Source organism: Kushneria avicenniae, from assembly GCF_900112585.1.
Taxonomy (GTDB): domain Bacteria; phylum Pseudomonadota; class Gammaproteobacteria; order Pseudomonadales; family Halomonadaceae; genus Kushneria; species Kushneria avicenniae.
In genome coordinates this window covers 57329-112908 of sequence record NZ_FOLY01000007.1, presented here as the reverse complement: position 1 = coordinate 112908, position 55580 = coordinate 57329, and the positions used below count along the sequence as shown (strand labels likewise).

Annotated in this window: 54 protein-coding genes and 2 CRISPR repeat arrays (2 of these 56 running past the window's edge); of the genes, 27 read left to right on the top strand and 27 right to left on the bottom strand. The window is 60.9% G+C overall.

All coding sequences use genetic code 11. The annotated features are described in order from the left end of the window. A CRISPR array of direct repeats spans positions 1-328; the repeat unit is 32 nt; unit sequence GTCGCGGCCCGCACGGCCGCGCGGATTGAAAC; it reaches 300 nt to the left of the window's first position. A 6-nt stretch (positions 329-334) separates the two neighbouring features. Both BM079_RS15095 and BM079_RS15090 read right to left on the bottom strand, forming a co-directional pair. Then, positions 335-616, bottom strand: a complete 282-nt coding sequence (locus tag BM079_RS15095; protein WP_245743189.1) for a HigA family addiction module antitoxin — start codon at positions 614-616, stop codon at positions 335-337. A gap of 41 nt (positions 617-657) precedes the next feature. Then, on the bottom strand, positions 658-936 hold the full coding sequence (locus tag BM079_RS15090) for a type II toxin-antitoxin system RelE/ParE family toxin (protein WP_090135730.1): 279 nt from the start codon (positions 934-936) through the stop codon (positions 658-660). A 347-nt stretch (positions 937-1283) separates the two neighbouring features. On the opposite strand from BM079_RS15090, the gene BM079_RS15085 reads away from it, so the two are divergent. From BM079_RS15085 to BM079_RS15045, 9 genes are all read left to right on the top strand, one after another. Beyond that, on the top strand, positions 1284-3530 hold the full coding sequence (locus BM079_RS15085) for a CRISPR-associated helicase/endonuclease Cas3 (protein WP_090135728.1): 2247 nt from the start codon (positions 1284-1286) through the stop codon (positions 3528-3530). A 40-nt stretch (positions 3531-3570) separates the two neighbouring features. Beyond that, positions 3571-4239: a type I-C CRISPR-associated protein Cas5c gene (cas5c, locus tag BM079_RS15080; RefSeq protein WP_090135726.1), complete on the top strand. Its 669-nt coding sequence runs from the start codon at positions 3571-3573 to the stop codon at positions 4237-4239. Beyond that, positions 4236-6038: a type I-C CRISPR-associated protein Cas8c/Csd1 gene (gene cas8c / locus BM079_RS15075; RefSeq protein ID WP_090135724.1), complete on the top strand. Its 1803-nt coding sequence runs from the start codon at positions 4236-4238 to the stop codon at positions 6036-6038. Before cas5c ends, cas8c begins: the two co-directional genes overlap by 4 nt. Next, positions 6035-6904 (top strand): type I-C CRISPR-associated protein Cas7/Csd2, encoded by an 870-nt coding sequence (gene cas7c, locus BM079_RS15070; RefSeq protein ID WP_090135722.1) that lies wholly within the window; start codon positions 6035-6037, stop codon positions 6902-6904. The genes cas8c and cas7c overlap by 4 nt, the downstream gene beginning before the upstream one ends. A gap of 9 nt (positions 6905-6913) precedes the next feature. After that, positions 6914-7555: a CRISPR-associated protein Cas4 gene (gene cas4, locus BM079_RS15065; protein WP_090135720.1), complete on the top strand. Its 642-nt coding sequence runs from the start codon at positions 6914-6916 to the stop codon at positions 7553-7555. Between the two features lie 2 nt (positions 7556-7557). Then, positions 7558-8598 (top strand): type I-C CRISPR-associated endonuclease Cas1c, encoded by a 1041-nt coding sequence (gene cas1c, locus BM079_RS15060; RefSeq protein WP_090135718.1) that lies wholly within the window; start codon positions 7558-7560, stop codon positions 8596-8598. Between the two features lie 13 nt (positions 8599-8611). Next, a complete protein-coding gene (gene cas2 / locus BM079_RS15055; protein ID WP_090135716.1) occupies positions 8612-8902 on the top strand; it encodes a CRISPR-associated endonuclease Cas2 in 291 nt (96 codons plus the stop codon). A gap of 191 nt (positions 8903-9093) precedes the next feature. Continuing rightward, positions 9094-9600: a CRISPR direct-repeat array (repeat unit 33 nt; unit sequence GTCGCGGCCCGCACGGGTCGCGCGGATTGAAAC). Between the two features lie 277 nt (positions 9601-9877). Further along, complete coding sequence (locus BM079_RS15050; protein WP_090135714.1) at positions 9878-10135, top strand: hypothetical protein; 258 nt, start codon at positions 9878-9880, stop codon at positions 10133-10135. A 182-nt stretch (positions 10136-10317) separates the two neighbouring features. Continuing rightward, the gene (locus BM079_RS15045; RefSeq protein WP_090135712.1) at positions 10318-11421 is read left to right on the top strand and encodes a Gfo/Idh/MocA family protein; all 1104 of its coding nucleotides are present in this window, start codon (positions 10318-10320) and stop codon (positions 11419-11421) included. A 103-nt stretch (positions 11422-11524) separates the two neighbouring features. On the opposite strand, the gene BM079_RS15040 is transcribed toward BM079_RS15045, so the two are convergent. From BM079_RS15040 to BM079_RS15025, 4 genes are all read right to left on the bottom strand, one after another. After that, positions 11525-12505 (bottom strand): zinc-dependent alcohol dehydrogenase family protein, encoded by a 981-nt coding sequence (locus BM079_RS15040; RefSeq protein WP_217639710.1) that lies wholly within the window; start codon positions 12503-12505, stop codon positions 11525-11527. A gap of 29 nt (positions 12506-12534) precedes the next feature. Further along, positions 12535-13596 (bottom strand): PA0069 family radical SAM protein, encoded by a 1062-nt coding sequence (locus BM079_RS15035; protein ID WP_090135710.1) that lies wholly within the window; start codon positions 13594-13596, stop codon positions 12535-12537. A 135-nt stretch (positions 13597-13731) separates the two neighbouring features. Next, positions 13732-15993, bottom strand: a complete 2262-nt coding sequence (locus tag BM079_RS15030) for a glycoside hydrolase family 3 C-terminal domain-containing protein (protein ID WP_090135708.1) — start codon at positions 15991-15993, stop codon at positions 13732-13734. Between the two features lie 55 nt (positions 15994-16048). After that, on the bottom strand, positions 16049-17371 hold the full coding sequence (locus tag BM079_RS15025) for an MFS transporter (protein ID WP_090135706.1): 1323 nt from the start codon (positions 17369-17371) through the stop codon (positions 16049-16051). A gap of 128 nt (positions 17372-17499) precedes the next feature. Here BM079_RS15025 and BM079_RS15020 point away from each other — a divergent pair, with 128 nt between their 5' ends. Further along, positions 17500-18597 (top strand): LacI family DNA-binding transcriptional regulator, encoded by a 1098-nt coding sequence (locus tag BM079_RS15020; RefSeq protein ID WP_090135704.1) that lies wholly within the window; start codon positions 17500-17502, stop codon positions 18595-18597. 15 nt (positions 18598-18612) lie between these two features. On the opposite strand, the gene BM079_RS15015 is transcribed toward BM079_RS15020, so the two are convergent. The 6 genes from BM079_RS15015 to speB all read right to left on the bottom strand — a co-directional run bounded on the left by BM079_RS15015 (position 18613) and on the right by speB (position 25719). After that, positions 18613-19512, bottom strand: coding sequence for a DMT family transporter (locus tag BM079_RS15015; RefSeq protein ID WP_090135702.1), 900 nt, complete (start codon positions 19510-19512; stop codon positions 18613-18615). Positions 19513-19595: 83 nt separating this feature from the next. After that, on the bottom strand, positions 19596-21047 hold the full coding sequence (locus tag BM079_RS15010; RefSeq protein ID WP_090135700.1) for an aldehyde dehydrogenase family protein: 1452 nt from the start codon (positions 21045-21047) through the stop codon (positions 19596-19598). Between the two features lie 123 nt (positions 21048-21170). Beyond that, positions 21171-21665: an MBL fold metallo-hydrolase gene (locus BM079_RS15005; RefSeq protein ID WP_245743116.1), complete on the bottom strand. Its 495-nt coding sequence runs from the start codon at positions 21663-21665 to the stop codon at positions 21171-21173. Then, a complete protein-coding gene (locus BM079_RS15000) occupies positions 21662-22993 on the bottom strand; it encodes a purine-cytosine permease family protein (protein WP_090135698.1) in 1332 nt (443 codons plus the stop codon). Before BM079_RS15000 ends, BM079_RS15005 begins: the two co-directional genes overlap by 4 nt. 314 nt (positions 22994-23307) lie before the next feature. After that, entirely contained in the window at positions 23308-24699 is a 1392-nt protein-coding gene (locus BM079_RS14990; protein WP_090135694.1) for a sodium:solute symporter, read from the bottom strand. A gap of 66 nt (positions 24700-24765) precedes the next feature. Beyond that, positions 24766-25719, bottom strand: coding sequence for an agmatinase (speB, locus tag BM079_RS14985; protein WP_090135692.1), 954 nt, complete (start codon positions 25717-25719; stop codon positions 24766-24768). A 176-nt stretch (positions 25720-25895) separates the two neighbouring features. Between speB and BM079_RS14980 the strand changes: the two genes are divergently transcribed. The 3 genes from BM079_RS14980 (at position 25896) to BM079_RS14970 (ending at position 28735) form a co-directional block, all read left to right on the top strand. Beyond that, positions 25896-27335 (top strand): sigma-54 interaction domain-containing protein, encoded by a 1440-nt coding sequence (locus tag BM079_RS14980; protein ID WP_090135690.1) that lies wholly within the window; start codon positions 25896-25898, stop codon positions 27333-27335. Positions 27336-27618: 283 nt separating this feature from the next. Continuing rightward, complete coding sequence (locus BM079_RS16795) at positions 27619-28104, top strand: DUF1003 domain-containing protein (RefSeq protein WP_245743114.1); 486 nt, start codon at positions 27619-27621, stop codon at positions 28102-28104. An 88-nt stretch (positions 28105-28192) separates the two neighbouring features. Continuing rightward, positions 28193-28735 carry a carboxypeptidase-like regulatory domain-containing protein gene (locus BM079_RS14970; protein ID WP_090135686.1) on the top strand — a complete coding sequence of 181 codons (543 nt, stop codon included), beginning with the start codon at positions 28193-28195 and terminating at the stop codon, positions 28733-28735. A gap of 190 nt (positions 28736-28925) precedes the next feature. Here BM079_RS14970 and BM079_RS14965 read toward each other — a convergent pair whose 3' ends face one another. After that, positions 28926-31163, bottom strand: a complete 2238-nt coding sequence (locus tag BM079_RS14965) for an NADP-dependent isocitrate dehydrogenase (RefSeq protein WP_090135683.1) — start codon at positions 31161-31163, stop codon at positions 28926-28928. Positions 31164-31541: 378 nt separating this feature from the next. Here BM079_RS14965 and BM079_RS14960 point away from each other — a divergent pair, with 378 nt between their 5' ends. Together BM079_RS14960 and BM079_RS14955 are read left to right on the top strand one after the other, a co-directional pair. Then, on the top strand, positions 31542-31946 hold the full coding sequence (locus tag BM079_RS14960; RefSeq protein ID WP_090135681.1) for a hypothetical protein: 405 nt from the start codon (positions 31542-31544) through the stop codon (positions 31944-31946). Between the two features lie 218 nt (positions 31947-32164). Next, entirely contained in the window at positions 32165-32788 is a 624-nt protein-coding gene (locus tag BM079_RS14955) for a YqaA family protein (protein WP_090135679.1), read from the top strand. A 23-nt stretch (positions 32789-32811) separates the two neighbouring features. Here BM079_RS14955 and BM079_RS14950 read toward each other — a convergent pair whose 3' ends face one another. Together BM079_RS14950 and BM079_RS14945 are read right to left on the bottom strand one after the other, a co-directional pair. Continuing rightward, positions 32812-35049: a TonB-dependent receptor gene (locus tag BM079_RS14950; protein WP_245743112.1), complete on the bottom strand. Its 2238-nt coding sequence runs from the start codon at positions 35047-35049 to the stop codon at positions 32812-32814. 352 nt (positions 35050-35401) lie between these two features. After that, the gene (locus tag BM079_RS14945) at positions 35402-36136 is read right to left on the bottom strand and encodes an SDR family oxidoreductase (protein ID WP_090135849.1); all 735 of its coding nucleotides are present in this window, start codon (positions 36134-36136) and stop codon (positions 35402-35404) included. 553 nt (positions 36137-36689) lie between these two features. On the opposite strand from BM079_RS14945, the gene BM079_RS14940 reads away from it, so the two are divergent. Beyond that, positions 36690-37097, top strand: coding sequence for a hypothetical protein (locus BM079_RS14940; RefSeq protein WP_090135677.1), 408 nt, complete (start codon positions 36690-36692; stop codon positions 37095-37097). Positions 37098-37311: 214 nt separating this feature from the next. On the opposite strand, the gene BM079_RS14935 is transcribed toward BM079_RS14940, so the two are convergent. From BM079_RS14935 to BM079_RS14925, 3 genes are read right to left on the bottom strand one after another with little or no spacing between them, the layout of a single operon-like run. Beyond that, complete coding sequence (locus BM079_RS14935) at positions 37312-37965, bottom strand: TPM domain-containing protein (protein WP_090135675.1); 654 nt, start codon at positions 37963-37965, stop codon at positions 37312-37314. 28 nt (positions 37966-37993) lie between these two features. Further along, positions 37994-38776, bottom strand: a complete 783-nt coding sequence (locus tag BM079_RS14930; protein ID WP_245743110.1) for a TPM domain-containing protein — start codon at positions 38774-38776, stop codon at positions 37994-37996. Then, on the bottom strand, positions 38776-39411 hold the full coding sequence (locus BM079_RS14925) for a LemA family protein (RefSeq protein ID WP_090135673.1): 636 nt from the start codon (positions 39409-39411) through the stop codon (positions 38776-38778). The genes BM079_RS14930 and BM079_RS14925 overlap by 1 nt, the downstream gene beginning before the upstream one ends. A 217-nt stretch (positions 39412-39628) precedes the next feature. On the opposite strand from BM079_RS14925, the gene BM079_RS14920 reads away from it, so the two are divergent. After that, a complete protein-coding gene (locus tag BM079_RS14920; RefSeq protein WP_139215321.1) occupies positions 39629-40003 on the top strand; it encodes a hypothetical protein in 375 nt (124 codons plus the stop codon). 29 nt (positions 40004-40032) lie between these two features. On the opposite strand, the gene BM079_RS14915 is transcribed toward BM079_RS14920, so the two are convergent. Together BM079_RS14915 and BM079_RS14910 are read right to left on the bottom strand one after the other, a co-directional pair. Continuing rightward, complete coding sequence (locus BM079_RS14915; RefSeq protein WP_245743108.1) at positions 40033-41244, bottom strand: MFS transporter; 1212 nt, start codon at positions 41242-41244, stop codon at positions 40033-40035. Beyond that, the gene (locus BM079_RS14910; RefSeq protein ID WP_090135669.1) at positions 41241-42200 is read right to left on the bottom strand and encodes a GlxA family transcriptional regulator; all 960 of its coding nucleotides are present in this window, start codon (positions 42198-42200) and stop codon (positions 41241-41243) included. The genes BM079_RS14915 and BM079_RS14910 overlap by 4 nt, the downstream gene beginning before the upstream one ends. A gap of 662 nt (positions 42201-42862) precedes the next feature. Here BM079_RS14910 and BM079_RS14905 point away from each other — a divergent pair. Beyond that, positions 42863-43864 carry a glycosyltransferase family 2 protein gene (locus BM079_RS14905; protein ID WP_090135667.1) on the top strand — a complete coding sequence of 334 codons (1002 nt, stop codon included), beginning with the start codon at positions 42863-42865 and terminating at the stop codon, positions 43862-43864. Positions 43865-43966: 102 nt separating this feature from the next. On the opposite strand, the gene BM079_RS14900 is transcribed toward BM079_RS14905, so the two are convergent. Genes BM079_RS14900 through BM079_RS14890 form a run of 3 tightly spaced genes read right to left on the bottom strand, consistent with a single transcriptional unit; the run spans position 43967 to position 45770 of the window. Next, entirely contained in the window at positions 43967-44593 is a 627-nt protein-coding gene (locus tag BM079_RS14900) for an FMN-binding negative transcriptional regulator (RefSeq protein ID WP_090135664.1), read from the bottom strand. 2 nt (positions 44594-44595) lie between these two features. After that, positions 44596-45315 (bottom strand): GNAT family N-acetyltransferase, encoded by a 720-nt coding sequence (locus BM079_RS14895; protein ID WP_090135662.1) that lies wholly within the window; start codon positions 45313-45315, stop codon positions 44596-44598. Next, a complete protein-coding gene (locus BM079_RS14890; RefSeq protein ID WP_090135660.1) occupies positions 45312-45770 on the bottom strand; it encodes a GNAT family N-acetyltransferase in 459 nt (152 codons plus the stop codon). The genes BM079_RS14895 and BM079_RS14890 overlap by 4 nt, the downstream gene beginning before the upstream one ends. A 135-nt stretch (positions 45771-45905) precedes the next feature. Here BM079_RS14890 and pdxR point away from each other — a divergent pair, with 135 nt between their 5' ends. Further along, positions 45906-47345, top strand: coding sequence for a MocR-like pyridoxine biosynthesis transcription factor PdxR (gene pdxR, locus BM079_RS14885; protein ID WP_090135843.1), 1440 nt, complete (start codon positions 45906-45908; stop codon positions 47343-47345). Here the strand turns inward: pdxR and BM079_RS14880 are convergent. Beyond that, a complete protein-coding gene (locus tag BM079_RS14880) occupies positions 47335-48306 on the bottom strand; it encodes an AraC family transcriptional regulator (protein WP_245743106.1) in 972 nt (323 codons plus the stop codon). The genes pdxR and BM079_RS14880 overlap by 11 nt on opposite strands. 173 nt (positions 48307-48479) lie before the next feature. Between BM079_RS14880 and BM079_RS14875 the strand changes: the two genes are divergently transcribed. Together BM079_RS14875 and BM079_RS14870 are read left to right on the top strand one after the other, a co-directional pair. Next, positions 48480-49538, top strand: coding sequence for an aldo/keto reductase (locus BM079_RS14875; RefSeq protein ID WP_090135841.1), 1059 nt, complete (start codon positions 48480-48482; stop codon positions 49536-49538). A gap of 161 nt (positions 49539-49699) precedes the next feature. Continuing rightward, the gene (locus tag BM079_RS14870; RefSeq protein WP_090135655.1) at positions 49700-49969 is read left to right on the top strand and encodes a DksA/TraR family C4-type zinc finger protein; all 270 of its coding nucleotides are present in this window, start codon (positions 49700-49702) and stop codon (positions 49967-49969) included. A 15-nt stretch (positions 49970-49984) separates the two neighbouring features. Here the strand turns inward: BM079_RS14870 and BM079_RS16875 are convergent, their stop codons facing one another. Continuing rightward, on the bottom strand, positions 49985-50236 hold the full coding sequence (locus BM079_RS16875) for a hypothetical protein (protein WP_090135653.1): 252 nt from the start codon (positions 50234-50236) through the stop codon (positions 49985-49987). Between the two features lie 513 nt (positions 50237-50749). Between BM079_RS16875 and BM079_RS14860 the strand changes: the two genes are divergently transcribed. Together BM079_RS14860 and BM079_RS14855 are read left to right on the top strand one after the other, a co-directional pair. After that, the gene (locus tag BM079_RS14860; RefSeq protein WP_090135651.1) at positions 50750-50962 is read left to right on the top strand and encodes a hypothetical protein; all 213 of its coding nucleotides are present in this window, start codon (positions 50750-50752) and stop codon (positions 50960-50962) included. Next, positions 50955-52415, top strand: coding sequence for a sodium:solute symporter family protein (locus BM079_RS14855; RefSeq protein ID WP_090135649.1), 1461 nt, complete (start codon positions 50955-50957; stop codon positions 52413-52415). Before BM079_RS14860 ends, BM079_RS14855 begins: the two co-directional genes overlap by 8 nt. Before the next feature lie 76 nt (positions 52416-52491). Here BM079_RS14855 and BM079_RS14850 read toward each other — a convergent pair whose 3' ends face one another. Next, on the bottom strand, positions 52492-53172 hold the full coding sequence (locus BM079_RS14850) for an alpha/beta hydrolase (protein WP_090135647.1): 681 nt from the start codon (positions 53170-53172) through the stop codon (positions 52492-52494). A 210-nt stretch (positions 53173-53382) separates the two neighbouring features. Beyond that, positions 53383-54048, bottom strand: a complete 666-nt coding sequence (locus BM079_RS14845) for an alpha/beta hydrolase (RefSeq protein ID WP_090135644.1) — start codon at positions 54046-54048, stop codon at positions 53383-53385. Positions 54049-54183: 135 nt separating this feature from the next. Here BM079_RS14845 and BM079_RS14840 point away from each other — a divergent pair, with 135 nt between their 5' ends. The 4 genes from BM079_RS14840 to BM079_RS14830 form a co-directional block, all read left to right on the top strand. Then, positions 54184-54480, top strand: a complete 297-nt coding sequence (locus BM079_RS14840; protein ID WP_090135642.1) for a DUF4235 domain-containing protein — start codon at positions 54184-54186, stop codon at positions 54478-54480. A 137-nt stretch (positions 54481-54617) separates the two neighbouring features. After that, on the top strand, positions 54618-54812 hold the full coding sequence (locus BM079_RS16645) for a hypothetical protein (protein WP_139215320.1): 195 nt from the start codon (positions 54618-54620) through the stop codon (positions 54810-54812). Beyond that, positions 54809-55576, top strand: a complete 768-nt coding sequence (locus BM079_RS14835) for a metal ABC transporter ATP-binding protein (RefSeq protein WP_090135640.1) — start codon at positions 54809-54811, stop codon at positions 55574-55576. The genes BM079_RS16645 and BM079_RS14835 overlap by 4 nt, the downstream gene beginning before the upstream one ends. After that, a protein-coding gene (locus BM079_RS14830; protein WP_245743104.1) for a metal ABC transporter permease crosses the window boundary here: on the top strand, positions 55573-55580 show its 5' portion. It continues 874 nt past the right edge of the window; the window shows 8 of its 882 coding nt (coding positions 1-8); its start codon is at positions 55573-55575; the stop codon falls past the right edge of the window. The genes BM079_RS14835 and BM079_RS14830 overlap by 4 nt, the downstream gene beginning before the upstream one ends.

The window sequence follows — 55580 nt, the reverse complement described above, 5'->3', positions numbered from 1 at the left end:
CCGCTCCACGCGAACGCTGACCACTTCCAGCAGTCGCGGCCCGCACGGCCGCGCGGATTGAAACTGCGCTCCGGCTCAGATGCTGGATCAGCCGATCCGGGTCGCGGCCCGCACGGCCGCGCGGATTGAAACCAAGTAGTTGGTCATATAAACACCTTCCACTTGAGTCGCGGCCCGCACGGCCGCGCGGATTGAAACTCTTGTAGGCCGCCGATCAAGCCTTCAATGATAGTCGCGGCCCGCACGGCCGCGCGGATTGAAACGGGCTATATCTGGATCAAAGGGCCCGGTCAAAAGTCGCGGCCCGCACGGCCGCCCGGATTGAAACAGGACTTCAGACGCGGGTTTGCAATGGTAGCACCGGGGCAGCAGGGCGCGAGCGTACTTTCCATAGATCGTATGCGGATTGCATGGCCAGCCAGTGCCGGGCAGTACCGATACCTGCGCGCTCAAGGCGGTCGGCGAGGTCGGCCGATATGCCCGTATGACAGTGCATTACGCGCGAGAGATTGGTACGGGTTGTGCCCAGCCGGCGCGCGGCTTCTGTCACGCTCAGGCTCAGCCCCTCAATAACATCTTCGCTCAAGAGCTCGCCCGGATGGGGCGGATTGTGCATCGACACGAAAGCCTCTCAGGGGCCACATACGGCCCGTTTGGTTAGTGGTAGTCCTGATAATCGACCAGCTCGACATCATGGCCTGTAAAGCGCCACGTTATGCGCCAGTTACCGTTAACCCACACCGACCAGTGACCGGCCATTTCACCCTTGAGTGGATGCAGTTTGAAGCTGGGGCGGCTCATGTCGTCGGGACTTTCAGCCACATCGAGCGCGGCCAGAATCAGTCGCAGTTTTTTGACGTGATCCTGCTGCACCCCTTTTGCGAAACCACGCTCGTACAGCGCTTTTAGCCCCTTGTGCTTGATACTGATGATCATGGCGGCCTCGCTGTCAGTCAGAGTAGTGTATCTTGTTAATTAACGGTACACAATTGGAGGCGAAGCCTTGTCACTGTATTCGATGCTGAAGGGACATGCTTGTTGATGGTCAGCCTAGTATCGATTAATTCGTCTCCTTGTCCTGATTTCGGCCATGTCCTGAAGATGGCCAACCTTTGATCGCGCGCTCATGGCCGCGAGAGTTCGCATGTTCAAGGGCCCGCCCAAGATGCAAAAATGTAAAGGCATTTAATAAACAGGAGACGTTTTACTAGCTACTTCCAGGTATTGTTAGAGCTTATATTCGATAAGGTTCAAGTAACTACCTGATCGGTATTGTCCTGACAATGTCCTTTTATGCCCATAGCACAACTGCCGGGGATGAACACGACTGGCAGATTCTGGTGGATCACCTTGAGACTGTCGCCAGACTTGCAAGTGAACGTGCGGGGCGCTTCGGCATGGCTGAGACGGGCCGCGTTGCCGGACTGCTGCATGATTTGGGCAAGTACAGTGCTGACTTTCAGCAACGGCTACAGGGCGCCCAAAAGCGTGTCGATCACTCCACGGCGGGCGCCATCGTGGCACGCGAGCGCTTCCCGGGCGGCGTCGGCGATCTGCTGGCCTATGCCATTGCCGGTCACCATGCCGGCCTGGCCAATGGCCGTGATAATGGGGAACGTACCTCGCTGACACAACGTTTGCAGGCAGAAGTACCGGCGCTGGCAGATGTCTGGAAGCAGGAAGTCGAATTGCCGGACGATCTGGCGTCACCATCCTTCAGTCTTTGCCGTGATCGTGCCTTTTTTCAGTATGCCTTTCTCACCCGCATGCTGTTCTCCTGTCTGGTCGATGCCGACTATCTCGAAACCGAAGCCTTCTATGCCAGGGTAGCGGGTGAGCCAGTGTCACGCGGTGGCGGACCTGAGCTGGCCACACTTCGCGATGCTCTGAACGCTCACCTTGAGACCTTCAGGGCGGACAGTGACGTCAACCGTCTACGCCGGGAAATTCTGGAGCATGTTCGTCAGCAGGCGATTCTGACGCCGGGACGATTTACGCTGACGGTCCCCACCGGCGGCGGCAAGACGCTGTCTTCTCTGGCCTTCGCGCTGGACCATGCCCTCACTCATGGCATGGATCGCGTGATCTACGTCATTCCCTTTACCAGCATTGTTGAGCAGAACGCGGCCGTATTTCGTCGTGCGCTAGGGCTGTACGGGGAGGCGGCAGTGCTGGAGCATCACAGTGCCTTTGATATTAATGACGGTCATTTTGATCGTGACAGCCGCGACAAGCTCAAGCGTGACAGTGAAAACTGGGATGCGCCCATCGTGGTCACGACCGCCGTGCAGTTTTTTGAAAGCCTGTTTGCTGCGAAAACGTCGCGATGTCGCAAGCTACATAATATCGCTCGAAGCGTTGTTATCCTGGATGAAGCCCAGACCATGCCGCTGTCTCTGCTGCGACCAAGCGTTGCAGCCCTGGATGAGCTGGCGCGTAACTATCACGCCAGTATCGTGCTTTGTACGGCAACCCAACCGGCGCTGGCCGAAACCGATGAGCCCGAACGCAGTTTTACTGGCGGGCTGCGTGATCTGCGTGAACTCGCGCTGGAACCCGAGCGGCTCTACCGCCAGCTTGAGCGAGTCACCGTACGCCATATCGGAACGCTGGATGATAAGGCGCTGCGTGAAGAGCTGCTCGAGGTTGAGCAGGTGCTGTGTATCGTCAACAATCGGCGCCATGCGCGCGCGCTGTTTGAATCCATCGCAGATAAGCCGGGTGCCTTTCATCTCACCACAGCCATGTGCGCCGTTCATCGTCGTCAGGTATTGGTCAGGATCCGACAGGCGCTCAAGGATGGGCAGCCCTGTCGGGTCGTCTCGACCTCCCTGATCGAGGCCGGGGTCGATGTCGACTTCCCCCGTCTACTGCGTGCCGAGGCGGGTCTTGATTCGATTGCCCAGGCGGCCGGGCGTTGCAATCGGGAAGGACGGCGTACCGCAGTAGACAGCGAAGTGCGTATTTTCGCCACGCTTAATGAGGACTGGGCACCGCCGCCGGAGCTGAAGCAGTTCGCGCAGACCACTCGCGAAGTGCTGCACCACCATGGCGATGATCCGTTGTCACCCACCGCTATTGAAGCCTACTTTCGGCTGCTCTATTGGCAACAGGATCAGAGACTGGACAGATATGAGCTGCTGTCACTGATCGAGAAGGGCCGGCTTGATGGTCTGCCGTTTGAAACGCTGGAACAGAAATATCGCCTGATCGAGAACACCCAGCGAAGCGTCATTATTCCCTTTGATCAGGATGCTCGAGACGCGATCAACCGATTGTCGTGGGTCGAGACAGCGGGTGCCGTGGCGCGTGAGCTTCAGTCCTATACCGTGCAGGTGCCGCAGCAGGGATTTCGTGCACTGGAGCAGGCCGGCGTCATTGTTGCTGTAGAGCCGGATAAATTCGGAGAGCAGTTTGTGGTGTTGCTCGATGAGCGCCCCGGTGAACTGAACGACAATCTCTATAGCCTGCAAGCAGGGCTGAACTGGCATGAACCTGATTTTCGATCAGCCGAGTCCAATCTGTGGTGAACCTGTCGAGCGTCAATGAAACCATTTCGAGGAGCCGTCAATGAGCTTTGGTATCCGGCTGCATATCTGGGGCGAGCGGGCCTGTTTTACCCGACCGGAGCTGAAAACCGAGCGGTTTTCCTACGATGTCATCACACCCTCGGCGGCGCGCGGTATTCTGGAGGCCATTCACTGGAAGCCGGCGATTCGATGGTGTGTGGATCGCATCCATGTGCTCAAACCGGTGCGTTTTGAATCGGTCCGTCGCAACGAAGTGGCTGGCAAACTGCCGGCTGGGACGGTCAGCAAGGGCATCAAAAGCGGGCAGATCGACGAAGTGCATTACTTCGTGGATCAAAACCGTCAGCAGCGGGCGTCCACCATTCTCAGGAATGTGGGCTATGTCATCGAGGCCCATTTCGAATTTACCGCGCGTGCCGACGACGGCGACACGCCCGGCAAGCATCTGGATATCTTCAATCGCCGCGCCCGCCAGGGGCAGTGCTTTCACATGCCGTGCCTGGGCACGCGCGAGTTTCCGGCCAGCTTTGAGCTGATAGAGAGTGACGAGCAGATGCCGTCGGTGGATGATTCGCTTTGCGGCGAGCGTGATCTGGGCTTCATGCTGCATGACATCGACTTTGCCAATGGCAGAACGCCCCGCTTTTATCGTGCGCGTATGCACGATGGTGTGATTGATGTGCCGCCCTTTGCGGAGGCGCTGGCATGATTCTCTCTGCGCTCAACGACTATTACCAGCGCCTGGCCGAGCAGGGCAGAGTGCCCACGCCCGGGTTCAGCAGTGAGAAGATCAGTTTTGCGCTGGTATTCTCGCGCGAAGGTATGCCGTTGCAAATTAATGATCTGCGCCATACTGACGGCAAAAAGCCGCGGCCGCGTTCGATGCAGGTGCCGGTCGACAAACGACGTACTTCCGGTATTCATGCTTATGGCCTGTGGGACAAGACGGCTTATGCGCTGGGTGTGACGGCCGGTGAAGGCAAGCGGCTTGCTGAGGAACATGGGGCTTTCCAGATGCGCCAGCGTGCGCTGTTGGCGGCAAGCGAGACGCCGGCACTCAACGCTTTTCTCAGGTTGATGGAGCTCTGGACGCCCGATCAGTTGAAGAGTCTCGCTGGTTACAGCGACGACATACTGGACAGCAACGTAGTATTTCGCCTTGATGGTGAACGCTATTTTCTACACGAGTATCCTGAAGCGCGGCAGCGCTGGGAAGCCGTGATGGAAAGCGACGAGGGCTTGATCGGACAGTGTCTCGTCACCGGCGAGATCGCGCCGATGGGCACAGGGCATCCTGCGATTCGAGAGGTCAATGGTGCCCAGAGTTCCGGGGCCTCACTCATTTCTTTTAATAGCGACGCCTATGAGTCCTATGGCCAGAAAGGGCAGGCCAACGCGGCCATCTCGAAAAAGGCCATCTTTGGTTATGCCACGGCCCTGAATTATCTGTTGCGTCGCGATAATGACAATCACCAGCGTCTGCAGATCGGCGACGCTACGGTTGTTTTCTGGGCCAATGCCTCGGACGCCATCCAGGCTGACGCGGCGCACACTTTTTTCTTTTCCATTCTCAATGATCCGCCTACCGATGAGCAGGAAGCTGCCCGGCTGAAAACCGCGCTTGAACGCATTGCGCAGGGTAGCGCGCTGGCGGATACCGATCTCGGTCTCAGGGGCGACACCGAGTTCTTTGTGCTCGGGCTGGCACCCAATGCCGCGCGGCTCTCCGTACGTTTCTGGTGCGTGAATACGCTGGATCAATTGACGCGCCATGTGGCAATGCATCAGCAGGATCTGACATTGCTGCCATCACCATGGAAAGGAGGATTATCTCCGCTATGGCGGCTTTTATATGCCACCGCACCCAGTCGTGATGGCAAGGCAAAAGCCGAAGATATTCCGCCTCAATTGGCCGGTGAAATGGCGCGCGCCATTTTTACCGGCCGGCGCTATCCGCAGTCGCTGCTGAGCCACCTGGTCATGCGCTTTCGCAACGACGGCGATATCAGCGGCATTCGCATCGCGCTTTGCAAGGCGATTTTGTCTCGAAACGCGCGCCTTGCGTCGTCTCGTTTTTCATCCCAGGAGGTTCCCGTGAGTCTTGACCCGCACTCAACCCACCCCGGTTATCTGCTGGGGCGACTGTTTGCCGAGCTGGAGCGTGCCCAGCGCGGTGCGCTGGGGGATCAGCTCAATGCCACCATTCGTGATCGCTATTACGGTGCCGCCTCGGCAACGCCTGCCAGCGTATTCCCGATGCTCTTGCGCAACGTGCAGCACCATCTGTCCAACATGCGCAAAAAGGACAAGGGCGGGCTGGCCACTGTCATCGAACGTGAAATGACCGCCATCATCGGCGGGCTGGGCGAGTGCTTTCCCAGAAGCCTCAGGATCGAGGATCAGGGTCGCTTCGCCATTGGGTATTACCACCAGTCACAGGCTCGCTTTGCCAAACGCGATACTGATACACCAACAGAAGATGTCGCCACTCAGGGAGAAGAGGCATGACCGCCATTGCCAACCGCTACGAATTTGTCCTGCTCTTTGATGTGACCAACGGCAATCCCAATGGCGATCCGGATGCCGGCAATCTGCCAAGGCTGGATCCCGAAACCAATCAGGGGCTGGTGACGGATGTCTGTCTCAAGCGCAAGATTCGCAATTATGTGGCGCTGGAAAAGGAAGAAGAAGCGGGCCATGCCATCTACATGCAGGAGAAAACGGTCCTCAATAATCAGCACAAGAAGGCTTACGACGCCCTGGGAATCAAGCATGAGGCCAAGAAACTGCCCAAGGAGCAGGCAAAGGCACGTGAGCTGACCGGCTGGATGTGCAACAACTTCTTTGATGTACGCACCTTTGGCGCCGTGATGACGACCGAAGTCAACTCCGGTCAGGTACGTGGTCCGGTACAGCTGGCGTTTGCAAGCTCCATCGATCCGGTCGTGCCGATGGAAGTCTCGATCACGCGCATGGCCGTGACCAACGAAAAGGATCTTGAAAAAGAGCGCACCATGGGGCGCAAGCACATCATCCCTTACGGCCTTTATCGCGTACACGGCTACGTTTCTGCAAAGCTTGCAGAGCGCACCGGTTTTTCAGAGGACGATCTTGAACTGTTGTGGCGCTCGCTGATCAACATGTTCGAACACGATCGCTCTGCGGCCAGGGGAGAGATGTCCGCACGCAAGCTGATCATATTCAAGCACGATCATGCCATGGGCAATGCGCCGGCACATCGACTGTTCGACAGCGTCACGGTTACGCGTGTCGAAGGAGAAGCTGATACGCCAGCGCGACGCTTTCAGGATTACGCAGTGACCATCGATCGTGAGGCCATTCCTGCTGGTGTCAGTGTCAACGAGCGGCTGTAGCAGTCCGTCATGGAAGACGAGATCCGGCTGATACCGCTGTCAGCGTTACAGCACTACCTGTTCTGCCCACGCCAGTGTGCGCTGATTCATCTGGAACAGCAGTGGGCAGAAAACCGCCATACCGCCGAGGGTCGCCTTCTTCACGAACGTGCCGACCGACCCGGCCATGAGCGGCGTCGGGGCGTGCATACCGCCATGGCATTGCCGCTGGCACATGAAGCATTGGGGCTGACCGGTGTCGCGGATGTGGTGGAATTCGATGAGCATCAGGATCCAATCGTCATCTGTCCGATCGAATACAAGCGTGGTCGACCCAAGGCACATCGCGCCGATGAAGTGCAGCTCTGTGCGCAGGCGCTTTGTATGGAAGAAATGAAGGACGTAGCCGTACATCAGGGTGCTTTGTTCTACGGTAAAACCCGTCGACGCAAGACGGTTGTTTTTGACGAAGCGCTCAGAGCCCTGACGCTGGAGGTGATTATCGGTGTGCGGCGTCTGTTCGATACAAACATCACACCGCCGGCAGTCTACGAGGCAAAACGTTGTGATCAGTGCTCGCTGCTTGAGCTGTGTCAGCCCCGGGTCATGGGCAAGCGGCGCTCGGCAGGGCAATGGCTGGCACGCCAGCTCGAGAATCTCGGAGAAGACTGACCATGCGTCGCCAGCTCAATACGCTCTACATCACGACCGATGGCGCCTGGATGAAAAAGGAGGGCGCCAATATTGTCATGCAGGTGGAAGGCAAGGAGCGCGCGCGACTGCCCATCCATATGCTGGAATCGCTGGTCTGCTTTGGACGCGTGTTGATCTCACCACCATTGATGGGATTTTGCGCCGAGCAGGGTGTGACGATCACGCACCTTTCCCCGCAGGGCAGGTTTCTGGCACGTATCGAAGGACCGGTCTCCGGCAACGTACTGCTCAGACGCATCCAGTACCGTGTCAGTGATACCCATGAGCACTGTGCAGAAGTAGTGCGCAGCTTTTTGATCGGCAAGATACACAATCAGCGGGCGGTAGTAGCGCGCGGACTGCGCGATTATGGCGCGAAGCTTGATGAAGGGCCCAGGCTACAGCTTGAAAAAGTGCGTACGCGTATGACCCGCATCGCCCGTAACCTGCTGCATGCCGAGTCCACGGATATGCTGCGTGGGCTGGAAGGCGAAGCCGCCCAGGTTTATTTCAGTATTTTTGACCACCTGATCCGGCATGACGGCGCTGGCTTTCGTTTTACCGGCCGCAATCGCCGCCCGCCGCGGGATCGCGTCAATGCACTGCTGTCCTTTTTCTACACACTATTGACCCACGATTGCCGATCGGCACTGGAAGGCGTTGGCCTTGATCCCGCTGTGGGCTTTTTGCACAGGGATCGACCCGGACGGCCAAGTCTGGCTCTGGACATGGCAGAAGAGCTTCGACCGCTGTTGGCAGATCGTCTGGCGTTATCACTGATCAATCGACGCCAGCTGCGAGAAAAGGATTTTACGGTTGCCGAAAGCGGTGGCGTGACATTGACCGACGACGCACGAAAGGTCGTGCTGACGGCCTATCAGGAGCGCAAGCGCGAAGAGCTGCACCACGCTTTTATCGACGAAAAGTCACCTATTGGCATGCTGCCCCATCTTCAGGCGCAACTGCTGGCACGTCACCTTCGTGGCGATCTGGATGCCTATCCACCTTTTCTCTGGAAATAGATCGGAGGTTGGCATGCTTGTACTGGTCAGCTACGACGTTAGTGTCACCTCGGAAGGCGGCACCCGACGATTGCGCCGCGTATCGAAGGCGTGTCGGGATTTTGGTCAGCGTGTGCAATACTCTGTTTTTGAAATTGAGGTTGATCCGGATCAGTGGGTCAAATTGCGTCAGACCCTGATCGACACGATTGATGATGAAGTTGATAGTCTTCGATTCTACTTTCTGGGTCGCAACTGGCAGCAGCGCATCGAACATGTTGGTGCCAAACCGGCCCTGGACATGAACGGCCCGCTGGTGTTCTGACCTATCTGTACTGTCCTGCGAACGATAAGTGTCCCGCCTTTTCCTGTCAGGTTCGCATTTCTTTAACATCCTGATACTCAACTATTTGTGTGGCATTATCTATCAACACAATGTCCTGGAGAGGGCTTCTGATACGGGTTCGCCAAAACGCTGAGCTTTTCTCAAGGCTGACAATAGGTTATGAGTAAGCGGTCGCGGCCCGCACGGGTCGCGCGGATTGAAACTCGATGATGAGAGCGTATTGGGCGGCGGGACGTGGGTCGCGGCCCGCACGGGTCGCGCGGATTGAAACGTTGGCACGTAGCAGCTTCGCCACCTGGCGGAATGTCGCGGCCCGCACGGGTCGCGCGGATTGAAACGGGTCTGTCAGGTCAACGCTGATCGTGGCCTTGGCCGTCGCGGCCCGCACGGGTCGCGCGGATTGAAACTCGTCACGCACCACACACCTCTAGCAATATCGCCCGTCGCGGCCCGCACGGGTCGCGCGGATTGAAACAATAGCGCGCTTGGCGAAACCATCCTTAAGCTAGGGTCGCGGCCCGCACGGGTCGCGCGGATTGAAACTTGTAGATGAGATACGCAGCCCCGGCGAGGGCGGGTCGCGGCACGCACGGGTCGCGCGGATTGAAACGAGCGCCTGATCGGTCATGAGGGCGGATACGTTAGTCGCGGCCCGTACGGGTCGCGCGGATTGAAACACCCTTGCGCGACGGATCGCCGACAATCGCATTTGTCGCGGTCCTCACGGCCGCGCGGATTGAAACACATATGACGGGCGCAACGACCGGGCGTTCTATGTCGCGGCCGACCCGTATGGGTATAAATATCAAGGGTGATACTGTCGAACTTGCCCTGCTCTGGCGGGGCTTTTTTGTGTCCGTTATTCAGCGATGTATGCCACCTGCTCAAGGCGTCAGACTCCGGGTCGACAAGATGATCAGTCCTGCCTGTTTCGCCCGGCCATGATCACGAACAATGGAAACTACCATACAGGATGCCGCCGCCGGGCTGGGTCAGGCGCTGGAAGGCGAAAACTGGCTCGGTCGTGTCGCGATACCGGCCGATAGGGCAGAGGTGCTTGCCGCCATAACGATGGTCGTGCGGCGGCGCACCCTGTCGATGTCCGTGCTGATCGGCACGGGGTTTTTATATCGCTTTTGCTTTCGCAGACGCCTTTGCCGTTCTCGGCCTGCGGTTTTTATCTGGTGGCCGTGGGACTGCTGGTGCTTTTGATGATGCGCTCAAACGCGTGGTGATTCACGATCTGACCCGCCCGTAAGCTGACATTCGCCGAACCGGCTGAGTGATATCCGATCAACACGGCGGCGGAGATTTACTGTCCGACCTGACAGCACCCAGCGGTTGCGCCAGGCTTTTAAGCATCGTTGTTATCCACCAACGCATTGGAGAATCACATGGCACAGGGAAAGGTGCGCTACGCCGTGGTCGGCGGCGGTGAAATTTCACAGAGTGCGTTCATGCCGGGGATCGCGGCCAGTGACCACTCGGAGATGATGGCGCTGGTCACCGGTGACTCCAGAAAGGCCGAGGTGCTGGGCGAGCGCTACAACCTGAAAGTCTACGGCTATGACGAGTACGAGACGCTTTTGAATTCCGGCGAGATCGACGCCGTCTATGTCGCTACGCCCAACTTCCGCCATCGTCAGGACGCCGTGCCGGCGTTGGAAGCGGGTATTCATGTACTGCTGGAGAAGCCGATGGCGACCAGCATCGAGGACTGCGAGGCGATAATCGCGGCGGCCGACCGCAGTGGTGCAAAACTGATGATCGCCTATCGACTGCACCATGAGCCGGGCACCCTCGAGATGATCCAGCACCTGCGTGAGGGCACCATCGGCGCGCCGCGGACGTTCTCCTCCCAGCTCACTCAACATATCAATCCGAAAAATCATCGTGCCCTGCACGGCTACTGGGGTGGTCCGGTCCCCGATCTGGGCACCTATCCGATCAATGCGGTGCGCCATCTGTTCGGCGCCGAGCCGGTCGAAGTCAGCGCGATGAGCGAGAGCACGTCGGATCGGGGGTATACCTGCGACGACAGCGTGGCCGTCGGTCTGCGCTTTCCCGAAGGCCGGCTGGCCCAGTTCTTCGTCAGCTATGCTGCCAGCGGTCACAATCATCTTTCAGTGGTGGGCGAGCGCGGTGCACTGTTCGCAAAGCCCAGCTACATGTTTGGTCCGACGGTCTCGATCGACTATGACCTGAGCGTTGACGGCGAGACCACGTCCCATTCACCGGGACCGGTCGAGCAGTTTGGCGGCCAGATCGATTACTTCTCCCACTGCATTCTCAATGATCTTGCGCCCGAAGCCGACGGCACGGAAGGACTGCGTGACGTGCGCATTCTGGAAGCCATCGAGCGGGCGCTGGAGAGCGGTCAATCGCAGTCGATCGAGCCGCTAACGTACCGCGAGCGTCTCCAGCCGGATCAAGTCCGCCGTCTGACACCGGTCGAGCCGCCGGAAGTGGTCAGCGTCGAGACCATCAGTGGCGGATGAGCTCACCGCTCGCGTGTGTGAGGGCAATGGGACCGTCCGGGAAGGCGGCTTTTTTATGTCGGCTTTTTCCATGTCTGCCTTTCGTTTGGAAAGGCAGACATGATCAGGAGAGCATCAGCATGGGTTTAACGTGTGGATGACTGTCGTGCCAGTGCAGCGCCTGGCGCCACTCGGCGAGCCTGAAGGGCTCTACCGCCGGCATGTCGATATCTCGCAGCAGCGCCCAGAGCGTTTCAAAGCTTGACTGCCATTCGCCGTGGTCGAGCCCGGCGATATGATCGCGTAGATGGAATCGGCGCACCCGGGCACCCATGTGTACCGGGCTGATGGGGGCGCCCGAGAGCAGGCCGTAGGTCACAAAGACGCCATCGGAGGGCATGTGGGCCAGCAGCCGGTCGGCCAGACGCCCGCCGGTGGCATCAAACAGGCGATCAGCGCGGGCTGCGGCGGCATTGATGGCGGTGTGATCCTCCTGATCCAGCACGTGAACGCCCATGGCGGTCAGCGCCTCGCGATGATGGACGCTGCGGCAGATTCCGGTTACCGAGCGGGCGCCACAGCACAGTGCCCACTGCGCCAGCAGCCGCGCACAGTTTGAACCCGCCGCGCTCAGCAGCACATCACACCCCTCGACCGGCCAGCGTTGCAGCATGGCCATCGCCGTCATCGGGTTGATCCAGGCCCGCGCCGCGACATGATCGGGGATATCATCGGGTACCGGTACGGCCAGGCGTGGATCGCAGTCCAGCGACTGCTGCCAAGTGCCGGGGCCGCGGAGTGGCAGCACCCGCCGACCTTCCAGCACGCGCCACGGCCCGTGTGCCTCGCTCACTACGCCCACACCCTCATGACCGGCCACCAGCGGTGGGGTGATTCGATGACGGTAGGCGCCGGCAATCGGAATCAGGTCCGAGGGGTTGATGGGCGCACAGGTCATGTGCACGCGCAGCTTCTCCTGCGGCAGCGCCCCGTCGGGCTGTGGCTCCAGATGGAGTACCTCCAGCGGGGAACCAAAACGATGGTAACGTAATGCAGGGCTGGGCATGTCGAGCGGCAGCTCGGCGCAGGCGGTGGCAGCGGTCATGTCGAAATCCTCCGTTTGAGTTGTTGTGTTCAAAACAGATCGATCTGCTGATGGGGCGGTGCAAACCGGGTGGTATCGAGACGCTCTTCCTCGCGGCGCCGATTGAGACCCAGGCGGCGAATGGCCAGCCGAAAGCGTTGGGCGAGCAGGTCGGCAAACGGCCCCTCGCCGCGCAGGCGATGGCCGAAGCGGCTGTCATAGTCGCGCCCGCCACGCGACTGGCGAATCAGGCTCATGACATGCTCGGCCCGATCCGGGAAATGCTCACTCAGCCACTGCTCGAACAGGGGGCCCACTTCATGAGGCAGGCGCAGGAGCGCATAGCCGGCGCTGGTGGCACCGGCGTCACGGCCTGTCTGCAGGAGTCCTTCAAGTTCCATGTCGTTGATCATGGGGACCATCGGCGCGGTAATGATGCCGACCGGTACGCCCGCCTCGCGCAGGGTGCGAATTACCTTCAGGCGCGCGCCGGGTGAGGCCGCCCGCGGTTCCATGATGCGCTTGAGACCCGGCTCGAGCGTGGTAAAGCTGATAAAGACCCGCACCAGCCGATGGTGGGCCAGCTCGGTGAGTCGATCCAGATCGCGCAGGATCAGCGCACTGCGGGTGGTGATGGTGAGCGGATGACGATGGCGAAGCAGCACCTCGAGCAGTTGTCGGCTCAGCTGGTGCTGGCGCTCGATGGGTTGATACGGGTCGGTGTTGGCGCCCAGCGCCAGGGGCTCGCAGACGTAGCCGGGGTGGGCAAGTTCCTCGGCCAGCAATGCCGGCAGATTGGTGCGCGCGATCAGACGGGTTTCAAAATCAAGGCCCGGTGACAGATCCCAGTACGCATGCGAGGGGCGGGCAAAGCAGTAGATGCAGCCGTGCTCGCACCCTCGATAGGGGTTGAGCGAGGAGGAAAACGGCATGTCTGGTGACTGGTTGCGCGAGATGGCTGTGCGACTCTGTTCAAGACGCACCTCGGTGGCATGGCTTGCGGCGGCATCGTCCTGCCACCAGCCGTCATCAACTGCCTCGATGCGATGGCGATCAAAGCGGTGATGCAGATTGTCACTGGCCCCGCGGCCGATAATGGGTTCCCCCGGCATGACATGGCCCTCCCTGAATACTGTTTAAATATACAGTTATTGCAGGAAGAACCCAAGTCTTTCAGGACTCATCCATAAGGACTAATTCATGAAAACTTCTCCATGAGCGCCTGCCCATGTTGCTGACCATGAGGGCTACGCCAGCGCCTTCAGATCCTCTAGAAGGGCTGACAGGCGCGCCTCGGTGAAGCTCGAAAAGGAGATCACGGCGCGCAGCGGCAGGTAGTGCCCCATGGCCTCCATCAGATCGTCCTTGCCTTCCTTCTCCATCAGAGCGTTGAGCATGGGCAGTTCCTCTGCGATGTCAGCAAGGTGTTCACGCAGCACGCGAACCGCGCCGTCATGAGCCTTGAGATCGCCCAGCAGGGTATTACGATCAATCACCGGCAGCGGCGTGGCATCGCCCTGTACCTCAAGGCACTGTTGCAGGCGAATATCGCGCGAGGAGGCGCCAATGCGAATCTCGAAGGTGCCGGTGGGCAGGCGCCAGTCGCCGCGCTCGGCGTCATACCAGCAGAAATCACGTCGCGCGAGCGTGAGCTCGACCCGTTCGGTCGCGCCGGGGGCCAGTGTGACCCGATCAAAACCGCGCAGCGCCTGCGTCGCCACCGGTACGGTCTGCGTCTGATCGCTCACATAGAGCTGAACGATGTCGCTGGCCTCGCGATCACCGCGGTTGGTGATATCGACCCCCACCGTCAGACTGTCCCGGCCATCAAAGGTCTCTGCGGAGAGCGCCAGATTGGCGTAGTCAAAGCGGCTGTAGCTCAGACCGTGGCCAAAGGGGAACAGCGGTGCGACGTCGTGGGTATCATGGTAGCGATAGCCCACGAAGATGCCTTCACCGTAGCGCACCACATCGCCTTCGCCCGGAAAATTGAGATGGACCGGATTGTCCTCCAGCCGCTGCGGGAAGGTTTCGGCCAGCTTGCCGCTCGGCGAGGCCTCACCGTAGAGCAGATCGGCCAGCGCCGCGCCGATGGCCTGTCCGCCCAGATAGCCCTCGAGAATGGCGCTGACCCGGCCGGCCCAGGGCATCACGATCGGCGCGCCGTTGGCCAGCACCACCACGGTGTTGGGCTGCGCGGCGGTGACCGCCTCGATCAGAGCGAGCTGGTTGGCCGGCAGGTTCAGGTGGGTGCGGTCATAGCCTTCCGACTCGTGACGATCGGGCAGCCCCAGACAGAGCACGGCAACGTCGGCGTGGCTTGCGGCAGTGGCCGCGTCCTGCTCGAGCTGCTGATCGGGCGTATCGCGATCGATCTCGAAGCCTTTTGTATAGTCAAAGCTCGCGCCGCGGGTCTTGAGGGCCTCCAGCAGGGGCTCGACGCGGGTGGCGTTGACATGTGAGCTGCCGCCGCCCTGATAGCGCGGGCGCTCGGCAAACTCGCCGATCACCGCCACGCGCTGGTCGTTGGCCAGCGGCAGGGTGCCGTCATTTTGCAGCAGTACCATGCTCGCGCGCGCGATGCGGCGAGCCAGCTGATGGTGAGCTTCGGCGTCGAAGCCGGCGTCTTCCAGACGGGCATCCACCGCCCTGAAGAAGATGGTCAATAGCCGCGTAACGGCCTGATCCAGCACAGCCTCGTCCAGCTGTCCCTCGCGTACGGCGGCCACGATCTGTGCGTCGCGCTCGCCGCCGGAGGCCGGCATCTCGAGCTCCATGCCGGCGGCAAGCCCGGGCACGCGCTCGTTGACCGCGGCCCAGTCGGAGACCACAAAGCCCTCGAAGCCCCATTCATCTCGCAGAATGCCGGTCAGAAGCCTTTGATGCTCGCTGCAGTAGTCGCCGTTGACCCGGTTGTAGGCGCACATCACCGTCCAGGGCTGTGCTTCCTTCACTGCATATTCAAAGCTTGCCAGATAGATTTCGCGCAGGGTGCGCTCGTCGATGCGGGCATCCACCGACATGCGGCGATGCTCCTGATTGTTGGCAACGAAATGCTTGAGCGAGCTGCCGACACCGCGCGACTGGGTGCCGCGAATGTGGGCGGCCGCCAGGTGCGAGGAGAGCAGCGGGTCCTCGGAAAAATATTCAAAGTTGCGACCGCACAGCGGCGAGCGCTTGATGTTGGCCCCCGGCCCGAGCACCACGTGCAGGCCCTCGGCCTGAGCTTCATCACCCAGCGCGGCGCCGAGCTGTTCGAGCAGCTCAACGCTCCAGGAGCTGGCAAGGCCCGAGGCGGTCGGGAAGCAGGTGGCCGGCTTGCTGTCATTGACGCCCAGATGATCCTGTTCCTCGCCCTGGGCGCGCAGGCCGTGGGGGCCGTCGGAGAGATTGATCGCCGGGATGCCCAGGCGTTCAACGCCTTTGGTGCGCCAGAAATTATCGCCCGAACACAGGCCGGCCTTCTCTTCCAGCGTCATCTGTTCGATGAGGGTTGTCACATTGCGCATGCGTCTGGCTCCTTGTCGGTCCAATGGGTCAGGGGGTCATCGAGGCTATCGGGGTTCAGGCCGCTGTGGGCTTGGCACTGCGGATTTCGGCCATGCGGCTATCGCCCAGCGGGTAGATCAGCATCAGCACTGCCACCCCGAGCGCGCCGACGGCCGGCAGCACGCTCATCATCGATTTGATCAACACCAGCACCGTCTCGCTCTGCTCGGTGTTGGCGGTATAGCCGTAGGTGCTGAACAGCACGCCGGTCAAAAGCCCGCCGATGCTCATGCCGAATTTATGGCTGAAGGTGACGGCGCTGGTGGTGGTGCCGGTCGCGCGGTGGCCGCTTTTGTATTCCACGTAGTCGGCGATATCGCCCACCATGGCCCACATGGTGGGCGCGATGATGCCGTTGATGAACTTGGCGGCCATGAAGGCGGCAAAATAGAACGGCATGCCAATATCTGCCGCCACGAAAAAGCTCGCCAGCGCAACGCCATAGGCCAGGTTGGCACCGATCATGACGCGGCGCTTGCAGAAGCGGCGCATGACCAGCTGATTGAAGATCACGCCCGCCACCATGCTGGCGTAGCCCATGGCCAGAAACAGCGATACCGAGGACTCTTCACCGATGTAGTACTTGAAAAAATAGATGGCCGCCGAGTCCGGCATCAGCATCAGGGTGAAGACCAGGATGCTGGTCGCAAACATGATCCAGAACGGACGAGCGCGGCCGATGTGGGCGAAGCTTTTCAAAGGGTTACTGGCGCTGTCGCCTTCCACGTAGCGCTCACGTACGCCTTTAAAGGTCAGCAGGAACACGGCAAAGGTAATGACGCCATAGAGGGCATAGGTCAGGGCAAAGCCGCGCTGTTCGTCACCGCCGCCCAGAAGTCCCACCAGTGGCAGCGTACCGTAGCTGATCAGAACAAAGGCGATATAGGAGAGCAGCATGCGGTAGTTGGTCAGCTTACGCCGTTCGTCGTTGTCGGTGGTCATCGACACCGGCAGCGCCGAGTAGGGGATGTTGACCAGTGTGTAGAGTCCCATCAGGGCGATGTAGGTGACGAAGGCGTAGACGATGCGCCCGGTGTCTCCCAGCGCCGGGGTCGTGAACGTCAGGGCCAGCATTACCCCGAGCGGCAGCGAGAAAAAGAGCAGGTAGGGACGCAGGCGACCAAAGCGGGTACGGGTGCGATCGGCCATCAGCCCCACGGCCGGATCAGTCACGGCGTCCCACAGCCGGGTCACCATGAACAGCGTCCCGACCAGCGCCGGACTGATGCCGAACACATCGGTGTAGAAGTACATCAGATACAGCGACAGCGATGCCCATGTGAAGGCGCTGGCAAAATCGCCCAGCCCGTAGCTCAGCTTCTCCGGTACTCCCAGCATTGGCTTGCCCTCGTCATTGCTCTGTCATCATGAAACCGGTTTCATGATGGCCTGTTGAGGGACGCCCCACTATGCGACCTTGGCAGGAAATACGTTATGACAACTACATGGCATGACAACAACACAGAATGACAACCACACAGCAGAAAGCGCCGTCGTGGATGTCGATCACTTGCCGCGTCACGTGGTATCTGGTCAAGTGGCCGGATCATCAAAAGGACAATACCATGCCGACCATCCGTGAGGTGGCCGCGCGCGCCGGCGTTTCACCTGCGACCGTTTCCCGCGTCATGAAGGGAGAAGTGCCGGTCAACGCCGAGACACGCGCCCGGGTTGAGGCCGCCATCAGCGCACTGGGCTACGCCCCCAATGCCTTCGCCCGTTCACTGGCCTCCAACCGGCTGGGGGGCGTGGGGCTGGTGATCTCGCATCTGGCCGGGCCCTTCATGGGGCGCGTGATGATGACGCTGGAAGCCACGCTTCGACAGGCCAATGTGTCGCTGCTGGTCGCCAGTGGCGGCGGCGAGGCCGAGCGCGAACAGGAGGCCGTGGACTTTCTGATCAATCGGCGCTGCGACGGGTTGATCGTGCATGCCGATGCGCTCGCCGATGAAACGCTGTCAGCGCTGGCCGCGACCACACCACTGGTGGTATTCAACCGGCGGGTGGCGGAGATCGAGGCACACTGCATTTATCTGGACAACGAATGTGGTGGCTATCTGGCCACGCGCCACTTGCTGGAGCAGGGGCATCGCCATATTGCCTGTCTAACCGGCCCGCTGAAGCAGCAGGATGCTGCCGGCAGACTGGCCGGCTATCACCGGGCGCTGGGCGAGTGGGGCATCGAGGCGGATACGCGAATGATCATCGAGGGGGACTTTGTCGAGGGGAGCGGCGAGCGCGGCATGACGACGCTGCTGGCGCGAGGGCTTCCCGTCACGGCCGTGGTGGCCGGCAACGATGACATGGCGCTGGGGGCCATGACGCTGCTACGAGCAAGGGGGATCGCGGTGCCGCAGACCCTGTCGCTGGTGGGCTATGACAACGAAGCCTGCTCGCGCCATGTCGTACCGTCGCTTTCAACCATTCATGCCCCGCTTGAGGAGATGGCGCAGGACGCCGCCGAACGGCTTCTGATGCTGGTGGCAGGCGATGCGCTGCCACCTGCGATGTCGTTTACACCGACGCTGATCGAGCGGGAGACGGTCGCCCCGCCGAAGGTTTGATGACGACTACAACTACTACCGTGACGACCGGTCGTCACCCTCGGCTGTCAGCGTTGGGCGAGCGATCGGGCGTCGGGGCCGCCTGATATTGATGATGGCGATACCGCCGACCACCAGCGCGCCGCCGGCCAGCTTGTTGATGGCCATGCTCTCTCCCAGCATGACCACCCCCATCAGCACCACCGCCACCGGGGTCAGAAGTGACAGCGGGATGAGGCGCTCCACCGAGTGGCGTCGCAGCAGGGTGTTCCACAGCCCGTAAGCCACAATGGACGACATCACGGCGCTGTAGACGACTGCGCCCCAGCCGCGCCAGCCCGCGGACGTCATGGCTGTCCACTGATGCTGCTCGAACACCAGCGACCCGATACCCACCAGCGGAATGGCCAGCATCGACAGCCAACCGGCCATGGTCAACGGCTCAATCTCCGGGCCGGTCTTGACCAGCAGATTGGTGATCGCCCAGCCCAGCGCGCTCAACAGCAAAAGCGTCAGCGCCAGCGGACCGGGCAGCGTCGGTCCGCCGGCCAGCACGACAACGCCTGAGAAGGACACCAGCATGCCGATGACCGGCTTCAACCGCAGACGCTCCTTCAAGAAGATGGCCGCCAGTATCGTGGCAAAGGGCGTGCCCAGTTGAACCAGCAATGCGCCGGTCCCGGCTTCAGCGTATTTGAGACCAATGAACAAAAAACCGAAGTGCATCAGACCGAAGGTGCCTGCGAGCATCAGCACCAGCGGCAGCTGCGCGCGTGTGATTCGCGTGAAGGGCACGATCAGCAGTGCGACCAGCATGAAACGCAGGGTCGTCATCAAAAGCGGCGGCATTTCGGCCAGTCCCAGCTTGATCATGATGTTGTTGAAGGCCCACAACAAAATGACGGCCAGCACCAGGTAAAAATCGCGAAGCGGCACGGTGGCTCCCGAGTGAAAAGACGCCCCGCTGACGTAATGCCAGGCGGGGCGTGCTCATTCTAGCAGGGTGTCATGGCTGCATGTCAGTCATCTGATGGGCCTACCACATGCTTGATCTCCAGGTAGGCGGCCAGCCCTTGTGGACCCAGTTCGCGGCCGATGCCGCTGCGTTTCATGCCACCCCAGCTGATTTCTGGCAGCACCAGCTGCTCGGTATTGAACCAGACGATGCCCGACTCGAGTTCGGCGGCTATACGTCGGGCACGATCAACATCGCTACTGATAACGGTAGCAGCCAGTCCAAAATCACTGTCGTTTGCAAGCGCTACAGCATCCTGTTCACTGCTCGCGGTATGGGTACAAAGCACTGGCCCGAAAATTTCCTCACGCCAGAGCGCACTGTCAATCGGCACATCACGATAAAGAACGGGGGCGACAAAAAAGCCGCGCTCGGGAAGCTTGCGATGATGCTCATCGCGCACGGCGATGAGTCCTTCCTGGCGTGCGCGGGAAAGATAGCCGCGCACCCGCTCGCGCTGTTCAGCGCTGGCCAGTGGCCCCATGGTCGTTTGTGGATCAAGCGGATTGCCAAGCGATAGCGCATCAATGCGTTCGCCAAGCGCTTTCAGCACTGGCTCGACCACCTGTTGATCGACAATCAGACGAGACGTGGCCGAGCAGAGCTGTCCGGCATTAAAGTAAAGCCCTGCCATGATCCAGTCGGCCGCCTGTTCGGGCTCGGCGTCATCCAGTACCACGATAGGTGATTTGCCGCCCAGCTCGAGCGATAGGTTGCGGGTGCCGGCCGCCGCTTCCCGCATGATGGCTTCTCCTACACCATTGCTGCCGGTAAAGGAGAGCTTGTCGATACCCGAGTGGCGAGCCAGCGGTGCGCCGATACCTTCGCCATCACCGAGCAGCAGGTTGAAAACCCCGGCGGGCAGCCCGATTTCCAGCGCAATCTCTGCCAGTGCCAGCTCGGGTAGCGGTGTCACCTCGGAGGGTTTGAAAACTATCGTACAGCCGGCGGCCAGGGCTGGGGCAATCTTCCATGCACTGGTGACCAGCGGAAAGTTCCATGGAGTGATCAGGCCGGCTACACCCACCGGAACCTCATATTCGAAGGCGCTGACACCGGGCATGGCAGTCTCGACAGGGCGCCCCTGGCGCGTTTCGAGCTCGCAGGCCTGGTTGGCGTAGTAGCGATAGCAGGCAATGGCATCATCAATATCCATGGCCGCTTCGGCCAGCACCTTGCCGTTATTGGTTGATGAGCAGTGCATCAGTGCTTCCCGGCGTTTTTCAAGGGCGTCAGCGATGTGCATTAGCCAGTCACCTCGCCGCCGACCGCCCAGCGCGCGCCATTCGGGCAGCGCCACACGAGCTGCGCTGACAGCCTCGTCTACATCTGCTGCATCGCCGGCGGTCAAAACCGCCAGTATGGTTTCATCAAAGGGATTGGTGGCTTCGATATGTCGCTGGCCTCTACTGAGCACCCACTGATTGGCGATAAACTGATGGTTCAACTGTTCCACGGTATTACTCCTCAGGTTTGGTGATCACGCATCCACATCTCAATCAATACCTGTCGCCGTTTCCCTTGAGAAGCCGGGAAAATGACCGCCGTGCACCGTTCGGACCGGCAGTGCATGTAGTCGTCACATGCTGGCAACGTAGTCGTCGAGATAGCTGTGCCAGGTATTTTCGATCAGTGGCCCGTCATGGATCAGATCACCTGACATCAGCGTAGCGCTGGCGACCTCCCACAGCGCAATGCTGCCGGGTGGATGGTCCAGCGTATGGATGACCTCAAAGCGGCGATCGCCTGGACTCAGCATATCGTCGTTTTCCAGGCATTCGATGCGCTCGGGCAGGGAGAGCTGGTATCGGTAGTACTCAAATGGCGCTGGTGGCAGCGCCTCAAACATGGCGGCGTCGAGAAAATCGGCCGCCATAGTGCGTTCGAGATCGGGACTTGCGAGGATCTCAGCCTCAGCGGCGTGGACATGGCAGGTGCCAGACTCATGCGGCGCGCCGATATGATTGAAGTGGGTGTGGCTGGCCACTGCCAGCAGATCGCGATCGTGTCCGCAAATGTGCCAGATATTGCAACGATAGAAGGTGCGCATCGCCGACTCATCGATACGGATCATATTGCCTTGCGTCTACCGGAAATCGACATGCCTATCCAGTAAAGCAATCCGGTGACAACGAATACGGGCAGTGATGCTCCCATCGCCAGCGGTGAGACCCAGTTCCAGTAATAAGCCAGTGTCGCGCCGAGCAGATAGGCCAGCAGAGCGACCGGATTGATTGCCGGTAGCTGGTCGGTCTGAAGCAGGCACTTGGTACTGTAGCGCAGGCCCTGTTCGCCGAGCAGGTAATAATCCACGATCATCAGTGAAAAGGCCGGGATGAAGACACTGCCAATAATCAGCAGGAAGGTCTGAAATTCCTCGAGAATGCCGGGGATCATGGCGCCCAGCACCGTCAACACGCCAATGATCAGGGCGGGTCGTCGAAATCCTGATCGAGACCGAGTACTCATGTAAGAGAGCGTGGCACTGTAGACACACATGACATTGGTCGTTAGTACCGAGAAAAAGATCACCATGGCTGCGGGCAGCCCAAAACCAAACCCGCTGAGCAGTTGGGTCGGATCGTAGGTCGGTTCGCGGCCAAGTGCCATGGCCAGACCGGACACGGCACCGCCCAGGCCCATGGCAATCAGTGTGGCGCTCACATAGCCGCTCCACGTTCCCAGCGCGGCCACACGGGTGCTGCGACAGTGACGGTTGTAATCTGCCGCAAGCGGGATCCATGAAAAGGCTGTGGCAATGACAATATCAAAGGCCCCGCTCAGGGAAATGCCGCCCTGCGCGGGAGCGCTGAGCAGATTTGCCATGTCGTAATGGCTGCCCAGTGCCCAGGCTACGATCAATGCCAGGACCAGCATCAGCACCGCAGCGATCTTTTCTACCCGCTCAATCCCCCGATGGCCGCCCAGCACCACCAGCACCACCAGTGCTTCGCAGATGACGGTAAACAGCGCCAGGTTTGAATAGCCGGTCAGTTCGCTGATGGCATAATCCAGACTCATGCCGGCCAGGCGCGCCTGAATCCAGCTCCAGGCGATCAGTGCCAGCAGATTGACCCAGGCCGGAACACCGGCGCCGATGCGACCAAATGTGGCGCGTGCCAGCACCATGGTGGTCAGGCCCGTGCGCTGACCCATGACACCAATCAATACCAGCGGCAGTATGCCAAGTGCCGAACCCGATGCCACGATCATCATGGCAGTGGCGAAGTCGAGGGCCGGCACGAGTAGCATGCCGGTCAGGATAGTGGTAACGACGACGTTGGCACCCAGCCATAGCGCGAAGGTACCTGGCAGGCTCAGGCTCTGCTCTCCGCTATCGGCTGTAATAGCGTCCAGCGTCTCCTCGGCAGGAGATCTATGGCGGTCGGTGGGTATTGTCATTGTGCCGCTCTCTTCAGTTGGTTTTGCAATGGGATATTCAGGCTGGGAAGATCTTCAGCGCGGCCATTTCAGGGCATCTGCCGGAGGGCATGATGCCGGGCGGTAGTCATGGCGCAGCGGATCTTCTCCAGGCCTGCGTTGTGGCATGCCAGGAGGGTGATCGCCACCAGGCGCATGGCTCGGTACGACATGGCGTAGCGGGCTACCTGCAAGCCCGCAGTAGAATTCAATGACGTGAACTGCGGAAAGGCTGCAGGCGGTATCAATACCGCATCCGCTAAACGCCCGTACCAGCCAGTGTGCGAGCATATGATTCATGTGCCAGCCTCCGTGGCCACAGGCTGCCTTTGGTCCGGCTTCACGAGACTACCGACAACAAACAGCACCAGACTGGCGCACAGGCCGGCGTAGATGGGGGTATTGGCCAGCAGGCCATCACGCATCATGAACACGACAACGCCCAGCGTCCCGGCGATCATGGCCGCAATGGCGCCGGTATTGGAGGCGCGTTTCCAGAACAGTGCGCCGAGAATGGGAATCAGCATGCCACCGACCAGCAGGTTGTAGGCGACCGTCAGCGCGCCCACGACGTCATCGACCATCAGTGACATCACGATCACGATGGCACCCATGACCAGCGTGCAGAGCCGATAGCCGCCAATGCCCTCGCCGGCAGGCCGGCGTCGCAGGGCCGGCAAAAGATCGCGCGTCATCAGCGTCGAGGCGGCCAGCATGCCGGCGCTGGCCGTCGACATCATGGCCGCCATGGCGGCGGCCACGATCAGGCCTCGAAGGCCATCCGGCAGCGCCAGCTGGGCCACGGCAGCAAAGGCATTATTGGCATTATCCAGGTCGGGCAGCAGCACGCTGCCCGCGACGCCGACCAGCGCGCCGATGACGCCATAAAGAATGCAGTAGAGTCCGGCGCTGGCCCCGGCCAGGCGCGCCACCTTTGTCGAGCGGGCGGTAAAGACCCGCTGCCAGACGTCCTGTCCGATCAGAATGCCCAGAAAATAGATCACGAAGTAGGTGACGATGGTGTCCCAGCCGATGGCCGTGAGAGAAAAATGCCCCGGATCGGCGCGGCTGATCAGGGCTTCCCAGCCGCCGGCATAATGGACGGTCACGGGCAGCATCAACCCGATCATCCCCAGCGTCATGATCACGAACTGCACGATGTCGGTCAGCGTCAGTGACCACATGCCGCCGATGGTAGAATAGATCACGACCACGGCGCCGCCGATCAGGACGCTGGCCCAGACGGGCAGGTCAAACAATACGGTCATCAGGGTGCCGATGGCGATCAGGGAGGTCACCGCCAGCATCAGGTCATAGGCCAGCATGACGGCCGAGCTGACCGTTCTGGCCGCCGGCGTGTAGCGCCGCTCGAGCAGCTGGGTGATGGTATGAAGTTTCAGCCGTGACAGTGGTGCGGCCAGCACCAGGCTCAGCACAATCAGCCCGGTACCCAGTGCCGCACACAGCCACAGACCTGAAAGTCCGTAGGTATAGCCCAGCTGTACAGTTCCCACGGTTGAGGCACCGCCCAGCACCACGGCTGACAGGGTGCCCAGATAAAGCCCCGGGCCCAGGCGGCGCCCGGCCACCAGATAGTCATCGCTGCTGCGCGCCCGGCGCATGCCCCAGGCGCCCATGGCGAGCATGACCAGGGCATAAACGGCAATCACGATCAGATCGAGCCACATGAGTATTGTCCTGCCGCCCCGCGGGCGGTCTGCTTGTTGTTGGCGGATCGGTGATCAGCGCTGGCGTCAGCGGTAGGCCACACCGGGCAGTACACAGAGCATCTCGAACATCAGGTTGGCGGCCACCACGGCGGTCTGGCCGTGCGGGTCATAGGGGGGGGACACCTCGACCAGGTCACAGCCGACGATATCCAGACCCTTGAGACCACGGATGATCTCCAGTGCCTGAGGAATGGTCAGGCCGCCGATTTCGACCGTGCCGGTGCCGGGGGCGTAGGCCGGGTCCAGACTGTCGATGTCAAAGGTGACATAGACCGGGCCGCCGCCTACCTTGTCGCGGATCTCATGCATCAGTGGGGTCAGCGATTTGTGCCAGCACTCCTCGGCCGGCACGACGCGAAAACCCTGATCGCGTCCCCAGTCGAATTCATCGGCGCTATAGCCGGTGCCGCGCAGACCGATCTGCGCCACGCGCTCACAGTCCAGCAGGCCTTCCTCGACGGCGCGACGAAAGGGCGTGCCATGGGCGATCTCTTCCCCGAACATCTGCTCATTGATGTCGGCATGGGCATCGATATGAACCAGACCCACCGGGCCATGCTTTTTGGCCATGGCACGCAAAATGGGCAGGGCGATCGTATGATCTCCCCCCAGCGTCAGGGGCTTGACGTCATGGGTCAGCAGCGCGTCATACCAGCGCTCGATGATGGCCACGCTTTTTTTGAGATCGAACGTGTTGATCGGCACGTCACCGATATCGGCGACCTGCAGGCTTTCAAAGGGCGCAGCGCGGGTGGCCACGTTGAAGGGGCGCAGCATGCGGGATTCATCACGAATCTGGCGCGGACCGAAACGAGTGCCGGGGCGATTGGAGGTGCCGATGTCCATGGGGATGCCGACAAAGGCAGCGTCCAGGCCCTGCGCGCTTTCCTGAGCGGGCAGGCGCATCATGGTGGCCGGCCCGCCAAAGCGAGGCATATCGTTACCGCCAAGCGGCTGATTGAAGGGGGTCTCTGACATGATGTTTTCCTGTTCATGACTTTGGATCTCCGTGAGAGGAGCACAAACCATGCCATCTTTATTTTCCCTGAAAACAGCGTGTTATGAGACTGATTGATTCAATGATGAATCGCTGTGACGCAGCGCGTGATTCAGTGTTGTATGGTGATTCAGCGATGAATCAATGGAGACGTGTTATGTCCACTCCTTCTCTCTGTCACACGCCTTCCGCAGGCGACATCGATCAGGCGGTACTGACGGTGCTGCTGGCGTCTTCCCATGACCATCTGGTGATCACCGATCACCAGGGCAATATCCTGCAGGCCAGTCCGGGTGCCTGCGCGGTTTATGGACTGTCGATGGCGGCGCTGTGCAGTACCAGCGTTCAGACCCTGGAGGCTCAGGGCGTGCTATCGCCTTCGGTGACGACCAGGGTGCTGGACAGCGGCGCGCCTGCACAGTTGATGCAGACCACACCCACCGGACGGCGGGTGCTGGCCGAGGCGCAGCCGGTTTATATGGAGGGACAGCTGGTGCGGGTGGTCAGCCGATCCCGGGACCTGACCGATCTGAGAACCCTGCAGGAGGAGTACGCACTGCTGTCACAGCGTCTCAATGAACAGCTCCGCCATCACGAGATCGAGGCGCTGAGGGAAGCGCTGGCACAGGAAGAGATCGACATTCACAGCCGGGTCATGCGTGATGTGGCCGCCCTGCTGGAACGCGTGGCCGACACCAGTGCCACGGTCATGCTGCTGGGAGAATCGGGCGTCGGCAAGACCGCCCTGGCACGGCAGGTTCATCGCTGGAGCGCACGTGCCAGCGGCCCCTTCATCGATATCAACTGCAGCGCCATTCCCGAAACCCTCTTTGAATCGGAAGTCTTCGGCCATGTCGCCGGTGCCTTCAGTGGCGCGTCTCGTCACGGCAAACCGGGGCTTCTGGAGCAGGCCGAGGGCGGAACGCTGTTTCTGGATGAGGTGGCCGAGTTGCCGCTGGCCGTACAGGCCAAGCTGCTCAGGGTGCTGCAGGACGGCATGGTCATGCGACTGGGCGATACGGTCCCCAGAAAGCTGGACTTTCGCCTGATCGTGGCCACCAACCAGGATCTGGCGCAACGCGTGGACGCTGGCGCCTTTCGACTCGATCTCTACTATCGGCTCAATGTCATCCCGGTGCACATTCCTCCGCTGCGCGAACGGCGAGAGGATATCCCCGCGCTGGTCGAGCGTCAGATGCAGCGTCTCAATACGCGTTACGGATTGCGCAAGGTCGTGGATGAGCGCCTGTGGGGAGAGCTCATGAATCATGACTGGCCGGGGAACGTTCGTGAACTGGAAAACGTGCTGGAGCGCGCCTGGTTGACCAGCGATGTGGCGCCGGATGGTAGTGAAGGGCATCGGCTGGGCATGATTCGTGCAGAAACGGGCGCGCCCCTGCAGTCGCATGACGCGCATGATGACGCGCAGGAGATGCCCGATCTGGCCACGGCGCTGTTGCGTACCGAGTACGATATGGTCGTGCGTGCCGCCCGGGTGTCGGATTCCACCTATGCGCTGGCGCGGCGTCTGGGTATCAGTCAACCCAGTGCCGTGCGCAAGCTGAAAAGGCATGGGATTCGATTGAAAAATCGCTGAAGAGCGCCCTGCCTACTGGTAGATAGAGGGAGGCCAGGCGATAGTGTTGGCATCACAAAAAGGTCATCAAGGGCCCGCCATGATCTCATCTCGGCCTTTATCAGAAAGCAACAGCCCTGCGCCCATATGCCACCTCTGTGGCCGGTGTCCTCCAGATGTCGAGCTGATTCCACAGCGTGCCGTTCGCCCGGCTCTGCACGCCGATATCGAGGCGTTGGCGGCCGGCTGGCAGCCCGGCTGTTACATCTGTCATTCGGATCTTTCCCGTGTTCGGCGCCATCACTTGCGTGCCTGGTTGCATCGCCATCACAAGGGGGAGCCGCTGGACCAGACGCTCATGGCCGCCATTGAGCACGATGAGCCCGTAGCGCGCCCACCGGAAGAGGTCATGCCCGAGCGTACCGGATTTGGTGATCGCGCGGCGGACCGACTGGCCAGCCTTGGCGGCAGCTGGGGATTTATTCTGAGTTTTTCCGTGCTTCTGATCGGCTGGATGGTGTTCAACACGGTCGGTCTTCTGACGCGAGCTTTCGATCCCTACCCCTTTATTTTGCTCAATCTGGTGCTGTCATCGCTGGCGGCTCTTCAGGCGCCCATCATCATGATGAGCCAGCGGCGTCAGGAGGAAAAGGACCGGGCCAGGGCGGAAAGTGATTATCGCGTCAACCTTATGGCCGAGCTGGAAATTCGCCAGCTCCACGACAAGCTGGATCACGCCCTGGTGCAGCTGGCAGAGGTGCAGGAGCGCCAGCAAAAAATGTCCGAATAGGGCCGGTAGAACAAAAGGCATGGACGGCGTCTGGCGGTACGATAAGCTTGGTCAATCTAATATCAGTTAAGTGCAGGAGAGTATCGGGATGCGTCAGTGGCAGGGATGGGCGGGTGTCGTATTGATGATGGGGCTGGTCGGCTGTGAAAGCATCCAGAAAGTGGCAGACAACTTCCCCGGCATGTCCAGCGAGGGCACGATCGCAAGCGCCCCGGCTGACAATACCGTCAAGCGCGAGGTGCCCTTCCCGGTCGAGACCTACGCGGCCCTGTCGAAAACCGGTACGGCGACCGTCAAGGGGCGTCTGGCGTACAAATTGACCTCGGGACAGACCGTTTATGGCGATCATGAGAAGGTCTCGATTGCGCCGGCCACCGAGTACTCGGCGGAAGCCGCCGACAAGGCGCTTGCCGGTCAGCGTGTCGAGCCGGCCGACCCGCGTGCCCAGGCCTATACCCACATGACCACCACCGACGGCAACGGCTATTTCACCGCCACCGGTATTCCGGCGGGCACCTTTTATGTCGCTGGCACCGTGGCACTGCCCAACGGTCAGGGACGCAGTCCGTTCATTCTCAAGCAGGTCAGGGTAAAGGAAGGCGGCTCGGTCAACGTGGATCTGAGCCGTTAGTGCTGCACCGTGGTATCGACGAACACGGTATCGATGAGCATGGTATCGACGAGCCGGATCGGTGGTTCAGGAGGTTTCCTTCAAAAAGGGAACCGAGGTTGATGTCTCCGGAGACTACATGAAAAAACCGGCGCCCTGGGGCGCCGGTTTTTATAGGGCCTGTCATTGCTGACAGTCACGCATTAACGCCTCAGCTCTTGCGGGAGAGCGTGGCCAGCGCGTCGTTAAGAATCTTGCTCGGGCGCATGGCCTGACCGGCCAGTTCGATATCCGGGTGATAGTACCCCTTGATCTCGACGGCCTTGCCCTGCACGCCGTTGAGCTCGTCGACAATCGCCTGCTCGTTGCTGCTGAGCGTCTGGTAAAGCTCGCCGAAGAGCTTCTGGAGTTCGGCGTCATCACCTTGCTCGGACAGCGCCTTCGCCCAGTAGAGCGCCAGGTAGAAGTGGCTGCCGCGGTTGTCCAGCTCGCCGGTCTTGCGCTTGGGCGACTTGTCGCTGTCCAGGAACTCGCCATTGGCGCGATCCAGCGCATTGGCCAGCACGATGGCACGCTGGTTATCAAACGTCTTGCCCAGGTGCTCGAGCGAGGCGGCGAGTGCCAGGAATTCACCGAGTGAGTCCCAGCGCAGGTGGTTTTCTTCAACGAGCTGCTGCACGTGCTTGGGTGCAGAGCCGCCGGCGCCGGTCTCGAACAGGCCGCCACCGTTCATCAGCGGCACGATCGAGAGCATCTTGGCACTGGTGCCCAGCTCCATGATCGGGAACAGATCGGTGAGGTAGTCACGCAGCACGTTGCCGGTGACCGAGATGGTGTCTTCGCCGCGGCGCGTACGCTCCAGCGTGAAGGCCATCGCCTCGACCGGCGACATGATCCGGATGTCCAGACCGCTGGTGTCGTGATCCTTCAGGTACTGCTCGACCTTTTGGATCATTTGCGCGTCGTGGGCACGCTCGCTGTCGAGCCAGAAGATCGCCGGGGTCTGGCTGTCACGGGCGCGCGTGACGGCGAGTTTTACCCAGTCCTGAATCGGGGCGTCCTTCGTCTGGCACATGCGCCAGATGTCCTCGCGCTCGACCTCATGCTCGAACAGCACCTTGCCGGATTCGTCGGTGACGCGCACGCTGCCGTCGGCCGGAATCTGGAAGGTCTTGTCGTGGGAGCCGTACTCTTCGGCCTTCTGGGCCATCAGGCCGACGTTGGGCACGCTGCCCATGGTGGTCGGATCAAAGGCGCCGTGTTTCTGGCAGTCCTCGATGGTGGCCTGATAGATGCCGGCGTAGCTGCGGTCCGGGATCACGGCCTTGGCATCGTGGCGGTCGTCATCGGCGCCCCACATCTTGCCGGAGTCGCGGATCATCGCCGGCATGGAGGCATCGATAATGACGTCACTGGGGACGTGCAGGTTGGTGATGCCCTTGCCGGAGTCGACCATGGCCAGCGACGGACGGTCCTTGTAGAGCGCGTCGATGTCGGATTTGATCTCGTCCTGCTTGTCCGTAGGCAGCGAGGCTATCGAGGCGTAGAGATCGCCCACGCCGCTGTTGGGGCTGAAACCGGCCTGCTTGAGCACGTCGGCGTGCTTTTCCAGCACGTCGCGATAGAACTCATCCACCGCGATGCCGAACATGATCGGATCGGAGACCTTCATCATGGTCGCCTTGAGGTGCAGCGAGAACAGCACGCCCTGCTTTTTGGCATCCTTGATTTCGCTGTCGATGAAACGACGCAGACGACGGGCGCTCATGCTGGCGCCATCGACCACTTCGCCTTCGGTGACCGCCACCTTCTCCTTGAGCACGGTGGTGGTGCCATCCTTCTGGAGCAGTTCGATCTTCAGGTTGCCGGCGCGCTCGATGACGGCGGACTTTTCGCTGCCGTAGAAGTCGCCTTCGCTCATGTGGGCCACGTGAGACTTCGAATCCTTCGACCACTCGCCCATGCGATGCGGGTACTTCTTCGCGTAGTTCTTGACCGACTTCGGCGCGCGACGATCCGAGTTGCCTTCGCGCAGGACCGGGTTGACCGCACTGCCCTTGACGCGGTCATAGCGGGCGCGAACGTCCTTTTCCTCATCGCTTGCCGGTGATTCGGGATAGTCGGGGATGGCGTAGCCCTGCGCCTGCAGTTCCTTGACCGCGGCCTTGAGCTGCGGGACCGAGGCGCTGATGTTGGGCAGCTTGATGATGTTGGCTTCCGGCGTTTTGGCCAGATCGCCAAGCTCTGCCAGATGATCCCCCATTTTCTGGTCGTCTTTCAGATAGTCGGGGAACTGCGACAGGATTCGGCCGGCCAGCGAGATATCGCGGGTTTCGACGATGATGCCGGCCGAATCGGTAAAGGCATCAACAATGGGGAGCAGGGAGTGGGTGGCCAGCGCAGGTGCTTCGTCGGTGAGGGTGTAGATGATTTTCGGCGTATTGGACATCCTGGTATAAACCTCTCTTGTCACTGCGATTGCATGATGTACATGACGGTTGCATGAAGCTGGCGCGGTACGCAGTGGTCATACGAGAACAGGCCGGAGGCTGTCTTCGCATCCACTCGCCCGACGATGAGTCTTGCCCGCGAAGCGCCCGGGTGCCATGCGACGATGGCAGATGAGCACGCATGGGCCAGCGATCCGGTCACGGCGAGTATAACAGCGGTCCCTGCCGGGTGCATGAGCAGGCCGGAAGGCGGCGGATGCTCAAGAGATAATCCATGTTGCTCCAACGGTCTCAGACCAAAGAATTCATGATCGGGGTTTGGTTAATCGCCCAGCCTTTCTACGCTGAAGGCGTACTCATTCGTTGCAGGAGGCAGTATGAAAGCGACATGGATAGCCCCCTTTGTGCTGGCACTGGCGACAACCCCGGCGCTGGCCGGTGAGCAGTCAGGCGCCACGGGACAGTCTACCAACGGTACCAGCACGGCTTCCCAGCAGAGCGGCGGAATGACCGGTACTGACACGACCCGGGGCCAGGACAGCCAGTCCGGCAGCATGACCGATAACATGAAGCAGAAAGCAGGCGAGAAGGCCGGCCACGAAATTGACAAACATACGTCCAACTCGAGCGGCATGCAGCAAAAGGCCGGTGAAAAGGCCAAACAGGGGATCGACAGCCGCACTGGTTCCAACACCTCCGGCAACAGCCGCATGGGGACATCCGACACTGGCAACAGCAGCATGGGCATGTCCGACACCGGTGACAGCACCACCTCGCAGTAATCAGCCGTTGATCAATCCCGTTTGAACGGGTCTGGTGCCGGCGATCATGGCGCCCCTGCCCCGCGGCAGGGGCGCTTTTGTGTTCCGACTCTGGTTCGTGTCTGAATGTCAGCGGGTGGGCGTCGAACATTCGTGTCAGACTTTCGTTTTCATCGCTGGTCACGGATGATCAGGGCAGCCCGATATCCGGGCCCTCGCAATGAAGGACAGGGATCTCCATGGCTGGCAGCCTGCGGCATCGAAAACAGCGGCTTGGCAATCGACTTTCCAGGCTGATGGACCACCCCAGTGCTATCTGGCTGCTGTTTCTGGCTTCAATGCTGGAAACCCTCATCGTGCCGATTCCCATTGAAACGATTCTGATCCCCTGGATGGTGCTGCGGCCGAAAAAACGCTGGTGGCTGGCCGCTGTGGCACTGGGGGGCAATCTGCTGGCCGCGGCGATCGGCTACGGACTGGGTGTCTGGGCAATGGGCCAGTTCGGCGATCAGCTGATTGCCCTGTTCGGGGGGCAGCAGGCGTTCGAGACCTTCGATCAGCGTTTCAGCGATAACGGTTTTCTGGCCGTGCTGTCCATTGGCGTGATCCCGATTCCTTTTCAGATCGCCATGCTGGTGGCCGGGAGCACCGGTTACTCCTTTTTCCTGTTCATGGTCGCCGCGATGCTGGCACGGGGCGCTCGCTATTTTGGGCTGGCGCTGCTGGTCCACTTCTTTGGTGACCGGGCACTCAGGCTATGGAAGCGCAATGAAAGAACCATGATGGTGCTGCTGGTAGTCGCCGTGGTGGGGTATCTCATCTACAAGGGCATCGGCCTGTTGAGCGGTGGCGGCTCGGCGTGAGCCACCACCGTACGAGCGGTGCGCTACCAGTTCATGTTCCAGCCCAGCGAGAAGGTGCGCCCGCGACCCTGAAACGCATACAGCTCTTCCGGACCATAGGTGGGTGAATAAAAGATCGCCGCGCGCTGGCCCCAGACCGTGGCATAACGTTTATCCAGCAGGTTATCGATGCCGGCCGTGAAAGTGCCGTGATCATCGGTACGCAGGCGTCCGATCAGATCGAAGGTGGTGAATCCATCAATCTCGTTGTCACTGCTTTCCCCCAGATCACTGGCCTCATCGGAAAGATCAAAGGCGTGGTTGCCCTGCAGGCGCAGCGAGCGGTCATTGTCAGCCCACTCGACAAAGGCCGTGGCGCTGGACAGCGAGGCGTAGCGCGCATCGCGCCTGTGCCAGTCGCCGTCATCACCGAGCTGTTCCGAGCGGGTCAGGTGGGCGTTACCGCCCAGTTCCCAGTGATCACCGATAAAGCGTGAGGTCGCCGCCTCGATGCCGTAGTCGCGACGCTTTTCATCAATGATGCTGGTGCCCAGCTGGCGGTCGTTTTCCAGCGCCCGGTCGGACCAGGCGTAATACAGCGCGACCTGAGAGTTCCAGGTACGGCTGCGATAGCCCCAGCCCAGCTCGACCTGATCGGTCTGGATGCCTTCAACGGTGTTGTCACCGATATCGAACTGCGCGTTGTTATACACCGCGCCCACGTTGGGCAGCTCAAAGCCCTGACTGTAGCTCGACCAGAAGCGGTGGCCGCTGTCGTACTCCTGCACCACGCCCAGATTGTAGAGCGTATTGCTGTAGCTGTTGCTGCCGCCTGAGTTGCCGCCGGGCGTGCCATTATCAAAGGCGTCCACATCCACATCGGCATGTTCCTGACGCACCCCGCCCTGTATTTTCAGATGTTCGGTGGCCTGCCATTCCAGCTGGGCGTAGCCCGCCAGCCCGTCGATCGAATAGCCGGGGTAGCGCGGCCCGGTGCGGTCGGTGGCCAGCCTCAGGCCTCCGGTGGCGTCGGAGGTATCGCGATCAAAGAAAGCCTGATCGGAATTGAAGCGCTCGTGGTAGTAATCCACCCCATAGGTCAGATCAAGGTCATCGCGCAGTGCCGCCACAAACAGCGCCTTGGCACCGCCCAGGTCGGTACGTTGCTCGGAGGCGCGAAACTCGATGGCGGTGCGGTCGTCCACATAGTAGGGAAAGGGTGAGAAGGTGCTGTCTTCTTCGCGGTAATACGCCTGAAAATAGAAATCCTGCCCAAGTAGATCACTGTGGTGATAGTTGGCGTTATAAAGTTTGCGCCGCGTGCGCGGATCACGGTCGGAATGATAGCCCTCGCTGATATCGGCGTTATCCAGGCTTGCGGCACCAATGTCCGGGAACCGGACACCGCGGTCGCCCTCAAAGCCCGAGTCGTAGTGCTGGGCCAGCAGCGACAGGCTCTGATCCTCGGCCAGATCGATGTCTACCCGACCCATGACATCCACGGCGCGATTGTCCTGTAGATCGGTTTGCGCCAGATCCGGAAAGATTTCCCGATTATCGCCATCGTAAAAGCGGCCATTCTCCTCATAGGCCACGCTCAGCCGACCGCGTACGCGTTCACTGCCGCCCGAGACCGACTGCGCCACGCGCCGATCAAAATCCCGGTGATTGTCAAAACCGGAGGTGGCGCCGACCTGCGTTTCAAAATGCGGCCCGCCCGCCTCGGGCGTTTTGGTGACAATATTGATGGTGCCGCCGGTGGCATTGCCGCCATAGAGGCTATTGGCGCCGGAGAGCACCTCGACACGCTCGATATTGAAGGGGTCGATTGAATCGAACTGGCGTGAAAGCCCGCGCGAGCTGGTCATCGAGACGCCGTCGATCAGAATCTGTGGGCTGCGCCCGCGCAGGTTCTGGCCGTATTCGGTACGCCCTTCAGGGGCGAAATCGAGTCCCGGAATCAGCTTGCCCAGCATCGTCTTGAGATCCTCTCCGGCCTGGGCCCGGCTTTCGATCTGCTCGCGATCCACGATCCAGACGGCGCCGGGAATCTGGTCGGGGGAGGCGGGGGTGCGTGAGCCCACGACTACCATGGTGTCAGCCGGGGCGGGCGTGTCATCGGTTGTCGATGACCCGTCGGTCGTGACTGGCGTTGTCGTGGTGATCGCCGCAGAACTGGAGGATGGTGGCGTATCGGCCAGCCCCGACGAGGGCATCATGAGCATGACGCCTGAAAACACGACCGTTGTCAGCGGCGTGGTGACGTATTTTTGATAGGTCATATCGGTTCCCGTGATCTCATTATTATGTGATTTTGAGAATGTTTCTTATTCACGGGAGACGTTATCCCGGGGATGGCGCGGACAACAATCCCACAAGGGTCGATGGTCGGACGTCCTTCAGTTTGATTCTGGTTCATCGGGGACGACCGGCCGAATCGCGGGTCTCGAAATGTAAAAAGCCACCCCGTGGGATGGCTTTACGGTGGTGCTACCGGTGACCGGGCCCGGTGTCCGCCGCATCCTGTCGTCCACGACGGCAGTGCGGACGGAGCCGACCTTTGCGTTCGAGCGGCGAATGACGGCTTCTCGTAGATGCTCCCTGGGCTGCGTCATGCCCCGCCACGACTCGGGGCTACGCCTCCAGACTTCCACCGAATGCCTTCGGGACCAGATCGTCCTGCCGTTCACCGGATCGGACCAAGCCGAGGATCTTCTCGGCGACGCGTTCGGGAGAGTGGATCGCCGAGCCGACTGTCTCCAGTTCCCTCTCGGCCGCGCGTTCGCCGGTCTGGACCGACCCGTAGAACTCGGTGTCGGTGACGAACGGATACATTGTGGAGACGGAGATGCCGCTCTCGGAGAGTTCGGTCCGCGCCACGTCCGAGAGCATGTTCAGCGCGGCTTTCGAACTGGTGTAGGCCCCGGCTCCCGGAAGGGCGCCGAAGGTCGCGCCGGAGCTGACGTTGACGATGGCCCCGTTCCCCTGCCGGCGCATCTGTGGCAGCACGGCCTGCATCATCGCCAGGGGAGCGATCGTGTTGAGCTCGAGAAGCGCGCGATACTCGGCGATGTCGATCTCGTCGGTGTTTGCGTAGAAGCCCCGCCCGGCATTGTTCACCAGCACGTCGATCCGGCCGAACGCGTCGAGGATTGTCTGCACGCAGCGCTCGACCTCAGCGGGATCGGTGACGTCGCAAGGCACCGCCAGGGCATTTGGACCGAGCTGGTCCGCGATCTCGTGCAGGCGATCCGCGCGCCGCGCGATCAGAGCGACCCGTGCGCCCTGTTCGATGGCCGCGGCGGCGGTCGCCCTACCGATGCCGGAGGAGGCGCCGGTGACGAGGATGGTTGCGTTCTCGATGTCCATGTATGTGGTCTCCTTGCTCTCCGATTGAGGCATAGCCGTCCCTGTCGGGGCCACGGGCTGTGCCGGAATGTGTCCGATAGATGGGACGCCGTGGAGGTCAGGGCGTTGTCGCGGTGGTTGCCGCAGAATTGGAGGATGGTAGGGTATCGGCCAGCCCCGATGAGGGTGAGGGCATCATGAGCATGACGCCTGAAAACACGACCGTTGTCAGCGGCGTGGTGACGTATTGTTAATAAATCATATCGGTTTCCGTGATCTCATTATTATTTGATTTTGAAAATATTTCTTATTCACGGGAGAAATTATCCCGGGGATGGCGCGGACAACAATCCCAAAAGGGTCGATGGTCGGACGTCCTTCAGTTTGAACCCGGCAGACGCACCCCAGAGCCGGGCGGAAAGTGTCGTGGCACACGCAAGGGATGGCCCTGTAGCGTCTGACCCTGGCGAACATTTGTGTGAAAGCGACCACGATGTATCGATTCAGACTATGGGTCGATATGGTACATGATAATGTTATTAACTATTGCCCGTTGGCAGGCTGAGTTATACCCATGGTGCTTATTCGATATTCCCACCATACCGAGGATCGTGAATTCGTCAATTACACGGCCGACACCGATCACTTCGATGAGGCCTGCAAGATTCTTGATCGTTACCCTTGGAGGCAGGAGATCGCCATTTTTGAAGAGCTCGGTGAAGGCGGCGGGCTCGACTTTGTAATGGGCAACGAACAAGGCAAACATGCGTATTATCAGTTGATTCCTATCGAAGAGGGAAAGGGCTTTCTCTTTCTCACTGTCGTGGTAAAAACCGGCCTCTTCAATCTGCTCGGCCGCCAGTCGCTCAACCGCGATTTCCATCTCGTGACTATCGAAACTGCCAGGTTTTATATCAAGGAGCTCTTCGAGCATTCCGTCGAATCGCTGTATGAAATGCACCGGCCTTTCAAGACATTTTGATTGCCGAAGCTCACGGGCACGGCAAAAAGGGGGATGACTACCTGACGGAAGACATGAAGCAAGGTCGCGAGATGACCGGTAAGCGATGACATATAGTTGCTGTGAGGCTGTCAGCTTTGATCTGGGCCTGGTGCTTTGAAGGCGAGCACTGACGTCAAAAAGCCACCCCGCGGGGTGGCTTTTTGATGACAGCGCCAGCGATTTGTCAGGCTGATCAGCCAATGTCGCCACGGCCCAGCACGACCAGACGGTTGGGCAGCTCGTTGCGTTCGTGGGTGGCGGGCACATGCGTTTTTAAAAGGGCACCGCAGGCCTCGACACAATCCACAAAACCCTGCTGCGTGTGGCCCTGGCGTACCTTCCGGGTGAAATCAGCCACGATCTCGGCCCATACGGCGTTGTCCAGCCGACGGGAGATGCCGTGATCGACCAGAATCTCGACATAGCGCTCGGCCTCTGACACGAAGATCAATACGCCGGTGCCGGCTTCGGTGCGATGCAGGTTCTGTTCGAGAAACTGGCGTCGCGCGAGGTTGGCGGCGCGCCAGAACCGCACGTGACGAGGAATCAGGTGCGTGATGATCCCGGGCAGGCGAAAAAGAACCGCCAGCACTGTAAACAGGGCCCACTGTACCAGCAGTATAATCCAGGGGCCGGTCCAGAACACATCGAGCCCGAACCAGCCGGCCAGCAGGGCCAGCGCGCCTGGCACAATCAGGGCCACCAGCCCTGCCCACAAAAGCGGAATATAGGCATAGTCGTCTGCCTGCGGGGCCAGTACCGTGACGATTTCGGCATCGGTGTCGCGCTCGATACGGGCGATCGCCTCGCCGACCTCACGCTGTTCGCTCTCTTTCAGTAGTGACATACCGCGTTATCCTTGTGTGAGCATGACGTTACCAGCCGCCGGAAGCACCGCCGCCGCCGAAGCCGCCGCCACCGCCACTGAAACCACCACCACCGCCGAAACCACCCCCCGACCGGCTGCCACCGCCAAGCGCCCCGCCCAGCAGCATGCCGCCGAGCAGGCCACCTCTACCTCGTCCGCCACGACCACCACCACCTCGAACGATCATCAGCACGATGAACATCAGAATTGTCAGCCAGATGCCGGCGCTGCCGAGCTCACGGGATTCACTCGCGTCGCGCTCGCCGCGCTGCCCTGTCTGTGTCAGTGGATCGCCGCCGAGCACCTGGATCATGGCCTGGCTGCCCTCGACAATGCCGCGGGCATAATCGCCGTCGCGAAAGGCCGGCGTGATGACCTGATGGATGATCGTGGAAGACTGTGCATCGGTCAGGCGTCCTTCGAGACCGTAGCCGACCTCGATGCGTACCTTGCGCTCATCCAGTGCCACGATCAAAAGGGCGCCGTTGTCCTCGCCCTCCTGGCCGATGCCCCATTCACGACCCAGCTGATAGCCGTACTGCTCGATGGTCTCGCCACCCAGATTGGGCAGGGTCACGACCACCACCTGTTCGCCGGTAGCCTTTTCATGGGCGGCCAGCGTCTGCGAGAGCTGCGTCTCGGTCGAGGCGTCGAGCAGTTCGGCGTTGTCCACCACGCGCCCGGTCAGTTCGGGAAAGTCGGGGGCGGCCTGCGCGGCTGCCGTACACAGCAGCAGTAACAGGCCGATGACAAGCAGCGAGGTTGTTCGCCGTAACATCGTCTGTGGCATCAGAAGTTCACCTGTGGCGCCTGGTCTGCGTTTTCGGCCGTGGCTTCGAAGTTCTCACGAATCGGCAGATCGCTGTACATCAGCTTGTGCCAGATGCTGCCCGGGAAAGTGCGAATCTCGGTGTTGTAGGCCTCAACCGCCTGAATGAAGTCGCGCCGTGCCACGGCAATCCGGTTTTCCGTGCCCTCCAGCTGGGACTGCAGCGCCAGGAAGTTCTGGTTCGATTTCAGCTCCGGGTAGCGCTCCGAGACCGCCATCAGACGGCTGAGTGCGCCGCTGAGCTGGCGCTGCGCCTGCTGGAACTGCTGAAGCTGTTCGGGATTGTTGAGCGTGTCGGCATCGACCTGAATCGAGGTCGCCTTCGAGCGCGCCTCGATGACCGCCGTCAGCGTTTCCTGCTCCTGATTGGCATAGCCCTTCACCGTCTCGACCAGGTTGGGCACCAGATCGGCGCGGCGCTGGTACTGGTTTTCGACCTGTGACCAGGCGGATTTCACCTTCTCGTCCAGGGTCGGGATGTTGTTGATGCCACAGCCGGAGAGCATCAGGCACAGACACAGCAGTGTCAGACACTGCCAGTGAAGGGCGCGCAGGCCGGTACGAGCAGGAGCGGGGCGGTTGTCGTGCATGGTCATGGGTCGGGGTCTCGAACGAACGGATTTGAGATTTCAATTCATAAGGTATCACCGTTACGGCCTATCAATAATGTCAGCCTGGAGGCCACCGCGCCAATCGTCGTCGCCGGGAGAATCCTCATCTGTCACACGACCAAAGCAGCAGCCATGAAAGACGGTGACGACGCGGGGCACCCTCTATGCTCAGAGCTGGCATGACGCCTCGGAGGATACAGTCATGAAAGCATCACGCATGGCCCTGTGGGGACTGATTCTGACGCTGGTTCCCGTACTGGCGCTGGCCACGGCGCCGCCGGAAGATGACAGCGCGACGACCCCGCCTTCCCAATCGATGGAAGCGCCCGATCAGAACCCGGGCGGTATGTCGCGCCCGGGCGGCGCCAGCGGCATGGAGGATCAGAGCGGCAGCATGCAGCGCGAGCGTCAGAAACAGCTTGACGCCTCTCATGCGTCGCCTTCCGGCGCGGGCGAATCGCAGGACCAGTCTCAGGAGGCGGGCAAGGGCAGCATGAACGACGACCATACCCCGCAGACCGAGCGCAGCGCCGGAGAGATCCCTGACGAGCGCACACAGGACGACACCGCGCCGTAAACGGATCGAGTTGAATCAACACGTCTGTCTCAGGGCGAGGCAGGCGTGTTGTCGGATCCGTTGGCACACGCCCGACGGTTCAGGACCGCTACCGCCCACGCCATCAGAGCCACGGGTATCAGCAGCCAGAGGTTGAGCTGCTGCCAGCCCAGCCATGCATTGAGCGGCCCTGCCAGCAGTGCCGAAAGCGTCACGAGCGTGAACACCACGCAGTCATTGAGCGCCTGTACCCTCGGTGCCTCCTCGGGTCGATGTGCTCTCGTCAGCCAAGCGCTGGCGGGCACAAAGGTAAAGTTCCAGCCCAGTCCCAGCAGCACCAGCCCCGCGCCGAAAGCCGACAGCGCCGGCGCCAGCAGCGCGCAGGCCACGCTTAGCGTCAGCAGTATCGCGCCGGTCAGAATCATTCGAACGTGGCCGAAGCGTCGGATCAGATGGCCGGTCACAAAGGAGGGCGCAAACATGGCCAGCACGTGCGCGCTGATCACCGTACCGGTGGCCTCGAAACTGTGGCCATGGTGGCTCATGGCCAGCGGCGTGGCCGTCATGGCGAGATTCATGACCGTATAGCCCATTGCTGCGGCGAGAATGGCGGCGGCAAGTTGCGGCCGCCGCAGCAGCGTGGTCAGCGTCACCGGCGTGCTGGTGCTTCCACGGGGAAACGGGTCGGTCAGAGTGAGACTGGCGACAATGACCAGCGCGGTCAGATACAGACCGGCCAGTCCCAGCAGCGTGCCCAGAAAGTGCACGGGGAAAAGATCGCGGGTGACATCGGCCAGCCACGGGCCGAACAGCGCCGCCAGCACGCCACCGGCCATGACCATCGAGAGAGCCCTGTCGCGCTTATCGGGCGCGGTATCGACCGCGGCAAAACGATAGAGCATACCGGCACCAATGCTGGCGCCGATGCCGAAGGCGCCGAGGTTGAAGCCGGCAAAGCTTTCCCCCAACAGCGACAGCGCCGCCAGACCAATGCCGGAAAGCCCCGCCAGGTTCGCCATGATGAAGGTACGCCGCCGCCCGAAGCGTGCCGTCAGCCAACCGGCCGGCAGGGTCGCACAGGTCGTACCCAGCATCTGGGCGGCCACCGGCAGGGTGATCAAGGCCTCCGACGGCGACAGATGCGCGCCGATCAGCGGATTGATGGTGATCAGCATGATATTGCCGCTGACCAGCAGCGCCTGACACAGCGCCAGCCACCAGACCGTGGCCGGCAGCCGCGTTGATCGATGTTGTTGATTCATGATGCGCTTCCCGAGCCGAAGCGGGCCCGATACAGGGATGGGGGCAGGCCGAAGCGGCGCTGGAACAGGCGGCGCAGCTGCTCGCCGCCGCCCAGCCGGCAGTGCTCGGCGATCAGTGCCGGTGACGTGTCACTTTCCAGCAGCAGACGTCGAGCAGTCTCCAGCCGCAGTCGCGTCAGAAAGTCGCCCGGTGTCATCGAAAGCTCCTGACGAAACAGTCGTGCCAGATGTCGCGGCGTAACGGCCAGAGCCTCCGCCATCGTCTCGCTTGACCAATCATCAAGTGGTTCCGCCGTCACGCGGTCTACCAGGTGGCGCAGCCTTTGGGTACTGCTCACCTGGGCCTTTAATCCTTCACTGAACTGTGCCTGGTTGCCCGGTCGGTGCAGGAACATGACCAGCTCACGGGCGACCTCGGCGGCCAGGGCCAGGCCGTGATCCTCTGCCAGCAGCGAAAGGGCCAGATCAATGCCCGCGGTGATGCCGGCACTGGTATAAACACCGTCGCTTTCCAGATAAAGAGCATCCGCATCGACCTGCACTTTCGGAAATTGATGCGCCAGCGCCTCGGCATGACGCCAGTGCGTGGTGGCGCGTCGCCCGTCGAGCAGCCCGGCGCGGGCCAGCGCAAAGGCCCCGGTGCAAATTGACCCCACGCGGGGCGTCCTTCGGGCGCGTTGTGCCAGAACATCGATAATGTCTTTTTCAAGCGCATGTACACCAGAGCCGCCAGCCACCAGCAATGTATCGCCGGGCGGTGTGGTGGTCAGCGCATGTGTGGCCTGAAGGGCCATGCCACCGTTGGTGGTAACCAGGCCTGCCGCTTCGGTCAGCAGACGCAGCTGATAAAGCGGCTTGCCGGTCAGCTCGTTGGCCGTGGCAAACACCTGCCAGGGGCCGCTGGCATCCAGTAACTGACAGCCCGGATAGATGAAAAGATCAAGGGTATGCGACATCCCGTGGCCCTCGTGAGCAGATCACTGGAGTCTGCGATCAGGACGCGATGTCGGCAATGACCTGTTGCCCACCGATTCGGACATCAGCGAAGCTCCGTTCAGGAACCCGAATCACCGCTCGGCCACGTTGCAAATGACTTGCCGCTCCTGTGAACCCGACCTGCTGATTCATTTCCGGTACGGGGTAAATGCGATCAGGCACGGTCGATATCGTTGATGACATCAAACCGTCATGACCGGCTACTGCCCCGCGAACAGCTGGCAACGGGAGGATAAAATCAGCAATGTCATGCCTCAAGGATTGAACAAGGGGCAGATATTTTATAGGTAATTGAAGATGACAGCTTTGTGATTGTGTTGGTAAACGGCCATGGCATTTATGTAAGTGCTATTAAATAAAATCTTGGTGTTGTTATGCTGGTTTAGTGCTAATAATGAATGATCAGAGGTTTTAATTAATTGTGTCGCTATTTTTGCCATTTTTTCGGTTTCGGTTTTGGTTTTGGTTTAATTAATGCTTAAATTGTTGTGGTGGTTTCGAATCATGATTTGATATGCCGTTCTCGAAAAGTCTATGAGGATTGATCGTTTTTGCACAAAACAGTAAGTCAGCCTAAATTAATCTCGATTTAAATAACGTTAATGACGAGCTGGAGAATAATATGGCTCAAGCGCAGAAGGGACAGTGGCTCACTGTTATCGTGGCCGCCTGGAACACGGCCGAATGGATCGAGCAGACGCTTTCATCAATGCTTTCCCAGGTTGATCACGGCGTCAAGGTCCTGATCATCAACGATGGCTCTACCGACAACACACTCGAATGCATTGAAGGCTGTCTGAATAATTACCCTGACGTTAAAAACCAGGTCGAAGTCATCAGCCAGAACAATAGGGGGATAAGTGCCGTACGCAATCGAGCAATCAGGATGGTGACGACCCCTTGGGTAACCTTTCTTGATGGTGATGACTTCTGGTCAGAGCAATATTATCGGGTCGTCAAACAAATGGTTGACGAAGGGGACTTTGACCTGATCGAATTTAACGCTTTTTCATTTCAGGTCGATGATCAGGGCAATCAGAGTAATCATCCGGTTACTTATAATGCGTTGGGTAATTATCAGGGTGAGTTGCAGGAGTCACATTTTAGGACCATTTTTACTACTTCCAAATGGTATCTCTGGAGCCGAATTTTTAGGACCTCTCTTTTCGATGGACTGGTTTTTCCGGAAGGGAAACGATATGAAGATCTGATGGTCACTCCCTTTGCCGTGTTACGTGCCAGGCGCATTAATGCGACGGAAAAGGCGCTGATTCATTATCGCCGTAATTTACAAAGCATTAGCACGAACATTGATAGTACTGACACACATCATGTTGCCGAGCATATAAGATGCTATCTGGAGGCAGCAGAACAGGAAGCGGATCCTGTTAAAAGAAAGATGCTGGTGTTGCTGGCTGCGCAGACCATGTTGTTTTACAAGATATGTGTCAATCTGACGTATGGTTATGTTGGTTCTATTGTGCCTTTGAAAGCCATGAGGCAGAAAGTGACGCCTTACTTGAAGCGCTGCCAGGTGCAGTTGCCGAAAAAAACCAGACTGCTTTTTATCTCTCCGGCCGTTTCAAACATGTATACCTGGGTAAAAACACGGCGTGCCTTTTGAGAAGACAGCAGTGATGCCGCCCGATACTCGGCATTTTCGGGAATGAGCCCGCCAGCGACTCAGAGACCCGAGCAGAGTCTTGGTGGAAGCTGGCACACTTTTTCAGGGCCTTGACAGTCCGCTCAGCCAGCCCGCTTCCTCCTCGCGCCATCCCTCGGCCATCAGCCCATCAAGTACCGCACGCTGTGTTGCTGCATCCTTGTGCTGGGCCGCCTTGTGCTTGCCGACCAGACGTTCGATGCGAAGCTCAATCCCTGCAATCGCCCGGCACAGGCCATCAATGTAATCCCGCGGTGCGTCCTCGATTGACCAGGGCGTGGTCTGTTCGCGCTCGAAGCGCGCAGTCAGCTCGGCCACATGCGTTCGCAGCCAGTCCGGGTCCTCGATCAACCGAAGCGTGCCGTGTGCCTGAACGCTCAGATAGTGCCAGGTCGGTACGACCCGGCCATGGGCGCGCCTGGCCGGATACCAGTTCGGTGTGATGTAACTGTCGGGGCCGTGAAACAGCGCCATGGCCCTTTCGGGCGACTGCCGGACAAGCGGGTTGGCGCGGGCGATATGGCCTTCGAGTACGCCATGGTGACCTCGATGAGGATTCAGCAACAGCGGCAGCGGATTGGCGTCGATGACGCCGTCGGTGACGGTCACGAGCGTGGCAAAGGGGTAGCGATCCATCAGGGCGTGCTTTGTCCGGGCATTTTCCATCTGAAAGTGACGAGGCAGATACATGACTATGCTCCCTGTGCTTCGTGTGCCGTCAGCACCGACAGCGCGACGCGCTGCCGGCCCGTATCATCGAAGTTGTCCGGCATCGGCCACTGCCTGTGCGCCCGCGCCATGGCCGGCCATTCGTGATCCAGCAGGGCATACCAGGCCGTGTCGCGGTTGCGTCCGCACACCACGCGATGCTGTCGGAAAATGCCTTCAAAACGGAACCCGAGTCGACTGGCGGCGCGTTGTGACGGCGCATTGAGTGCATCGCATTTCCACGCCACGCGGCGATAGCCCAGTGAAAAGGCGTGATCGATCAGCAGGTGCAGGGCTTTGGTGGCCATCCGGGTACGCGCCATCTGTCCGGAAAAGCTCAGGTGTCCCAGTTCAATGGTGCCGTGCTCGGGGGCAATGTCGAGCCAGGCCGCCACGCCCAGCGCTTGATCTCGCTCCAGGTTGATGAGCGCCATGAACATCGGATCGTGGGAGATGGCCCGATGCGACAGCCATTCAAGACAGCCGTCCCGGTCATCGAAGGGGCGCCCGCCGAGATAGACCCAGCGTGAAGGGGCATCCGCCTGCCAGGCGTTGAACAGTGCGTCGCCGTGTGACGTCACGTTCAGCGGTGCCACCCGGCAGTAGCGCCCGGTCAGGGTGTCATGACTGGGTGACGGCGGTGGTTGCCAGCCCGCTAACGGATGACCCACCGGGGTGTTCGCAGGCGTGAGCAGGGGCGTCATGATCCTGTCTCCGGCAGGGTCAGCGTATAGGTGTCGAAATCACCATTTTTTTGCCAGCCCAGCGATTCATACAGCGCTTTTGCGGCATCGTTGTGGGTCTGGGTGCGCAGCATCAGCGAGGGCACATTGTGCGCCCGGGCCACGTCTGCGGCGGCCTGCATCAGCGCCTGTCCAATACCGCGACCGCGCGCCTTCGGGGCCACGAACAGGTCATTGAGCAGCCAGCGCGAGGCAAGGCCCACCGTTGAGAGCAGCGGATAGAGCTGCACGAAGCCTTCCAGGCCGTGGCCGGCATCGTGAACCAGCAGATGCGAGTCGCCCTGCTCAAGACGCTTTTGAAGAAAGGCGCGGCAGGCCGCTTCATCACTGGCTTGCTGATAGAACACGCGATAGCCGTCCAGCAGTGGGGTCAAAGCCTCCAGATCCGGGAGCGTGGCGGGTCGTACAGTGGACATGAGGCCTCCGGGGTATAATGACGAATCGTCATCGTGACCGCATACTGGTTCTTCCATAAGCGCCAGTTTCGAGAAAATCAGGGGGACCGGTTGAGTCGACTTGCACGTACCGGCTGGGTGGTGGATGCGTTGACCATGCGCCTGACGCCGCAGAAAGATCAGGGGCTGAGTCAGCAGCTGTACATCGCCCTGCGCGGCTGGATCGAGTCCGGCGAACTGGCCTCTGGAGAGGCGCTGCCGTCTTCCCGGCAGCTGGCACGTGAGCTGAACATCGGTCGCAACACGGCACTGGCGGCGCTGGACCGGCTGGCGGCAGAAGGGTTTGTCGTGACACGGCCCGGCGCCGGGCTGTTCGTGGCGAGCCTGTCGCTGGCCGAGACGCGTCATGACGCGCCCGCCGCCTCTGAAAATGCGCAGCTCTCGCGGCGAGGCGATCATCTTCTGGCCGCCTGCGCCCCGTCAGGTGGTCCTCATAGCACTTTTGCGCCCGGTATCCCGGCGCTGGATCTCTTCCCGCGCGAGCAGTGGCAGCGCCTGCTGCGCCGTCATCAGCAGCGCGCCCCCGAAGCGTGGCTGGCCTATCAGGGTGACGGCGGCGTGGCGGAACTGAAAACGGCTCTGTGTGACTATCTGCGGCTGTCGCGTTCGGTGCGCTGTACGCCCGGGCAGATCCTGATTACCCAGGGGGCGCAGCAGGGTTTCGAGTTGATCGCGCGGCTGCTGGCTGACCCGGGGGATCACGCCTGGGTCGAGGAGCCCGGCTACGCCGGCGCTCAGGTCGCGTTGACGGCGGCGGGTCTGTCGCTGGTGCCGGTACCGGTGGATGCCGATGGCATCGATTTGCAGTGCGTCCCCGACGGGCCCGGCCCCAAGCTGATTTACGTGACGCCGTCGCATCAGTATCCCAGCGGCATCACGCTGACTCTGGCGCGGCGGCTGGCGCTTCTGAAGGCGGCCCGGGATCGGGGCGCCTGGATCATCGAGGACGATTACGACAGCGAGTTTCGCTACAGCTCGCCACCACTGGCCTCGCTTCAGGGGCTGGTGGATCAGGCCCCGGTCATTTATGTGGGCACTTTTAGCAAGGTGCTTTATCCGGGGCTGCGGCTTGGTTATCTGGTGCTGCCGCTGGCGCTGGTCGAGCCCTTCAGGCGCGCCAATGCCAGGTTCCATCGGGAGGGGCAGTATGTGGCGCAGGCCGCACTGGCCGAGTTTATCGATCAGGGGCATTTTTCCCGTCACGTGGCGCGTATGCGACGGGCGTATCGGTCCCGGCAGGCAGCGCTGCGCGAGGCGCTGGCGCCGGCCGTGGCACGCGGCATGACGCTCTCCGAGGGCCATGCCGGCATGCACCTGCTGGCCGGGCTGGACAGCCTCGGCCAGGAGCGGACGCTGGTCGAGGCCGGGCGCAGGCAGGGCATCGCGCTCTCGCCGCTGTCGGGGTATTTTCTGGGAGACCGGCCCGAACCCGGTCTGGTGCTGGGGTACGCCGGAAGCCCCGAGGTGGAGATCGCACGGGCCGGGGGCTGGCTGGCGCAGGCGTGGATCGACAGCGCCGCCCCGGCTAGCGGATAACGGTGCCCGCACTCATACCCTGCTCCAGCCAGCGGCGGCGATCCGCGCGCGGTGAATCCCCGAACAGGCGGCGGTATTCACGGCTGAACTGGGACGGGCTTTCGTAGCCCACCTGCCCGGCAATGGCGGTGATGTCCAGCCCGCCGCCCAGCAGCAGCCGGCGCGCCTCCTCGAGCCGCACGCGTTTTTGAAACTGCAGCGGACTCATGGCGGTCACGGCGCGGAAATGATGGTGCAGGGTGGAGACGCTCATGTGCACCTCGCGTGCCAGCGCCGTCATGCTCACCGTCTGATCAAACCGCTCGCGCAGCAGGGCCGTGGCGGCACGTACGCGACCGGCATGACTGTCGCGCAGGGCGATGCGACTCAGCGCTGCGCCTCGAGTGCCGCTCAGCAGCCGATAGAGAATCTCGCGCTGCACCATGGGCGCCAGAACGGCGATATCTTCAGGCGTTTCCAGCAGTCGCAGCAGCCGAAGCACGGCGTCCAGCAGCGGTGCTTCCAGCTGTTCGACCTGCAGGCCGTGCCCGGGGTCGTCCGTGTCCATTCGGGGCAGCGGCATCTCATGCACCAGGCGCTCGAGCAGGGCGATGTCCAGATCAAGCCGCAGCCCCAGATAGGGCCGATCCGGGGTGGCACCGTCTACACAGGCCATCACCGGGAGATTGACGGCCGACACCATGTAGTGCATCGGATCATAGGTGTGGTGGGCCTGGCCCAGCGACAGCTGCTTGTGGCCCTGAGCGATGACGCTGAAGGCGGGCGTCTGAATGACGTGCTGCGGGGGCTGCGGGGCGCTCATGCGGTTGATGGTCAGCCCGGCGATGGCCGTGGCGTGCTTGCCGTCATGGCCGTTGCTCAGACGATCGAGCCATTCGATCAGCTCGCCACGCATGGCAGCGATCGCAGCGGCAGGTGCCGGGGCAGAAGCAGGCGCTGTAGCGCAGGGCGAAGGGGGCATGACGGCGCTCATGAGGTGGCAATGCGTTTTGAGAGACTAACGCTGTGCGGATTGGCCAGCCAGTATCCGGCAGAAATGGGCAAGTATGGCGGCCTATCGTGACAGCACGGCAGGGAGGGGGCGGCCACACTATCAGGGCAGTCATACGACACGCCTTTATGGGAGAGAACAGCATGCGTTACCGCAAACTGGGCGATACCGGCCTTTTCGTTTCACAGCTCTGTCTCGGCACCATGACCTTCGGCGGTCAGGGGGACCTCTGGAGCCGCATCGGCGATCTGCGGCAGTCCGATACTGATCAATTGATGGGTCGGGCGCTGGAGGCGGGCATCAATTTCATCGATACCGCCGATGTCTATTCGCAGGGTCAGTCCGAGGTGATGACCGGTCAGGCGCTGAAAAATCTCGGTGTCAATCGCGATGACGTGGTGGTCGCCACCAAGGTGTTCGGTCCGACCGGCGGTGATCAGCCCCCCGGTGGCGCAGCGGTCAACAGCCGCGGCGCCTCGCGCTATCACATCATGGAAGGCGTCAAGGCGAGCCTGAAGCGGCTGCAGCTTGATCATATCGATCTCTATCAGATTCACGGCTTTGATCCGGCCACGCCGATCGAGGAGACGGTGCGTGCCCTGCATACGCTGGTGGAGCACGGTCATGTGCGCTATATCGGCGTCTCCAACTGGGCCGCCTGGCAGATCATGAAGGCGCAGGGGATTGCGAAACACAACGGCTGGCATCGCTTTGAGTCGCTGCAGGCCTACTACACCCTGGCCGGGCGCGACCTGGAGCGGGAGCTGATCCCCATGCTGGAAAGCGAACGCCTCGGCCTGATGGTCTGGAGCCCGCTGGCCGGTGGTCTGCTCAGCGGCAAGTATCGCCGCGACGAGAGCGGTGGCGAGGGGCGCCGCGCCAGTTTCGACTTCCCGCCGGTCGAGCGTTCGCGTGCCTTTGACTGTATCGAGGCGATGGCACCGATGGCCGAGGAGCGCGGGGTGTCGGTGGCGCGTATCGCGCTGGCCTGGCTGCTGCATCAGCCGGCGGTGACCAGCGTGATCGTCGGGGCCAAACGCCTTGAGCAGCTGGAGGACAATCTCGGCGCCATCGAGATTCAGCTGACGCCGGAGGAGCTGGCGAAGCTTGATGCCGTGAGTGCTCTGCCATCGGAATACCCCGGCTGGATGCTGGAGCGCCAGGGCGAAGCGCGTCGCGAGCAGCTGGCCGAACGCGGCTAACGCCGCATCAGAGGCTCTTGAAAGAGGGACTTTCGAAGGACTGCCGAACGGTGCGAAACCGGGCTATGCTGAGGGTCATGAGTGGCGTGGCCCGGGCCTTTATCGGCGCGGGCGCGGCACAGTCTTCAATGCCCGGTTTTTCAGCATCAGGGGGGAGTATCATGGCCGGCGGCTGGACACGAGATGGCGCAGTACAGGATCAGATCGACGACACCGTGGAAGAGGGCGTGGCCCGGGCGCGCAGCCGCCTGGTGCACCACGGCGAAAGCCTTGAATTCTGTGAGGCCTGCGAGGCGCCGATCCCCGAGCGTCGACGCGAGCTGGTGCCCGGGGTGAGACTGTGTGTGGCGTGTCAGGCCGAGGAGGATAGGCGTGCGGCGAAAGGCTCGGGCGCCAATCGCCGTGCCAGCAAGGACAGTCAGCTGCGCTGAGGGATCGCATCATCATCACGGCTCTCGGCGATCAACAACCTGAAAAACAGCGCACCATTTTGTCCATTCGCCCAGCGAGACAACGTCATTTGGCAACTCGGCCAATGCTTCTTGCGACGCTTCGACATGATAAATAGACACGCAGCAGCCGCAGCCAAGATTATCGGAGACGTGCTCGGCCGTGTCCTGCCATCGATCGAGCCATGCTTCGACAGCATTTGCTTGATCGACGGCATCGGTGTCGACAGTGATCGTGAACCTGGGCATTTGGCGGATAGATACTCCGGTTCGGCCTATAACTGACACAGCATAGGCGATCATTATCGGGGGAAAGCCCCCGTTTTTTCTGAATCCATCTCGAGCCTGACAGGTTGTCGTGGTCTGTCCCTTGAAAAGGCTTGTCGCACATGGATGGCATCAGGATGATTTCAGCGCCGCCATAGCGGGGTCAACAAGGACCATGAGCTCTGCGGACGACCTTCATATCCCCTCTCATGGAATACTTCCATCGATATTTCGCTGGAACGGCTGTTCGCCGACGCGCCATGCCCCCTGGCACCAGAGCTAGCCGAGCTGGTGCCGCTCCAGCCTGCGAGCCACATGATCGGCAGGAACGCGCTGTAGTGCGAACGGGCGGCGCGCACGACCTTGTCGAGCCCGCTGCCTTTTCTTCAGGCACTCGTCGGCCGGAAGAAAGGCGGAAATACCCCCTTTTTCTTATTTCGAACATAAGGGTGTCGCGCTATGCTGGCGCCCGATCATCGAACAAGAGGAAACGGGATGACCACGTCACGCTGGGCCGGCATCATGGCAGGGCTGATCATGATTGCCATTGTGGTGCCCTTTACGCTGCTCTCAAGGGTTCATGCCTGGTATGGCAGCTTTCTGCTATGGGCGCTCATGGGCATCGTGATCATTGCGTTCAACGCGTGGACCACGCGGCGTTTTCGGACGCTGACGCAAGACCTCGAGCAGGATGGCCCCCATGAGTGAATCCCTGATCTGGAGTGCCGTGGGACTCTATCTGGTCGCGTCGCTGATCGTGGCCTGGCGGTCACGGCAGGGGCCGGTCGCCAGCATGGCCGATTATTTTCTGGGCAGCCGCCAGATGGGCGGGGTGGTGTCAGCGCTGAGCTACAGTGCCACCACCTATAGCGCCTTCATGATGGTAGGGCTGGCCGGGCTGACCTATGCCGGGGGCGTAGGCGCCTTCGGTTTCGAGATTCTCTATTTTGCCGGGGTGTCGCTGGTGGCGATTTTCGGGCCGCGTTTCTGGGCGGTCGGCCGCCATTTCGGCTTTGTTACACCGTCGGAAATGCTCGGGCATCGCTATGAAAGCCGCTGGGTGGCAAGGGCGATGGTCCTGACCAGCTGTCTTTTTCTGATTCCCTATGCCGCCGTCCAGTTGGCCGGCGTAGGTTATCTGCTTTCCGGCATGAGCGGTGGAGCGGTGTCGTTTACGACCGGCGTGGTGGTGGCCACGGTGCTGGCGATTCTCTTTTCACGGATCGCAGGCATGCGCTCGGTGGCCTGGACCGATTCACTGCAGGCCCTGTTCATGATTGTGGCCTCGACGCTGGTGGCGCTTTTGGTGGTCCATGAGCTGGGTGGGTTTGGGGCGCTGTTCGACCGGCTGGCCCTTGAGCATCCGCAGGCGCTGGTCGTGCCGGGCAACGGGGTGTTCAACCTGATCAATTTTCTGGGGCTGACCCTGCCCTGGTTCTTTTTCAGCCTGTCCAACCCGCAGGTCAGCCAGCGCCTGTTCATGCCGAAGGACCTGGGGGCCATGCGGCGCATGCTGCTCGGTTTTCTGGTGTTCGGTTTTATCTACACGCTGGTGTCGGTGCTGTGGGGGTTTTCGGCACTGGTGGCCTTCCCCGCGCTTGAAAGCGCCGATCTGGCCACCCCGACGCTTCTGGCATCAACCCATGTACCGCCGGTACTCGGTGTGATCGTGATGGTGGGGATTCTGGCGGCGGCCGTGTCGACCATTGATTCCATCATGCTGACACTGGCCTCGATGCTGGCCCGTGATCTTCGAGCGACCTCAAGGGATGCTGACGGTGAGCAGAGACAGCTGCGGCTGGGCAAATGGGTCATGCCGGTGATCGCGCTGGTGGCGCTCGGCTTTGCCGAGCTGCGTCTTGATCTGATCGCGGTGCTGTCGGTGGCTTCCTCGGCAGGGCTGGTGGTGGCCGTGCCGGCGATCGTGGGGGCCTTTTTCTGGCGTCGTGGCACGGCCCTCGGTGCACTGATCAGCATCCTGGGCGCCGGGGGGCTGGTGCTGGCCAGCTTCATGACCGGTATCCGACCAATGGGCCTGCCTCCCGGAATCTGGGGGCTGCCGGTGGCAGCGGTGCTTTATATCGCGGCCAGCCTTGTCAGCCGCCCGCCACAGCAGGCCGATCGATTCATGCAGGTGGCTGCCGGCCGACAGCCGGGCTGAGTCCGGAAATGAAAGCGCCGCCTCAAGGGCGGCGCTGTCGATCGAGGCCATCGCGCCACCCACTGGGCGGTGCGAATCAGGCGACCAGACGGGTCCGGATCAGACGCGTGACCAGCCAGGCGCGCAGCTGGGAAAGCTCATCGGCGCAGAACTCGTTGCCCATGGCATGGGCGTGATAGTCGACGCTGTAGCCCATGCGGGTGAACTCACCGGCGCGCTGGCGGGCCGAAGCCTCGCTCACGATCGGGTCCTGACGGCCGTGATGCATGGTGATCAGAAGATGCCGGTTGGCGTCATGGGTGGCCGAGGGCAGCGTGCCCAGCGCGGTGGAGAGCATCATCAGTCCGCCCAGTCCCTTGCGATAGCCCAGCGCGACGTGAGCGGCGATATCGGCGCCCTGACCGAACCCGCCCAGGATGATGCGGCTGGCATCGATACCATCGGCCAGTGCGCTGTCGATGCGCATTTCGACCTGACGTACGGCATCCATCATCTGCTGCTGCGCGTGACTGCCGGCGATGTCTCCAGGCGCGGCGTCATACCAGGCGCTGGCCTTTTCTCCCTGACGGCACTCCAGCTGGCGCACCGGCGCACCAGGCAGCACGAAGCGCACATTGCTGCTGTCCGGCAGGGCGAGCGCATGGAACAGCGGTTCGAAGTCATAGCCGCTGCCGCCCTGACCGTGCAGGAAGATAACGCAGGCATCCGCCGGACGGTTGCTGGCGGGCTCGATGATCGATGACTGTGCAAAGGACATGGCGACACCTTGAGACGATGGAAGCGATGTCCCAAGCGTGACGCCGGAGCGATCTCATGTCCGTGCCGTAAAAGGCGATCAGCCCCGTCGTTGCCGTGTTTAAGCGCCCCGGCATGGCAGGTATGACCTCTTTCATTCTGCGGATGAGGGGATGGCTCGCGCCGTGAATGACTGTGGTTTAAAAGGCTCATACCGGCGACATGGCAGGGCCTATTCCCCGAGTCGTTCGATCAGCCACTCACGAATGGCGGGGATCTGATCAGCGCTGATGGTGTGCGCCATCGGCCAGGTACGGTATTCAACGTCATAGCCCATGTCGGTGAGGCGTTCGGCGGCGCGGCGACCAAGCGTTTCATCCACGATCGGGTCCTGGGTGCCGTGATGAATTTCGATCGACGTGCCCTGGTTGGCGTCATCCGCCTTGATGCTGTCGGCCGTGGCAAAGTAGGTCGACATGGCCAGCACGCCGGCCAGCGGTTCTGGATAGGTCAGGGCGGCTTCATAGGCGACGGCGCCGCCCTGGGAGAAACCGGCCAGCACGATGCGGCGGCTGTCGATGCCGCTGGCGATCTGCTCATCGATCAATTGATGAATGCGCTGTGCCGAGGCCTTGAGCTGGGCTTCATCAATTTCGCGCTCCAGCGCCATGCTGGTAATGTCATACCAGGCCGGCATGGTCATGCCGTTGTTGACGGTGACCGGCAGCACCGGAGCGTGGGGCGAGACAAAGCGCACCGCAAGATCATCGGGCAGCGACAGCGCCGGAATGAGCGGGTCAAAATCGTGGGCGCTGGCGCCCAGACCGTGCAGGATAATGACCACGGCGGTGGCTGACGTTTGCTCGGGTTCGACAATCACGGGAGGCTGTTCGGTCATGAAGTGTCCTTTGGCGGTATGAAAGATCACCGGATGGTGCGCGAGAGCAGCGGGGCTGTCCATGGGCACTGGTGGGGCCGAGCGCGATCGGCCAGGCTTGAAGGGTTTTCTTGATCACTTGAACGGGATACTGCCATGAAATCTCAAACCCTCTGGACCCTCGTCGGCACCGCCACGGCGGCGGCGACCGGTATCGCCATGCGTCAGGCAATGAAAAAGACCTTTCGTCACGGCGTGTTCGAGCCGCCCGTCAATCCCGATCGCGATGATGTCGAGTGGCGTCAGGCGATCCTTTGGGGGGCGGCCAGCGGCATGGCGGTGGGCGCCGCGCGCATCGTGGGCTGGAAAGTGGCCTCGGCCGGCATGCGTCGCACGCGCCGCTCACGGCGTGGACAGCGGTTGCTGGCACGGATCGAAGACCAGGATCATTGAACGTTGCCTGGCAGCATCAGACGATAGCGGGATGCTGCGTGATTGCGCTGGCGCGGACCACGTGTGATGATACTTTATAACATCCCGGGTGTCGGGCAGTCGTTTGCCCGGCACTGTTATCGTCATGGAATCACATCGTGTCTCGTCAACTCTCTCATCACTCCTCTACCAGGGATGATTCGCCAAACGCTTCGCGCGTGCGCGATGACAATGTCATCAACCGCTGCCGACGCTCGGTACTGGCCTCGTCGGTCGGCTGGCGACTGCTGCTTGCAGCAGTCGGACTGGTCGGACTCTGGTCCATGGTGCACTGGGCGGTGGCCGTCCCATGAGCTGTCCTGACCTCAAGGGTGCGCCCATCCATCTTGATAATCTGACGGTCACCTACCAGCGCCATCCGGCCGTCCATCATGTCACCGGCAGTTTCGAGGCCGGCAGCCTTACCGCCATCATCGGTCCCAATGGGGCCGGCAAGTCGACCCTGATCAAGGCGCTGACCGGCAATATGGCCGCCTCCGAGGGCCGCATCGACCGCGCCGGCATGTCGGCCAGCCGCTATGGCTATCTGCCCCAGGCCGCCGAGGTCGACCGCAGTTTCCCCCTGAGCGTATTTGATACCGTTGCCATGGGCGACTGGCATCGTCTTGGCATTTTTGGCGGCATGAAGCGTCAGGATGTGGACCGGGCCTTGGATGCCCTCGACAAGGTCGGGCTTTCCGGCTTCGAGGAGCGTCGCATCAGCGAGCTCTCCTCGGGGCAGTTTCAGCGCGTGCTGTTTGCCCGGCTGCTGCTGCAGGACGCTCCGGTCATTTTGCTGGATGAACCCTTCAACGCCATTGATGAGCGCACCACCCGCGACCTGCTGGCCCTGATCCGCCACTGGCACGAACACGGTCGCACCGTGATTGCCGTGCTGCACGACATGTCCCAGGTGCGTCAGTGCTTTCCGCAGACGCTTTTGATGGCGCGCGAGGCGATCGCCTGGGGGGCGACCGATGAGGTGCTGCAGCCCCATAACCTGCGCCGGGCCAACATGATGGAAGAGTCCTGGCGTGAAGATGCCCATACCTGTGAAATACACGAGGAGCAGGCATGAGCCT

What these genes read in the sequence shown, in the direction of transcription:
- BM079_RS15095 (WP_245743189.1), bottom strand. Translation starts at nt 616, where the DNA reads ATGCACAATCCGCCCCATCCGGGCGAGCTCTTGAGCGAAGATGTTATT.
- BM079_RS15090 (WP_090135730.1), bottom strand. Translation starts at nt 936, where the DNA reads ATGATCATCAGTATCAAGCACAAGGGGCTAAAAGCGCTGTACGAGCGT.
- BM079_RS15085 (WP_090135728.1), top strand. Translation starts at nt 1,284, where the DNA reads ATGTCCTTTTATGCCCATAGCACAACTGCCGGGGATGAACACGACTGG.
- cas5c (WP_090135726.1), top strand. Translation starts at nt 3,571, where the DNA reads ATGAGCTTTGGTATCCGGCTGCATATCTGGGGCGAGCGGGCCTGTTTT.
- cas8c (WP_090135724.1), top strand. Translation starts at nt 4,236, where the DNA reads ATGATTCTCTCTGCGCTCAACGACTATTACCAGCGCCTGGCCGAGCAG.
- cas7c (WP_090135722.1), top strand. Translation starts at nt 6,035, where the DNA reads ATGACCGCCATTGCCAACCGCTACGAATTTGTCCTGCTCTTTGATGTG.
- cas4 (WP_090135720.1), top strand. Translation starts at nt 6,914, where the DNA reads ATGGAAGACGAGATCCGGCTGATACCGCTGTCAGCGTTACAGCACTAC.
- cas1c (WP_090135718.1), top strand. Translation starts at nt 7,558, where the DNA reads ATGCGTCGCCAGCTCAATACGCTCTACATCACGACCGATGGCGCCTGG.
- cas2 (WP_090135716.1), top strand. Translation starts at nt 8,612, where the DNA reads ATGCTTGTACTGGTCAGCTACGACGTTAGTGTCACCTCGGAAGGCGGC.
- BM079_RS15050 (WP_090135714.1), top strand. Translation starts at nt 9,878, where the DNA reads ATGGAAACTACCATACAGGATGCCGCCGCCGGGCTGGGTCAGGCGCTG.
- BM079_RS15045 (WP_090135712.1), top strand. Translation starts at nt 10,318, where the DNA reads ATGGCACAGGGAAAGGTGCGCTACGCCGTGGTCGGCGGCGGTGAAATT.
- BM079_RS15040 (WP_217639710.1), bottom strand. Translation starts at nt 12,505, where the DNA reads ATGACCGCTGCCACCGCCTGCGCCGAGCTGCCGCTCGACATGCCCAGC.
- BM079_RS15035 (WP_090135710.1), bottom strand. Translation starts at nt 13,596, where the DNA reads ATGCCGGGGGAACCCATTATCGGCCGCGGGGCCAGTGACAATCTGCAT.
- BM079_RS15030 (WP_090135708.1), bottom strand. Translation starts at nt 15,993, where the DNA reads ATGCGCAATGTGACAACCCTCATCGAACAGATGACGCTGGAAGAGAAG.
- BM079_RS15025 (WP_090135706.1), bottom strand. Translation starts at nt 17,371, where the DNA reads ATGCTGGGAGTACCGGAGAAGCTGAGCTACGGGCTGGGCGATTTTGCC.
- BM079_RS15020 (WP_090135704.1), top strand. Translation starts at nt 17,500, where the DNA reads ATGACAACCACACAGCAGAAAGCGCCGTCGTGGATGTCGATCACTTGC.
- BM079_RS15005 (WP_245743116.1), bottom strand. Translation starts at nt 21,665, where the DNA reads ATGATCCGTATCGATGAGTCGGCGATGCGCACCTTCTATCGTTGCAAT.
- BM079_RS15000 (WP_090135698.1), bottom strand. Translation starts at nt 22,993, where the DNA reads ATGACAATACCCACCGACCGCCATAGATCTCCTGCCGAGGAGACGCTG.
- BM079_RS14990 (WP_090135694.1), bottom strand. Translation starts at nt 24,699, where the DNA reads ATGTGGCTCGATCTGATCGTGATTGCCGTTTATGCCCTGGTCATGCTC.
- speB (WP_090135692.1), bottom strand. Translation starts at nt 25,719, where the DNA reads ATGTCAGAGACCCCCTTCAATCAGCCGCTTGGCGGTAACGATATGCCT.
- BM079_RS14980 (WP_090135690.1), top strand. Translation starts at nt 25,896, where the DNA reads ATGTCCACTCCTTCTCTCTGTCACACGCCTTCCGCAGGCGACATCGAT.
- BM079_RS14970 (WP_090135686.1), top strand. Translation starts at nt 28,193, where the DNA reads ATGCGTCAGTGGCAGGGATGGGCGGGTGTCGTATTGATGATGGGGCTG.
- BM079_RS14965 (WP_090135683.1), bottom strand. Translation starts at nt 31,163, where the DNA reads ATGTCCAATACGCCGAAAATCATCTACACCCTCACCGACGAAGCACCT.
- BM079_RS14960 (WP_090135681.1), top strand. Translation starts at nt 31,542, where the DNA reads ATGAAAGCGACATGGATAGCCCCCTTTGTGCTGGCACTGGCGACAACC.
- BM079_RS14955 (WP_090135679.1), top strand. Translation starts at nt 32,165, where the DNA reads ATGGCTGGCAGCCTGCGGCATCGAAAACAGCGGCTTGGCAATCGACTT.
- BM079_RS14950 (WP_245743112.1), bottom strand. Translation starts at nt 35,049, where the DNA reads ATGACCTATCAAAAATACGTCACCACGCCGCTGACAACGGTCGTGTTT.
- BM079_RS14945 (WP_090135849.1), bottom strand. Translation starts at nt 36,136, where the DNA reads ATGGACATCGAGAACGCAACCATCCTCGTCACCGGCGCCTCCTCCGGC.
- BM079_RS14940 (WP_090135677.1), top strand. Translation starts at nt 36,690, where the DNA reads ATGGTGCTTATTCGATATTCCCACCATACCGAGGATCGTGAATTCGTC.
- BM079_RS14935 (WP_090135675.1), bottom strand. Translation starts at nt 37,965, where the DNA reads ATGTCACTACTGAAAGAGAGCGAACAGCGTGAGGTCGGCGAGGCGATC.
- BM079_RS14930 (WP_245743110.1), bottom strand. Translation starts at nt 38,776, where the DNA reads ATGCCACAGACGATGTTACGGCGAACAACCTCGCTGCTTGTCATCGGC.
- BM079_RS14925 (WP_090135673.1), bottom strand. Translation starts at nt 39,411, where the DNA reads ATGACCATGCACGACAACCGCCCCGCTCCTGCTCGTACCGGCCTGCGC.
- BM079_RS14920 (WP_139215321.1), top strand. Translation starts at nt 39,629, where the DNA reads ATGAAAGCATCACGCATGGCCCTGTGGGGACTGATTCTGACGCTGGTT.
- BM079_RS14915 (WP_245743108.1), bottom strand. Translation starts at nt 41,244, where the DNA reads ATGAATCAACAACATCGATCAACGCGGCTGCCGGCCACGGTCTGGTGG.
- BM079_RS14910 (WP_090135669.1), bottom strand. Translation starts at nt 42,200, where the DNA reads ATGTCGCATACCCTTGATCTTTTCATCTATCCGGGCTGTCAGTTACTG.
- BM079_RS14905 (WP_090135667.1), top strand. Translation starts at nt 42,863, where the DNA reads ATGGCTCAAGCGCAGAAGGGACAGTGGCTCACTGTTATCGTGGCCGCC.
- BM079_RS14900 (WP_090135664.1), bottom strand. Translation starts at nt 44,593, where the DNA reads ATGTATCTGCCTCGTCACTTTCAGATGGAAAATGCCCGGACAAAGCAC.
- BM079_RS14895 (WP_090135662.1), bottom strand. Translation starts at nt 45,315, where the DNA reads ATGACGCCCCTGCTCACGCCTGCGAACACCCCGGTGGGTCATCCGTTA.
- BM079_RS14890 (WP_090135660.1), bottom strand. Translation starts at nt 45,770, where the DNA reads ATGTCCACTGTACGACCCGCCACGCTCCCGGATCTGGAGGCTTTGACC.
- pdxR (WP_090135843.1), top strand. Translation starts at nt 45,906, where the DNA reads ATGCGCCTGACGCCGCAGAAAGATCAGGGGCTGAGTCAGCAGCTGTAC.
- BM079_RS14880 (WP_245743106.1), bottom strand. Translation starts at nt 48,306, where the DNA reads ATGCCCCCTTCGCCCTGCGCTACAGCGCCTGCTTCTGCCCCGGCACCT.
- BM079_RS14875 (WP_090135841.1), top strand. Translation starts at nt 48,480, where the DNA reads ATGCGTTACCGCAAACTGGGCGATACCGGCCTTTTCGTTTCACAGCTC.
- BM079_RS14870 (WP_090135655.1), top strand. Translation starts at nt 49,700, where the DNA reads ATGGCCGGCGGCTGGACACGAGATGGCGCAGTACAGGATCAGATCGAC.
- BM079_RS16875 (WP_090135653.1), bottom strand. Translation starts at nt 50,236, where the DNA reads ATGCCCAGGTTCACGATCACTGTCGACACCGATGCCGTCGATCAAGCA.
- BM079_RS14860 (WP_090135651.1), top strand. Translation starts at nt 50,750, where the DNA reads ATGACCACGTCACGCTGGGCCGGCATCATGGCAGGGCTGATCATGATT.
- BM079_RS14855 (WP_090135649.1), top strand. Translation starts at nt 50,955, where the DNA reads ATGAGTGAATCCCTGATCTGGAGTGCCGTGGGACTCTATCTGGTCGCG.
- BM079_RS14850 (WP_090135647.1), bottom strand. Translation starts at nt 53,172, where the DNA reads ATGTCCTTTGCACAGTCATCGATCATCGAGCCCGCCAGCAACCGTCCG.
- BM079_RS14845 (WP_090135644.1), bottom strand. Translation starts at nt 54,048, where the DNA reads ATGACCGAACAGCCTCCCGTGATTGTCGAACCCGAGCAAACGTCAGCC.
- BM079_RS14840 (WP_090135642.1), top strand. Translation starts at nt 54,184, where the DNA reads ATGAAATCTCAAACCCTCTGGACCCTCGTCGGCACCGCCACGGCGGCG.
- BM079_RS14835 (WP_090135640.1), top strand. Translation starts at nt 54,809, where the DNA reads ATGAGCTGTCCTGACCTCAAGGGTGCGCCCATCCATCTTGATAATCTG.